At 66.7% G+C, this 57,671-nt stretch carries 50 protein-coding genes (2 of these 50 only partly in view); 27 read left to right on the top strand and 23 right to left on the bottom strand.

Annotation, left to right across the window (positions count from 1 at the left end; genetic code table 11):
• Positions 1–51: the 5' end (the start) of an NADP-dependent oxidoreductase gene (locus DTA22_RS15755; RefSeq protein WP_112300034.1), read on the bottom strand. It extends 954 nt beyond the left edge of the window; the window shows 51 of its 1,005 coding nt (coding positions 1–51); it begins with the start codon at positions 49–51; its stop codon lies off the left edge, out of view.
• 1 nt (position 52) lies between these two features.
• The gene (locus tag DTA22_RS15750; protein ID WP_245973417.1) at positions 53–982 is read right to left on the bottom strand and encodes an amidohydrolase family protein; all 930 of its coding nucleotides are present in this window, start codon (positions 980–982) and stop codon (positions 53–55) included.
• Positions 983–1,104: 122 nt separating this feature from the next.
• On the opposite strand from DTA22_RS15750, the gene DTA22_RS15745 reads away from it, so the two are divergent.
• From DTA22_RS15745 to DTA22_RS15725, 5 genes are all read left to right on the top strand, one after another.
• A complete protein-coding gene (locus DTA22_RS15745; protein ID WP_112300033.1) occupies positions 1,105–2,097 on the top strand; it encodes an NAD(P)H-quinone oxidoreductase in 993 nt (330 codons plus the stop codon).
• Positions 2,094–2,555: a hypothetical protein gene (locus DTA22_RS15740; protein WP_112300032.1), complete on the top strand. Its 462-nt coding sequence runs from the start codon at positions 2,094–2,096 to the stop codon at positions 2,553–2,555. The genes DTA22_RS15745 and DTA22_RS15740 overlap by 4 nt, the downstream gene beginning before the upstream one ends.
• A complete protein-coding gene (locus DTA22_RS15735) occupies positions 2,552–2,941 on the top strand; it encodes a hypothetical protein (RefSeq protein WP_037241124.1) in 390 nt (129 codons plus the stop codon). Before DTA22_RS15740 ends, DTA22_RS15735 begins: the two co-directional genes overlap by 4 nt.
• Positions 2,938–4,590, top strand: coding sequence for a 3-(methylthio)propionyl-CoA ligase (locus DTA22_RS15730; protein WP_112300031.1), 1,653 nt, complete (start codon positions 2,938–2,940; stop codon positions 4,588–4,590). The genes DTA22_RS15735 and DTA22_RS15730 overlap by 4 nt, the downstream gene beginning before the upstream one ends.
• A gap of 103 nt (positions 4,591–4,693) precedes the next feature.
• A complete protein-coding gene (locus DTA22_RS15725; RefSeq protein WP_112300030.1) occupies positions 4,694–7,984 on the top strand; it encodes a protein kinase domain-containing protein in 3,291 nt (1,096 codons plus the stop codon).
• Positions 7,985–8,159: 175 nt separating this feature from the next.
• Here DTA22_RS15725 and DTA22_RS15720 read toward each other — a convergent pair whose 3' ends face one another.
• Positions 8,160–9,563, bottom strand: coding sequence for an amino acid permease (locus DTA22_RS15720; RefSeq protein WP_245973524.1), 1,404 nt, complete (start codon positions 9,561–9,563; stop codon positions 8,160–8,162).
• Positions 9,564–10,209: 646 nt separating this feature from the next.
• Here DTA22_RS15720 and DTA22_RS15715 point away from each other — a divergent pair.
• Together DTA22_RS15715 and pdxS are read left to right on the top strand one after the other, a co-directional pair.
• Positions 10,210–11,757, top strand: a complete 1,548-nt coding sequence (locus DTA22_RS15715) for an amino acid permease (RefSeq protein ID WP_112300029.1) — start codon at positions 10,210–10,212, stop codon at positions 11,755–11,757.
• On the top strand, positions 11,754–12,644 hold the full coding sequence (gene pdxS / locus DTA22_RS15710) for a pyridoxal 5'-phosphate synthase lyase subunit PdxS (RefSeq protein WP_112300028.1): 891 nt from the start codon (positions 11,754–11,756) through the stop codon (positions 12,642–12,644). Before DTA22_RS15715 ends, pdxS begins: the two co-directional genes overlap by 4 nt.
• A 93-nt stretch (positions 12,645–12,737) precedes the next feature.
• Here pdxS and DTA22_RS15705 read toward each other — a convergent pair whose 3' ends face one another.
• The 4 genes from DTA22_RS15705 to DTA22_RS15690 are packed head-to-tail and all read right to left on the bottom strand — an operon-like array spanning position 12,738 to position 16,992.
• Entirely contained in the window at positions 12,738–13,421 is a 684-nt protein-coding gene (locus DTA22_RS15705) for a phosphonatase-like hydrolase (RefSeq protein ID WP_112300027.1), read from the bottom strand.
• A gap of 44 nt (positions 13,422–13,465) precedes the next feature.
• Entirely contained in the window at positions 13,466–15,169 is a 1,704-nt protein-coding gene (locus DTA22_RS15700) for a cobaltochelatase CobT-related protein (protein ID WP_112300026.1), read from the bottom strand.
• Positions 15,170–15,179: 10 nt separating this feature from the next.
• The gene (locus DTA22_RS15695; RefSeq protein WP_112300025.1) at positions 15,180–16,148 is read right to left on the bottom strand and encodes an AAA family ATPase; all 969 of its coding nucleotides are present in this window, start codon (positions 16,146–16,148) and stop codon (positions 15,180–15,182) included.
• A 10-nt stretch (positions 16,149–16,158) separates the two neighbouring features.
• Entirely contained in the window at positions 16,159–16,992 is an 834-nt protein-coding gene (locus DTA22_RS15690) for an IclR family transcriptional regulator (RefSeq protein WP_052033030.1), read from the bottom strand.
• A 199-nt stretch (positions 16,993–17,191) separates the two neighbouring features.
• Between DTA22_RS15690 and xsc the strand changes: the two genes are divergently transcribed.
• Complete coding sequence (xsc, locus tag DTA22_RS15685) at positions 17,192–19,000, top strand: sulfoacetaldehyde acetyltransferase (RefSeq protein ID WP_037230350.1); 1,809 nt, start codon at positions 17,192–17,194, stop codon at positions 18,998–19,000.
• Positions 19,001–19,165: 165 nt separating this feature from the next.
• Entirely contained in the window at positions 19,166–19,921 is a 756-nt protein-coding gene (locus DTA22_RS15680; RefSeq protein WP_037230348.1) for a sulfite exporter TauE/SafE family protein, read from the top strand.
• A 167-nt stretch (positions 19,922–20,088) separates the two neighbouring features.
• On the opposite strand, the gene DTA22_RS15675 is transcribed toward DTA22_RS15680, so the two are convergent.
• From DTA22_RS15675 to DTA22_RS15655, 5 genes are all read right to left on the bottom strand, one after another.
• Complete coding sequence (locus DTA22_RS15675) at positions 20,089–21,456, bottom strand: MFS transporter (protein ID WP_112300024.1); 1,368 nt, start codon at positions 21,454–21,456, stop codon at positions 20,089–20,091.
• Positions 21,453–22,724, bottom strand: coding sequence for a hydroxyacid-oxoacid transhydrogenase (locus DTA22_RS15670; protein ID WP_112300023.1), 1,272 nt, complete (start codon positions 22,722–22,724; stop codon positions 21,453–21,455). The genes DTA22_RS15675 and DTA22_RS15670 overlap by 4 nt, the downstream gene beginning before the upstream one ends.
• A 192-nt stretch (positions 22,725–22,916) precedes the next feature.
• Positions 22,917–23,699 (bottom strand): IclR family transcriptional regulator, encoded by a 783-nt coding sequence (locus tag DTA22_RS15665; protein WP_112300022.1) that lies wholly within the window; start codon positions 23,697–23,699, stop codon positions 22,917–22,919.
• 49 nt (positions 23,700–23,748) lie between these two features.
• Positions 23,749–24,477 (bottom strand): GntR family transcriptional regulator, encoded by a 729-nt coding sequence (locus tag DTA22_RS15660; protein WP_112300021.1) that lies wholly within the window; start codon positions 24,475–24,477, stop codon positions 23,749–23,751.
• A gap of 99 nt (positions 24,478–24,576) precedes the next feature.
• Positions 24,577–25,851 (bottom strand): PucR family transcriptional regulator, encoded by a 1,275-nt coding sequence (locus tag DTA22_RS15655; protein ID WP_245973418.1) that lies wholly within the window; start codon positions 25,849–25,851, stop codon positions 24,577–24,579.
• Between the two features lie 178 nt (positions 25,852–26,029).
• Between DTA22_RS15655 and DTA22_RS15650 the strand changes: the two genes are divergently transcribed.
• Genes DTA22_RS15650 through DTA22_RS15640 form a run of 3 tightly spaced genes read left to right on the top strand, consistent with a single transcriptional unit; the run spans position 26,030 to position 29,384 of the window.
• Positions 26,030–26,287, top strand: coding sequence for a DUF3311 domain-containing protein (locus DTA22_RS15650; RefSeq protein ID WP_037230343.1), 258 nt, complete (start codon positions 26,030–26,032; stop codon positions 26,285–26,287).
• Complete coding sequence (locus tag DTA22_RS15645) at positions 26,284–27,780, top strand: sodium:solute symporter family protein (RefSeq protein WP_037230342.1); 1,497 nt, start codon at positions 26,284–26,286, stop codon at positions 27,778–27,780. Before DTA22_RS15650 ends, DTA22_RS15645 begins: the two co-directional genes overlap by 4 nt.
• On the top strand, positions 27,780–29,384 hold the full coding sequence (locus DTA22_RS15640; RefSeq protein ID WP_112300020.1) for an amidohydrolase: 1,605 nt from the start codon (positions 27,780–27,782) through the stop codon (positions 29,382–29,384). The genes DTA22_RS15645 and DTA22_RS15640 overlap by 1 nt, the downstream gene beginning before the upstream one ends.
• A gap of 72 nt (positions 29,385–29,456) precedes the next feature.
• Here DTA22_RS15640 and pdxR read toward each other — a convergent pair whose 3' ends face one another.
• Positions 29,457–30,920 (bottom strand): MocR-like pyridoxine biosynthesis transcription factor PdxR, encoded by a 1,464-nt coding sequence (gene pdxR, locus DTA22_RS15635; protein ID WP_112300019.1) that lies wholly within the window; start codon positions 30,918–30,920, stop codon positions 29,457–29,459.
• Between the two features lie 103 nt (positions 30,921–31,023).
• Positions 31,024–32,145, bottom strand: coding sequence for an alanine dehydrogenase (ald, locus tag DTA22_RS15630; RefSeq protein ID WP_112300018.1), 1,122 nt, complete (start codon positions 32,143–32,145; stop codon positions 31,024–31,026).
• A gap of 220 nt (positions 32,146–32,365) precedes the next feature.
• Here ald and DTA22_RS15620 point away from each other — a divergent pair, with 220 nt between their 5' ends.
• The 3 genes from DTA22_RS15620 (at position 32,366) to DTA22_RS15610 (ending at position 35,635) form a co-directional block, all read left to right on the top strand.
• Positions 32,366–33,736, top strand: coding sequence for an aspartate aminotransferase family protein (locus DTA22_RS15620; protein WP_174233809.1), 1,371 nt, complete (start codon positions 32,366–32,368; stop codon positions 33,734–33,736).
• A gap of 89 nt (positions 33,737–33,825) precedes the next feature.
• Positions 33,826–34,854 carry a phosphotransacetylase gene (locus DTA22_RS15615; protein ID WP_112300016.1) on the top strand — a complete coding sequence of 343 codons (1,029 nt, stop codon included), beginning with the start codon at positions 33,826–33,828 and terminating at the stop codon, positions 34,852–34,854.
• A 49-nt stretch (positions 34,855–34,903) separates the two neighbouring features.
• Positions 34,904–35,635 carry a sulfite exporter TauE/SafE family protein gene (locus tag DTA22_RS15610; protein WP_037230332.1) on the top strand — a complete coding sequence of 244 codons (732 nt, stop codon included), beginning with the start codon at positions 34,904–34,906 and terminating at the stop codon, positions 35,633–35,635.
• Between the two features lie 7 nt (positions 35,636–35,642).
• On the opposite strand, the gene DTA22_RS15605 is transcribed toward DTA22_RS15610, so the two are convergent.
• Positions 35,643–36,548, bottom strand: a complete 906-nt coding sequence (locus DTA22_RS15605; RefSeq protein ID WP_037230330.1) for a LysR family transcriptional regulator — start codon at positions 36,546–36,548, stop codon at positions 35,643–35,645.
• A 101-nt stretch (positions 36,549–36,649) separates the two neighbouring features.
• Here DTA22_RS15605 and DTA22_RS15600 point away from each other — a divergent pair, with 101 nt between their 5' ends.
• The gene (locus DTA22_RS15600; RefSeq protein ID WP_112300369.1) at positions 36,650–37,705 is read left to right on the top strand and encodes a YeiH family protein; all 1,056 of its coding nucleotides are present in this window, start codon (positions 36,650–36,652) and stop codon (positions 37,703–37,705) included.
• A gap of 135 nt (positions 37,706–37,840) precedes the next feature.
• Here DTA22_RS15600 and map read toward each other — a convergent pair whose 3' ends face one another.
• Positions 37,841–38,629 carry a type I methionyl aminopeptidase gene (gene map, locus DTA22_RS15595; protein ID WP_037230328.1) on the bottom strand — a complete coding sequence of 263 codons (789 nt, stop codon included), beginning with the start codon at positions 38,627–38,629 and terminating at the stop codon, positions 37,841–37,843.
• A 96-nt stretch (positions 38,630–38,725) separates the two neighbouring features.
• Between map and DTA22_RS15590 the strand changes: the two genes are divergently transcribed.
• From DTA22_RS15590 to DTA22_RS15565, 6 genes are all read left to right on the top strand, one after another.
• Positions 38,726–38,992: a helix-turn-helix domain-containing protein gene (locus DTA22_RS15590; RefSeq protein WP_005254325.1), complete on the top strand. Its 267-nt coding sequence runs from the start codon at positions 38,726–38,728 to the stop codon at positions 38,990–38,992.
• A 59-nt stretch (positions 38,993–39,051) separates the two neighbouring features.
• Entirely contained in the window at positions 39,052–39,432 is a 381-nt protein-coding gene (locus DTA22_RS36755; RefSeq protein ID WP_112300015.1) for a putative immunity protein, read from the top strand.
• 49 nt (positions 39,433–39,481) lie between these two features.
• Positions 39,482–39,823, top strand: coding sequence for an ArsR/SmtB family transcription factor (locus DTA22_RS15580; RefSeq protein ID WP_112300014.1), 342 nt, complete (start codon positions 39,482–39,484; stop codon positions 39,821–39,823).
• Positions 39,824–39,826: 3 nt separating this feature from the next.
• On the top strand, positions 39,827–40,312 hold the full coding sequence (locus tag DTA22_RS15575; RefSeq protein ID WP_037230323.1) for an SRPBCC family protein: 486 nt from the start codon (positions 39,827–39,829) through the stop codon (positions 40,310–40,312).
• A gap of 210 nt (positions 40,313–40,522) precedes the next feature.
• Positions 40,523–41,485, top strand: a complete 963-nt coding sequence (locus tag DTA22_RS15570; protein ID WP_112300013.1) for an MBL fold metallo-hydrolase — start codon at positions 40,523–40,525, stop codon at positions 41,483–41,485.
• Positions 41,486–41,521: 36 nt separating this feature from the next.
• Positions 41,522–43,117 (top strand): FAD-dependent monooxygenase, encoded by a 1,596-nt coding sequence (locus DTA22_RS15565; RefSeq protein WP_112300012.1) that lies wholly within the window; start codon positions 41,522–41,524, stop codon positions 43,115–43,117.
• Here the strand turns inward: DTA22_RS15565 and DTA22_RS15560 are convergent.
• Positions 43,111–43,692, bottom strand: coding sequence for a helix-turn-helix domain-containing protein (locus DTA22_RS15560; protein ID WP_009476612.1), 582 nt, complete (start codon positions 43,690–43,692; stop codon positions 43,111–43,113). The genes DTA22_RS15565 and DTA22_RS15560 overlap by 7 nt on opposite strands.
• 109 nt (positions 43,693–43,801) lie before the next feature.
• On the opposite strand from DTA22_RS15560, the gene DTA22_RS15555 reads away from it, so the two are divergent.
• Positions 43,802–45,151 (top strand): NAD(P)/FAD-dependent oxidoreductase, encoded by a 1,350-nt coding sequence (locus DTA22_RS15555; RefSeq protein ID WP_245973419.1) that lies wholly within the window; start codon positions 43,802–43,804, stop codon positions 45,149–45,151.
• Between the two features lie 77 nt (positions 45,152–45,228).
• Entirely contained in the window at positions 45,229–46,713 is a 1,485-nt protein-coding gene (locus DTA22_RS15550) for a peptide MFS transporter (RefSeq protein ID WP_112300010.1), read from the top strand.
• A gap of 32 nt (positions 46,714–46,745) precedes the next feature.
• Here DTA22_RS15550 and DTA22_RS15545 read toward each other — a convergent pair whose 3' ends face one another.
• From DTA22_RS15545 to DTA22_RS15525, 5 genes are read right to left on the bottom strand one after another with little or no spacing between them, the layout of a single operon-like run.
• On the bottom strand, positions 46,746–48,806 hold the full coding sequence (locus DTA22_RS15545) for a copper-translocating P-type ATPase (RefSeq protein ID WP_112300009.1): 2,061 nt from the start codon (positions 48,804–48,806) through the stop codon (positions 46,746–46,748).
• Positions 48,807–48,842: 36 nt separating this feature from the next.
• On the bottom strand, positions 48,843–49,163 hold the full coding sequence (locus DTA22_RS15540; RefSeq protein WP_009476541.1) for a metal-sensitive transcriptional regulator: 321 nt from the start codon (positions 49,161–49,163) through the stop codon (positions 48,843–48,845).
• On the bottom strand, positions 49,160–51,430 hold the full coding sequence (locus DTA22_RS15535; RefSeq protein ID WP_112300008.1) for a heavy metal translocating P-type ATPase: 2,271 nt from the start codon (positions 51,428–51,430) through the stop codon (positions 49,160–49,162). Before DTA22_RS15535 ends, DTA22_RS15540 begins: the two co-directional genes overlap by 4 nt.
• Positions 51,430–52,320: a hypothetical protein gene (locus DTA22_RS15530; RefSeq protein WP_112300007.1), complete on the bottom strand. Its 891-nt coding sequence runs from the start codon at positions 52,318–52,320 to the stop codon at positions 51,430–51,432. The genes DTA22_RS15535 and DTA22_RS15530 overlap by 1 nt, the downstream gene beginning before the upstream one ends.
• A 56-nt stretch (positions 52,321–52,376) precedes the next feature.
• Positions 52,377–52,583: a heavy-metal-associated domain-containing protein gene (locus DTA22_RS15525; protein ID WP_005254342.1), complete on the bottom strand. Its 207-nt coding sequence runs from the start codon at positions 52,581–52,583 to the stop codon at positions 52,377–52,379.
• A 175-nt stretch (positions 52,584–52,758) separates the two neighbouring features.
• Here DTA22_RS15525 and DTA22_RS15520 point away from each other — a divergent pair, with 175 nt between their 5' ends.
• Genes DTA22_RS15520 through ggh form a run of 3 tightly spaced genes read left to right on the top strand, consistent with a single transcriptional unit; the run spans position 52,759 to position 56,391 of the window.
• Positions 52,759–54,186, top strand: a complete 1,428-nt coding sequence (locus DTA22_RS15520; RefSeq protein WP_037230307.1) for an amino acid permease — start codon at positions 52,759–52,761, stop codon at positions 54,184–54,186.
• Positions 54,187–54,238: 52 nt separating this feature from the next.
• Entirely contained in the window at positions 54,239–55,006 is a 768-nt protein-coding gene (locus tag DTA22_RS15515; RefSeq protein WP_409372712.1) for a class I SAM-dependent methyltransferase, read from the top strand.
• A gap of 47 nt (positions 55,007–55,053) precedes the next feature.
• Complete coding sequence (gene ggh, locus DTA22_RS15510) at positions 55,054–56,391, top strand: glucosylglycerate hydrolase (RefSeq protein WP_037230412.1); 1,338 nt, start codon at positions 55,054–55,056, stop codon at positions 56,389–56,391.
• A gap of 59 nt (positions 56,392–56,450) precedes the next feature.
• Here ggh and DTA22_RS15505 read toward each other — a convergent pair whose 3' ends face one another.
• Positions 56,451–57,671, bottom strand: partial view of a flavin monoamine oxidase family protein gene (locus tag DTA22_RS15505; protein WP_112300005.1) — the 3' portion only. The gene runs 468 nt beyond the window's last position; the window shows 1,221 of its 1,689 coding nt (coding positions 469–1,689); the start codon falls outside the window, past its right edge; its stop codon occupies positions 56,451–56,453.

The following is a 57,671-nucleotide window of genomic DNA, read 5'->3' as shown; positions in this document are numbered from 1 at the left end:
CATGGCGGCGGGGTGCCGCCGCATCGTGACCTTCGTGTTACGCCCGGTCATCTCACGCCCCCATCCCACGCAGCAGCGCCTCGGCGTTGCGGTACATGTAGGCGTCGAGCGCCTCGTCGTCGATGTCGAGTTTGAGGGTCTCGTGCACCGATTCCTCGACACCGCAGAACGAGTAGGCCGAGGCGTAGACGAACCGGTTCGGCAGCCAGTTGATGCCCTGGGTGTAGCCCTGGCCGCCCGGGGCGAACGCGTACACGTCCGGGGACACGAACACGTTGTGAATGCCCGTCGCCTCGCTCTTGAACGCCAGTGCGATCGCCTCGTTGACGTAGGGGAAGCAGCCGTGGCCCAGGATGACCGGCATGCTGGGGTGGCGCTTGGCCACCCGGTCGAAACGAACCGGATCGGTGTGGCTGATGTCGGGTCCCGCCAGCGGCCCGGTCATGAACAGCAGCGGCACACCGAGTTCGGCGATCTTCTCGTAGATCGGGAAGATCCGCTCGTCGTCGGCGTACATGGGCTCGCGTGCCAGGCCGGGCTCCATGCAGACACCGACGAGGCCGTATTCCTTCATCGCGGTGTCGAGCCCGGCGATGATCTCCTCGGTGGGCTTGTCGAAGTCGATGCCGGCGATTCCCAGGACCCGGTTGTCGGTGCGCTGCGTCAGTTCGGCCAGGTCGGCGTCCTCGATGTGCACCGGCACAGGGCGATTCACCGAATGGCGACCGTTCATCACGCCGAGTCGGACGCCGACGGCGTCCATCTCGTCGATCAGCGCCCGCAGCGCGCGTTCCTCGGCCTGGGGGAAGGGGTCGGTGCTGATCGTGTAGGAGCGGGGCACGCTGTGGCCGAGAATGCGGTTGACCGAGCCCACCACGGTGGGGGTGAAGAAGTTGCGGTAGGGGCCGGTGGGGGGCCGCAGACGGAAGTCGATGATCTTGCCCTGGAGTCGGGCGAGACGTTCTGCAGACGAAGCACTCATGACTGTCTCCTGAAGTCGGATTCATGAACGGGGCCGGAAAAAGTGGCCCGCTGGCTAGCAGAATACCCAAATTTTGATTAATGTCGACATCAATTCCTCAATCGAGTCGAAGGAGCAGCCCCATGCGAGCAGCGCGTGCAGTCCCCCATCCCGACGGCGGCAAGGTCGCCGTCCTCGACGTCCCCACGCCCACCCCCGGCCCCGACCAGGTGCTGGTGAAGGTGAAAGCCGCCGGGCTCAACCGCGGGGAGATCTTGCAGGCCGGCCGGGTGCGCACCGGCGAGCCGCAACCGATCGGGGTCGAGTTCGCGGGCGAGGTCGCCGCGGTCGGCGCCGGGGTGACCCAGTGGCGCGAAGGGGATCGGGTGATGGGCCACGGCAGCGGCGGGCAGGCGGAGTACGCGTCGGCCGCGTCGCGCGCCCTCATTCCCGTTCCGGACACCGTCTCCTGGGCCGATGCCGCTGCCTTCCCGAACGTGTTCATCACCGCGCATGACGCGCTGATCACCAACGGGCAGTTGCACACTGGCGAAACGGTGCTGGTCAACGCAGCATCGAGCGGAATAGGGCTGGCCTCGATCCAGATCGCCCGGGCGATGGGCGCGTCCCGCATCATCGCCACGTCCCGTTCGGCAGGCAAGGTGGAGCGGCTGAAGTCGATGGGCGTCGACTGCGCTATCGACGTCTCCGTCACCGGCCAGGTCGACGCCGTCACCGATTTCACCGGGGGCCGCGGCGTCGACGTCATCGTCGACTCGGTCGGCGGGACCGCGTTCGAAGCCAATCTCGAGTCCCTCGCCGTTCAGGGACGACTGGTCAACATCGGCCGGTTGGGGTCGAGCACCGCCACCATCGATCTCAACGCGCTGTGGCTGAAACGGTTGAAGCTCATCGGGGTAACGTTTCGCACCCGCACCGAGGAGGAGCGGCTGGCGTGTGTGCAGGCCTGTGCCCGGGACCTGCTCGCGCCGCTCGAAGCCGGCACGATCAGTCCGATCATCGACCGGACGTACCGGCTCGACGAGATCGCGGCGGCCCATGCCTACATGCAGACCGACCAGCATTTCGGCAAGATCGTCCTGCTGGTCGACGACGCACTCGCGGACGCATCGTGAGGACCGCATCCCATGTGGAGAAGTTCCAGCGGCTCACCGACCTGCGCACTCGGTTGGACCCGCTCGAACACTTCGAGCTGTGGTACTGGACCACCCTCACCGCCGGCACCAACGCCTACAACGCCTGCCTGCACCTCGCCGGCCTGACCAGCGACGACCCGGTCTTCTCCACCATTCCCGGCGTTCACCTGGCGCCGCAGCCCGACGGTGGTTACGCGCGCGTTCTGCGAGGCCCGGGCGACGTCAGCCACGTCGGGTGGCCCCCGATCGAGGGTGAGATTCCCGAGGACATCCAGTGCCTGGAAATCGCGCTCGAGGCGCTCGAGGAACACCGGGACCCGTGCCTGCGCGGTGAGCGCCGCCCCACCCGGTACATCGTCGGCGAATGCGAGCGCGAATTCGAACGCGTGCAGGCGATCCTGTTCGCGAGGGCCGGAGTGAAGGAGACGGTGTCGTGAGGGCAGAACGCCACCGCTTCCTCGCGGAGCGCATCGAGCGGGCGGTAGTGCACTGCGGCGACCGCGACTGGGAGATGAAGATCGAGGCCGCAATGCTCGCCGGCACCCACTGGGCGAACTATGCCCTGCACAACCACGGCGTCTCCCCCGAGGACGAGGACATCGTGCACACGTCCATGCTGGTCGTGAACACACTCCGCAAATACTCCATCGTCGAGCCCGACCTGCTCCGCGCCCTCGGTGACATCGAAGAACTCCGCCCCCTCTTCGTCCGGGGCGACGTGGACGGAGGCACCGACGCCGCACAGCGGGCACTCGCCCTACTCTCCGAAATCTCCGCGCGCGCCCTCGAATCCGAACTTCCGACAACCAGGAGGCTCCCGTGAACGGTCTGATGATGCACCAGCCCCTGTTGGTCTCCTCTCTCCTGACCCACGCCGAACGCCACCACGGCCGGCAGGAAATCGTCTCTCGGCGGGTCGAAGGCGACCTCCACCGCTACACCTTCAGGGACCTCGCCGCCCGCTCACGGCAGCTGGCCCAGGCGCTCGAGGCGTTCGGTGTCCAACCGGGAACCCGGATCGCCACCCTGGCCTGGAACGGATATCGGCACCTCGAGCTCTACTACGGGGTCTCCGGGTCCGGTGCCGTCCTCCACACCCTCAACCCCCGCCTGCACCCCGACCAGCTCGAGTGGATCGTCTCCGACGCCGAGGACACGGTGCTCTTCTTCGACCTCACATTCCTGCCCGTCATCGAGGAACTCGCGCCACGTCTGACCAGTGTGCGGCACTTCGTGCTGATGTCGGACCGCGATCACCTGCCCGATCCGGCCGGCCCGATCCTGGCCTACGAGGACCTCCTGGAGGCACAGGACGGAATGTACGACTGGCCCGAGTTCGACGAGGCCGCCGCATCCTCGCTGTGTTACACGAGCGGAACCACCGGAAACCCCAAGGGTGTGCTGTACAGCCACCGATCCACGGTCCTGCACTCCTTCGCGGTCGCCCTGCCCGATTCGGTCGGCCTGTCCGCACGCGACACTGTGTTGCCGATCGTGCCGATGTTTCACGTCAACGCCTGGGGCCTCCCCTACGCCGCGTGCATGGTCGGCGCGAAGGTGGTCTTTCCGGGGCCCGACCTCGACGGCGGGGCGCTGTACGACTTGCAGGAAACCGAGCAGGTCACTGTGTCGGCAAGCGTGCCCACCGTCTGGCAGGGACAACTCCAGTTCGTGAAACGACGGCACCTGCGGTTCACCACGCTGCGACGCGCCGTCATCGGCGGTGCAGCGTGTCCCCCCGCGATGCTCCGCGAACTCGAGGAGACCCATGGCGTCACGGTCGTCCACGGATGGGGCATGACCGAGACCAGCCCGTTCGGTACCGCCTCGGTCCTGAAGAACACGCACCTTCAGGCGAAGCCCGAGGAACGGTACGCCGTGCAGGGCAAGCAGGGACGATGCGTCTTCGGGATGGATCTGAAAATCGTCGACGACACCGGCCGTGAACTCGCATGGGACGGGGTGTCCGCGGGTCACCTGATGGCCCGCGGTCTCTGGGTCATGTCGCACTATTTCGGACAGGCCGAGAACGACCCGCTCGTCGACGGCTGGTTCCCCACCGGTGACATCGCAACCATCGACCCGGATGGATTCATGCAGATCACCGACCGCAGCAAGGACGTCATCAAGTCGGGCGGCGAATGGATCAGTTCCATCGAGATCGAGAACATCGCGATGGGCCACCCGGATATCACTACCGCGGCCTGCATCGGCGTACGGCATCCCAAGTGGGACGAGCGTCCCCTACTGGTCGCAGTACGGAAACGCGGCTCCGACGTCTCCGCCGAGGAACTGCGCGCCCACTTCGAAGGCAAGATGGCCAAATGGTGGATCCCCGACGGCGTCGTCTTCACCGATTCGATTCCCATGGGTGCTACCGGCAAGATGCTCAAGGCGCCACTGCGGGAACGTTTCCAGGACTACCTGATCGACGTGGGCCCGGATGCGGCACAACTCCCCAGCTCCCCGTGACGACACTGCTCGAGACGGGTGCGGCGATATGGCGATAGTCTGAGGGGACGTCGTCGAGAGGCTGATCAGATGCTCCCAGGGGTTCACAGGGACGGATAGCACGGTGACGGCCGACGATCCCCTCCGAACTCAGCGCGCCACAGACTCCGCGATCACGGACGAACTGCGCGCGGCTGGGTTCGATGACGCCCGGGAGATCGGGCGCGGAGGCTTCGGGGTGGTGTACCGCTGCACCCAGTCCGCACTGGACCGTGCGGTGGCGGTGAAGGTTCTCACCGGCGATCTCGACGACGAGGACCGGGCCCGATTCCTCCGGGAGCAGCGAGCGATGGGCCGGCTGACCGGGCATCCGAATGTCGTGAGTGTGCTCGAAGTCGGCGTCACGGAGAGCGGTCTCCCCTTCCTGGTGATGCCGTACCACCCGCAGGATTCCATCGATGTGCGGATTCGCCGGCACGGCCCGCTCACGATGGCGGAGACGCTGCGGCTGGGGGTGAAGATGGCCGGCGCCCTCGAGACGGCGCACCGGTTCGGCATCGTTCACCGCGACGTCAAACCCGGCAACATCCTGCTCACCGACTACGGCGAACCGGCGCTGACCGACTTCGGAATAGCGCACATCACCGGCGGTTTCCAGACCGCCACCGGCACCATCACCGGATCACCGGCCTTCACCGCCCCGGAGGTCCTCGGTGGCGACCCGCCGAGTCCGTCGTCGGACGTATACGGGCTGGGGGCGACGCTGTTTTCGGCGCTGACCGGGCACGCGGCGTTCGAGCGCCGGAGCGGTGAGCAGGTGGTCGCACAGTTCCTGCGGATCACCACGCAACCGACGCCGGACCTGAGTGAAGCCGGTATCGATGCCGACGTGGCCGCCGTGGTGGAACGCGCGATGTCCCGGGATCCGCGGGAGCGTCCCTCCGCGGCGACGCTGGGCGAAGTCCTACAGGAAATCCAGTTCAATCGCGGTATCCCGATCGACGAGATGTCTCTCCGGTCCGAACCCGACGCCGAGCGAGACAGGAGGCGCCCGACACGACCGTCGACAGGGCGATCACCCACCGATCAGCCTCCGCCCCCTTCAACCTCGGGTACCGACGGGGATCTCCCGCTGGATTTGACGAGTTTCGTCGGCCGGCGAAAGGAACTCAGCGAGGCGAAGCGACTGCTCTCGGCGTCACGGCTGGTCACCTTGACCGGGATCGGTGGGGTCGGCAAAACCCGGCTGGCGCTACGGGTCGCGGCCAACACGCAGCGGGCATTCGCCGATGGAGTTCGGCTGGTCGAATTGGGTGACCTGCACGACGGATCGTTGTTGGGAGAAGTCGTTGCGACCGAGTTGGGATTACGCCACCGCTCACCGAAACCTTTGCACACCCTCGTGGAATTCCTGCGTACACGGGAAATGCTGCTGGTGCTCGACAACTGCGAGCAGGTGGTGGACGCTGCGGCGGACCTGACGCAGACGCTACTGCGGACCTGCCCCGGTCTGCGGGTTCTCGCAACAAGTCGCGAAACCCTGGACGTCGCCGGAGAATCCGCACTCCGAGTGCGCCCACTGACAGTTCCGGATTCGGACAAGGAACCCTCACTGAAGGGCCTGCCCAGCTACGACGCGGTGACGTTGTTCGCCGAACGCGCCGCCACCACGGTGCCCGGCTTCGAGGTCACCGAGGACAACGCCGACGCCGTCGCCCGAATCTGCATCCGGCTGGACGGTCTGCCCCTGGCCATCGAATTGGCGGCGGCCCGACTGCGCACCATGTCGCCGGAACAGATCCTGCAACGGTTGACCAACCGGTACGAGCTGCTGACCCGCGGGAGTCGGAGTGCGCCAACCCGTCAGCAGACCTTGCGTTGGAGCATCGACTGGAGCTACGACCTGTGCCTCCCGGCAGAACAGCAGCTCTGGGCCCAGCTGTCGGTCTTCGCCGGCAGCTTCGAACTCGAAGCCGCCGAATGGGTGTACGCGGACGACGCGGAACCAGGCGGTCTGCTCGATCTCCTTGCGTCGCTGGTGGACAAGTCGATCCTCATCCGCGAGGAGGCGAGGGCTGTTGTGCGTTTTCGGATGCTCGAAACGCTGCGTGACTACGGCCGGGACAAGCTCGAGCAGGCCGGCACCTTGTCGGAGATCCGACGACGGCACCGTAGCTGGTATCGGCAGCTTGCCCTCGACGCTGAGTCCGGGTGGATCAGCCACCGACAGGTCGGCTGGCTCGCTCGCCTCGACCGAGAACAACCCAACCTGCGCGAAGCGATGGAGTTCAGCCTGTCCCAGGCCGATGAGTCCTCGGCCGACGCGGGGCTGGAGATCGCCACTGCTCTGTTTCCGTTCTGGCTCTCCCGTGGACGGCTCCGCGAAGGCCGCCGCTGGCTCGACCGCGCGCTGGCGTTCCAGGATGAACACGACACCGCGCTCCGAGTGAAGGCACTGTATTCGGCCGGTGTTCTCGCCACCCGACACGAAGATCTGGAGCGGGCAGCTGCGCTGATAGATCGAGGGCGTGCGCTGGCCGAGAGCCGGGGAAGTGCCCTCGATCGCGCACTCATGCATCACGCCACCGCAGCTCACGCGCTGCACAGCGGCAATCCGGATCGCGCCGTGCGCTCGTACACCGAGGCCCTGACAGTCCTGCGCGGCGGGAACAACCTCCTTGCGCACATCACGGCCTTGCACGGGATCGGGTTGGCCCACGAGGTACTCGGGCACACCGAGGACGCCACCGCGTGCCTCGAAGAGGCGATCCGGATTGCCGAATCCCATGGCGAATCGGTGACCTGCGGACGCTCGTCCCTGACCCTGGGCCTGGTGATGTGGAGAAAGGGTGACCGCGATCGCGCCGTGATGCTGCGGAAGGGACTCGAGCTGGCCCGCCTGGTCGACGATCCGTTGGGGGCCACCTGGTGCATCGAGATTCTTGCCTGGATCTCGTCCTCCGAGAAGGATTTCCACCGTGCCGCAGTCCTGATGGCCGCCGCTGAGGTACTACGACGGCGCGTGGGCACCTCCACTCTTCAGATCCCGAACTTGACCGGATCTCATGAGGAATGCGAGCTCATCACGCGCCGCGCACTGGGTCAACGGCCCTTCACGGCTGCCTCTCACGAGGGCGAGGCGCTGAGTTTCGACGCCGCCGTGTCCTACGCCCTGGGCGAACCTGCACCGGTCGCACCGCCGCGCGTCGATCCCGCTACGGCTCTGACCACACGTGAACGCCAGGTCGCAGACCTGGTCGCCCGGGGCCTGACCAACAAGGCGATCGCCGCCCGCCTCGTGATCTCCCAACGCACTGCGCAGGGCCACGTCGAACACATTCTCGCGAAACTCGGATTCTCCTCCCGAACGCAGATCGCGGCCTGGGTCACGGAACAGGCCGGTGCCCGGGGCTAGCCGCGGTCGGTTGTCCGCTGAGCCCGCCAACAGCTGGGGCTGACCCCGAAGTGCCCGCGGACCATCGTGAGAAGTTGCTCAGCGCCGAGAACGCCGAGAACGCCGCGGATCCGGCGTATGAGCACCGTGGGGTTCGGGCTCGCCGTCGCGGCGTATCTCGTGCTGCGGTTCGAGATCAGTGCTGCTCGGGGGTGACGACCCCGACGAGTTGTTCCGCGTCGGAACCGTCGGCGGGTGATTCCGCGGGCGCCGTGACGGTGTCGAGGCGTTCGGCGTTGGTCCGGCTGCGTCGGCGGAACTCGTACCCGATCAGGATGAAGGCCAGAGTCACCACACTCAGCCAGAACTGCGAACGGGTGGTGGGCAGAACGGCCATCGCGGCGATCACGGCTCCCATCAGGGCGATGGTCGCGTAGCTGAGCCAGGGGAACAGCCACATCTTCAGGCTGAGGGCCTCGGGATCTCGAGCCTCCAGTTTCCTGCGGAGCGCGACCTGGGAGATCGCGATCATGAGGTAGACGAAGAGCGCCACGGCGCCGTACGAGTTGACCAGGAACGAGAACACGAGATCCGGGGAGACGAACGCCGCGATCACCGACGCGTAGCCGATCACCGTTCCGGCGAGGATCGCGCGCCGGGGCACACCACCGCCGGACAGGCGGGTGAACATGTGCGGGGCGTCGCCGTTGCGGGTGAGGGCGAACAGCATCCGCGAGGAGGTGTACAGCGCCGAGTTCAGGCAGGACAGGACCGCGGTGAGGATCACGACGTTCATGATCGTGGCGACCCCGGGAATGTGCAGGGCGGAGAGCGCTGCGGCGTAGGGGCTGACTCCGACGGCCTCCGTGCTCCACGGCACCACCGCGACGACCACGAAGATGGAACCGACGTAGAAGGTGATGATCCGGACCACGATGGAGCGCATCGCCCGGGCGACCGCCTTCTTGGGTTCCGCGGATTCGGCCGCTGCGATGGTCACGATCTCGGCACCGGTGAAGAAGGCCACGCAGGGGACGACCGCGGCGAGCACTGCGCCCCAGCCGAGCGGAGCGAATCCGCCGTGGCTGACGAGGTTCGCCACTCCGGGGGTCGAGTCCGGCCACAGACCGGTGATCCACAGTGCGCCCAACCCGAGGAAGAGGACGATCGCGATCACCTTGATCGACGAGAACCAGTACTCGAATTCGCCGAACGAACGCGCTGACACGAGATTGGTGCAGGTCAGGATCACGAGAAGGCCGAGGCTGAGGATCCACAGCGGCGCGGACGGGAGGTAGAGTTGGAGTATTCGGCCGCCGGCGATGGCTTCGACCGCGACGACGATGACGAAGAAATACCAGTACATCCAGCCGACCGAGAAGCCGGCGCGATTGCCGAGCGCTTCCCTGGCGTACACGTAGAACGAGCCGACCACCGGCCGCGCCACCGCCATCTCCGCCAGCATCCGCATGATCAGGAGTGTGATGACCCCCGCGATGAGAAACGACACGATCGCCGCCGGGCCTGCGCTCTCGATGACGACGCCGCTGCCGACGAACAATCCGGCACCGATCACGCCGCCCAGGGCGATGAGGTTCATGTGCCGTTTCTTCAGGCCCTTTCCGAGGCCGGAGTCCTGGGATTGGACCGGGGGTGGTGTTGAAGTCACGTTTTCCTCCACTGTGCGCTGACCGGAATCGTCAGGTCGCCATCGCGATCCGGGGTCGGATCGTCGGCGGTTGGAACGGAGAACAGTGCCGGCGGAGATACGGGAGACGATCCACCGCGAACTGAACTGTTGATGTGATGCACAACACTGTATGGAGGGTCTGGTGGGCAGCACAGTGCCAGTTCGACGGCACGTCTGAGGACCAGTTCGTTACCACTGGTCACAGGGTATGGGTGTTCTCGGGGTCTCCCGGGTGCACACCGCAGTCGGGGGATCCAGATGCGCCGTGAAACCGCGCCGCCGGGCCACGCGCACTCCGCCCTCTTCGTGAAGATCGCTGTCATACCAGGTCAGAACGCATTCCCCGGCGGCGATTCCGCTGTCGAACTGGCCCCTACGCTTGCGAGGCAACTGGCTCTGGGCGAGCTCCGGCACCAGTCGTAGTGTGAGGTGAACACTCGAATAAGTGATGTGGATCACACATAAATTAGTCGCTGAACCGGTGGGTGCCCGCATCGACGTACGACCGACGAGGTCTGTCAGGCGAGGGCCCCTCGCAGCGCCTTCTGGAGGAAATGTGGACAGTACTGCTCCCGGACACACCGACAGTTCAGGTCTCGGCAAGGGCCTGAAACGCAGGCACATGAATCTCATCGCCCTGGGCGGGGTGATCGGCGCCGGTCTCTTCGTGGGCAGCGGTGTCGTCATCGGCGGCGCCGGTCCCGGCGCCATCATCTCCTTCCTCATCGCAGGCATCATCACGTTGCTGATCATGCGGATGCTGGCGGAGATGGCGGTGGCCCGGCCGGTGGTCGGATCGTTCTACGTCTACGCTCGCCAGGCCCTGGGGCGTCGCGCCGGGTTCGCGACGGGGTGGATGTACTGGTACTTCTTCGTCATCGTCGTCGCGGTCGAAGCCATCGCCGGCGGCCGGATCCTGCAACTCTGGCTGCCGATGATCCCGCTGTGGCTCCTGAGCCTGGGGCTGATGCTCCTGCTGACCGCCACCAACATGGTGTCCGCCCGCTCCTACGGCGAGTTCGAATACTGGTTCTCGTCGATCAAGGTCGTGGCGATCGTTCTGTTTCTCGGGATGGGCGCCCTCTGGATCACCGGGCTGTGGCCCGACTCGACGCCCGGACTCGGCAACCTCGTGAACCACGGCGGCTTCACCCCGCTCGGCTGGGGTGCGGTGCTCGCCGCGGTCGTCCCCTGCGTGGCCTTCTACACGGGAGCCGAGATCGTGACGATCGCGGCGGCCGAGTCGGAGGAGCCGAAGCGTGCTGTCGCCCACGCCATGCGGTCGATCGTGGTCCGGATCGTGACGTTCTACGTCGGTTCGATTCTCGTGGTCGTCACGATCCAACCGTGGAACACCGAGAGCGTGGGGGTGAGCCCGTACGCCGCGGTGCTCGAGGTCCTCGGAATTCCCGGTGTCGCGACGATCATGAACTTCATCGTCCTCACCGCGGTGCTGTCCTGCCTGAACTCGGCGCTGTACACCACGTCCCGAATGTTGTTCGCGCTCACCCGCAACGGTGACGCCCCGAAGTTCTTCACGACGCTGTCCCGGAACGGCGTGCCCCGACGTGCGATCCTGCTCGGCACCACCGTCGGATACGTGTCCGTCGCCTGCACGTACGTGTGGGGCGACGTCGTCTTCGGCTTCCTCGTCAACTCGTACGGCGCCGTCGCGCTCTTCGTCTACCTCCTGATCGCCATCTCCCAGGTGGTCCTCCGCCGGAGACTCGAGCGTGAAGACCCTGCCGCACTGCAACTCCGGATGTGGTTGTTCCCGTGGCTCAGCTACGCCACCATCGCCCTGATGGCCACCGTCATCCTCGCGATGGCGTTCCTGCCGACCACCCGCTCCCAGTTCCTCATGAGCGGTCTGACGTTGATCGTCATCCTGATCAGCTACGAGGTGCGGAAGTTGCTCGGCAAGGGCGGTCGCGACGACGAATCACTGTCCGGTGCTCCACCGATCGGTTCCGCGGACGAGTCGGTCGCGGAGGCCGAGAAGCGCATCGAGTCCGTGGAGACGCTCGGCGGCTCGGACATCGAACTGCTGGCCGCGGCACAACAGAAGCCGAACCCCCATCGTCACCAGAGGAGACACTCGTGAACACTTCCGCCGTCGGTACGGCACGCGTCAAGCGTGGCATGGCCGAGATGTTGAAGGGCGGGGTCATCATGGACGTAGTCACACCCGATCAGGCGAAGATCGCCGAGGATGCCGGTGCGGTCGCGGTGATGGCGCTCGAGCGGGTGCCCGCGGACATCCGCGCGCAGGGCGGGGTGTCCCGGATGAGCGATCCGGACATGATCGACGGCATCATCTCCGCGGTGTCGATCCCGGTGATGGCCAAGGCCCGGATCGGGCACTTCGTGGAGGCGCAGATCCTGCAGTCCCTCGGGGTCGACTACGTCGACGAGTCCGAGGTGCTGACCCCGGCCGATTACGCGAACCACATCGACAAGTGGCAGTTCACGGTTCCGTTCGTCTGTGGTGCCACCAATCTCGGTGAGGCGCTGCGCCGGATCACCGAGGGTGCGGCGATGATCCGGTCCAAGGGTGAGGCCGGTACCGGTGACGTGTCGAACGCGACCACGCACATGCGGACGATCGGTGGGGAGATCCGCCGGTTGACCTCGCTGAGCGAGGACGAGCTGTATGTGGCGGCGAAGGAGCTGCAGGCGCCGTACGACCTGGTCGTCGAGGTCGCGAAGGCCGGGAAGTTGCCGGTCACGATGTTCACCGCCGGTGGTATCGCGACCCCGGCGGATGCGGCGATGATGATGCAGCTCGGTGCGGAGGGTGTGTTCGTCGGGTCGGGCATCTTCAAGTCCGGGAACCCGGCCGAGCGGGCCGCGGCGATCGTGAAGGCGACCACGTTCTTCGACGACCCGGACGTGCTGGCGAAGGTGTCCCGGGGGCTGGGTGAGGCGATGGTCGGGATCAACGTCGACGACATCCCCGTCCCGCACCGGCTCGCCGAACGCGGCTGGTGACGTACTGAACTCTGCTCGTCCGAAACACTGCTCGTCCGAAACACTGTGGGCTGGTTCTGCTGTCGTGCGGCAGAACCGGCCCACAGCTTTCGTTCAGCCCAGTAGTTCGGGGAGCTTCGCTGCGCTCTCCAGGATGTGCGTGTGGGGCTCCGGACGCAGCGTCGCCGCGTCGTGGGCGCCGGTCAGGACACCGACCACGTACCGCGCCCCGGCGTTCGTCCCGGCCCGGAGATCGTTCGGGGTGTCCCCGCCGACGAGCACCTCGTCGACGCTCTGCACTCCGGCGAGTTCCATGGCGCGGAAGATGAGATAGGGCGACGGCCTGCTCATCCGCACCTGATCGCTCGTGATCACACCGTCGATGTCCCGCCCGATCTCCCACCCGACCTGCTCGAGCAGCGGTTCCGCGATCTCACGTGAATAGCCGGTCTGGAGAACGATCTTGATGCCGCGCTGGCGCAACGTACCGAATGCGTCGTGAACCCCGGGCAGTGCGGTGGGCGGCGTCGCCCGGTACGCAGCCAGAAGCATTGCGGTGAAATCCGATTCGACGGCGTCGAGAACATTCTTCTCGGCCGGCACCCCGCTCTCCCGCAGTAGCCCCTCGATGGCCTGCCGCTTGCCCGTGCCCTTCCATCGATCGAACCGATCGTCCGGAATCGGCTCGCCGAGATGCGTCTCGACGGTGTCGCGCAACGCGACGTACACGGCGCCGCCCTCGTCGACGCTCGTTCCGGCAATGTCCAAGGTAACCAGGGAAACCCCGTGTTCGGTCATGGGTGTGACTCCTTCACTGTTGAGCCACTGACAGGTGATGGCTGTCAGTGGGCGATCATCGACAGCACGTCGGCAATGACGTCGCTGTTGGTACCGCGCGACAGATCGAGCGTCCGGCAGCGGTCGTAGTACGGGCTCAGGTCCAGCCCGACCCCCAGTCCGTACACCTCGACGGCCCGCTCGTCCTCGTGTCGCTCGACCACGACCTGCAGGTGGTGGTCCAGGTAGAACTCGTCGTTGGCCAGCGCGGTGGCGCCGTCCAGTGGGCTTCCGTCCGAGATCACGAACAGGAGCCGCCTGCCCTGGGTGCCCCGCATCCGGGAGCATGCCCAGTCGACGGCCTCACCGTCGACGCCCTCTTTGAACAGGTCGTTCTTCAGCAGCCCCGCGATCGCGGGACGGGCTCGGCGCCACGAAGTCTCGGCGTCCTTGAACACCAGCTGCCGGACTTCGTTCAGGCGTCCCGGGTTGCGCGGACGGCCGGACCGGAGCCAGTCCCGGCGGGCTCGTCCCCCGTTCCATGCGGCGGTCGTGAAACCCAGGATCTCGCACCGGGCATCGGCCAGTTCGAGTGCCCGGGCGAACACGTCGACCAGGACCGCAACCGGTTCGCCGAACTCCTTCATCGAACCCGAGCAGTCGATGAGAAAGGTGACCGTCGTGTCGGTCTGCGGCTCGGTGCGTTCGGCCCGGAAGAGTCTGCGCTCGGTGGGCGAGGTGACCAACTGGGCGAGCCGGCGACCGTCGATGTATCCCTCCTCCCGGCCGCCGTCCCACCCGTCGGGGACCGGTTTCGAGAGCAGGGCCTTCAGCTGCCGTCCGAGTTTGCGGACGTCGAGGCGCTGCGTGTCGATGGTGAGGTCCAGCCGTCGTCGGTAGTCCTGGAGCAGTTCGGGCCGGACGAGAGACGCGATCTGTCGGGTCTCGTCGTACGCGCGGGTGAACACGCGGTACCCGTCTCCGCACTCCCCCAGCGCGCGACTGCGTCCCGACACCGCGGTCGTGAAGGTCTCGTCGTCGGGGTCGAAGTCGAACAGGAGGGAGAACGCCGCCCGGCCGTCGCGCCGGTCGTCGGCCGACCCGTCCGTGTCGGTGGGTGGCTCCAGGTGACGGCCGATCAGCTCGGCGACTGCCTGGGCGTGACCCCCGAAGTCGTTTTGCGAGAATCGGGTTCGGCGCAGCAACGGCAGGTGGCCGCCGAGAACGGAGGCGAGCGCGAACCGGGTCGATTCGATGAGGTCCTCGGTGGCCTCGGGTATGGGCTCGGCGGTGATCCGGGCCCGGCACATCTGTGTCACCGTGAACAGCAGCATCCCGTGCACGGTCTCGGTCAGCCCGGACGCCACGTAATCCTGCGACCACTGCGCGAAGCGGTGGGCGAGGTTGGCGCGCACGCCGCTCCACGCGTCGGCGGCCAGCGACTCGACGCGGAACTGTTCCAGGATCTCGAAGATCAGCCGACCCGCCGTGTAGTCCGGGCACAGGCTGCGATGCAGGGCGGGGTCGGTGTGGAGGAGGCGCGATGCCATGCCGTCCGCAGCACCGCGGAAGGACGCGAAGTCGGCGCCGTCGAAGGACGGGTGCAGGTGTGGGGCGGGCATTGGTACGCGCCGATGTCCGCGATGGAGTTCCGGTCCGCGAAAGTGCAACTCGGCCTGCCCCGCGAGGGCGCGGATCGTGCCGGCACAGAGTTCGTGAACCTCCTGTTGACGCCGAACCGACGCGGGGCGCACGGGCAGTTCTGTCATGACTGCCCGCTCACGCCGTGCTCGTCGCGAGCATCGCCGACCGCTCCAGTTCCGAGTCGAAGCATCGCTGGAAGTACTCGGCGACCACGGGTCGCTCGGCCTCGTCGCATTTGTTGACGAACGACAACCGGAATGCCAGCGCGGGGTCGTGGAAGATCTCGATGTTCTCGGCCCAGGTGATCACCGTGCGCGGCGACATCAACGTCGACAGGTCACCGACCCGAAACCCGCTGCGCGTCAGGTTGGCCACGGCCACCATCGACCCGATGAGCTCCCGGCTCAGCGACGGCACCCGCGCGGACACGATCTCGATCTCCTGTTCCGCGGGGAGGTGATCGAGCGTCGCGACGATGTTCCAGCGATCGATCTGCGCGTGATTGAGCCGCTGCACGCCGTGATACAAGCCGTTGAGATTGCCCAGACCGACGGTGTTGGCCGTGGCGAACAACCGGAAGGCCGGATGGGGAGTCAGAACCCTGTTCTGGTCGAGCAGGGTGAGTTTCCCGTCGCGCTCGAGGAGACGCTGGATGACGAACATGACATCGGGCCGGCCGGCGTCGTACTCGTCGAGGATGAGGGCGACCGGTCGCTGCAGCGCCCAGGGGAGGATCCCTTCCTGGAATTCGGTGACCTGCTTGCCGTCTCGCAGGACCACCGCGTCCCGACCGATCAGGTCCAGTCGGCTGAGATGTCCGTCGAGGTTGACCCGCACACACGGCCAGTTGAGCCGCGCCGCGACCTGCTCGATGTGCGTGGACTTTCCGGTGCCGTGCAGACCCTGCACCATCACCCGGCGGTTACGGCCGAACCCGGCGAGCAGGGCCGTCGTCACCGCGTGATCGAACCGGTACGCGGGGTCGATGTCGGGGACGTGGTCGACCGGTTCGCGGAAGGCGCGCACCGTCAGGTCGGTGTCGAGTCCGAACAGCTCGCGTGCGGACAGCACGTGGCTGGGTGCCGTAGTGGTCATTTCGGGCATGCGCCCTCCTTCAGTTCAGGTCTGGCGATCCGTCGTCCGTGACCTCGTTCTCGATCTCACCGATGGCGTCGGCTGCCCGCCGCAACGCGGGCAGAAGCTTGAGCGCCTTGTCGGGGGTGAGTCGCATGACCGGGGCCTGGACTGCGATGCAGAGATTGGAATTGCCTGTGGCACAGGGGACGAGCACCGCGGCGCACACGAGGCCGGGAAGGAACTCTTCGTCGTCGATGGCGTAACCGTCGCGGCGGACCTGCTTGAGTTCGGTCTCGATCAGCTCGACGTCGGTGACCGTCTTGTTGGTGTACCTCTCGAGCGGCATCCGCCCGAGAAGTCGCCGGCGCTGGGCGGGGCTGAGCTGCGACAGGATCATCTTGCCGCTGGCCGAGCAGTGCGCAGGCACCCGCGATCCCGCATGGAGGGTGAACCGAAGGGGCTCTGAGGTTTCCACGCGGTCGAGATACACCACTTCGCTACCCGACAGGGTGGTCACGTTGCAGCTCTCGCCGAGTTCCGCGACGAGGTTTCGGAGGATGGCGTGTCGGGCGCCGTGGTGGGTGTCGTTGAGCAGCAGATTCTCGGCGAAGCGTCGCAGGCGCACACCGGTGCCGTAATGCCTGCCGTTGTTCTGCCGGGTGAGGAGGCCGGCTCCCTCGAGCTGCTGGAGCATGCGGTGCAGGGTCGGCTTGGCCATGCCCGTCTCTTCGACGAGCCCCTGCAACGTGAACAGCTGGTCCTTGGACGCGATCATCTCGAGCAGTGCGAACAGGCGGAGCGTCGGTGTGTCCCCGGGTAGCTCCGTAGTCGGGTGTCCGTTCGACTCGTCGATCCGGTGAATCTCACCCACGGTTCCTCCTTGGCCGAAACGGCGACGCATTCGCATCGTGTATCGAAAAATCATACATCCCGTTCCAGTTTTAGGAACATTCATTGACGAAGTGTGTGACGTGGCCTACTGTCACTGCAGATCACAAAATCACGAACGAAACGTTCCGATTTTTGACATTCTCTGCCGGTTCCGGCGCGCCCTTGAAGGAGGATCACACATGAGCAAGAAGAAGAACGGTGCCGATCGCACCGCTGTCTCCGGTGTACAGAAGATGACACCGTCGGAGGCGTTCGTCGAGACGATGGTCGCCAACGGCGTCACCGACATGTTCGGCATCATGGGATCTGCCTTCATGGATGCGATGGACATCTTCGCTCCCGCCGGGATTCGACTGGTCCCCGTCGTGCACGAGCAGGGCGCGGGACACATGGCCGACGGATATGCGCGGGTCAGCGGGCGCCACGGCATGGTGATCGGCCAGAACGGTCCTGGTATCAGCAACTGCGTCACCGCGATCGCTGCCGCGTTCTGGGCGCACAGCCCCGTCGTCATCGTCACCCCCGAGGCCGGCACCATGGGAACGGGCCTGGGCGGCTTCCAGGAAGCCAACCAGCTGCCGATGTTCCAGGAATTCACGAAGTACCAGGGGCACGTCAACAACCCGAAGCGCATGGCCGAGTTCACGGGCCGCTGTTTCGACCGCGCGATGTCCGAGATGGGCCCGACGCAGCTCAACATTCCGCGCGACTACTTCTACGGTGAGATCGAGACGGAGATCCCGCAGCCCACCCGCCTCGACCGCGGTCCCGGCGGCGAGAAGAGCCTGAACGAGGCGGCAGAACTGCTGGCACAGGCCGAGTTCCCGGTCATCGTGTCCGGTGGCGGCGTGGTGATGGCCGACGGTGTCGACGAGTGCAAGGCACTCGCCGAGCGTCTCGGCGCCCCCGTCGTCAACAGCTACCTGCACAACGACTCGTTCCCCGCCAGCCACCCGCTGTGGACCGGACCGCTCGGCTACCAGGGTTCCAAGGCCGCGATGAAGCTGATCAGCCAGGCGGACGTGGTGCTCGCCCTCGGCACCCGCCTCGGCCCCTTCGGGACTCTGCCGCAGCACGGCATGGACTACTGGCCGAAGAATGCCAAGATCATCCAGATCGACGCGGACCACAAGATGCTCGGCCTGGTCAAGAAGATCTCCGTCGGGATCTGCGGCGACGCGAAGGCCGCCGCCGTCGCGCTCACCGAGCGGCTCGAGGGCAAGGCCCTCGTCTGCGACGCCAACCGTGCGGCACGGAGCGAGAAGATCGACGCCGAGAAGGCCGCGTGGGAGAAGGAACTCGACGAATGGACGCACGAGCGCGATGCGTTCAGCCTCGACATGATCGCCGAACAGGAAGGCGAGGACGGCAACTGGCTGCACCCGCGCCAGGTGCTGCGTGAGCTGGAGAAGGCGATGCCGGAAGACGTGATGGTCTCCACCGACATCGGCAACATCAACTCCGTCGCCAACAGCTACCTCCGGTTCGAGAAGCCGCGCAGCTTCCTCGCCCCGATGAGCTTCGGCAACTGCGGTTACGCGCTGCCGACCATCATCGGCGCGAAGGCCGCGGCACCCGAACGGCCCGCCATCGCATACGCAGGCGACGGCGCCTGGGGCATGAGCCTGGGCGAGATCATGACGGCTGTCCGGCACGACATCCCGGTCACCGCCGTCGTCTTCCACAACCGGCAGTGGGGTGCGGAGAAGAAGAACCAGGTCGACTTCTACAACCGCCGCTTCGTCGCCGGTGAGCTCGAAAGCGAGTCCTTCGCCGGGATCGCACAGGCGATGGGTGCCGAGGGCATCGTCGTGGACAAGCTCGAAGAGGTCGGTCCCGCACTGCAGCGCGCGGTCGCCGCACAGATGAACGAGGGCAAGACGACGGTCATCGAGATCATGTGCACCCGCGAACTCGGCGACCCCTTCCGCCGCGACGCGCTGTCGAAGCCGGTTCGCCTGCTCGACAAGTACAAGGACTACGTGTAGTCCGCTCCCCGCGAGCACGTGGCCCCCGGCGCAGCAGACGCCGGGGGCCACGTCCCGTGCGTTCCTGGTACCGACGATTCGACGTCGTCTGGACCTGTCGCTTCGCCGCCGCGACCCCCACACTTCTGACGGAGACAACGGCGAACGAAAGCGGTGCAACAGGGTATGGCGGCAACGGTGTGGGATCTGTCGTTGCCTGCCCTCCTCTTCGCGCTCGGCGTCGTGGTGGCCGGCGGTGTCGTCCGCGGTTTCGGGGGGTTCGGTGGCGCGATGGTGTGGGTCGCGGGACTCGTCGTGCTGCTCCCGCCGACGTCGGTGATCCCCACCGTGTTCGTCCTCGAGGTCGTCGCGAGCGCCGCGATGCTGCCCCAGGTGTGGCGGCAGGTGCACTGGAAGTCGTTGCGCTGGTTGTTCGCCGGCACCCTGATCGGTATGCCGCTGGGGATGTGGGCGCTCACGCAGCTGTCCGGTGACCTGGTGCGCGTGCTGCTGGGTGTCGCGATCATCGGCTCCGCCGTCGCCATGGCCGCCGTCCCCGACCGGCAGTCGCTCCCCGGCCCCGGGGTGACCACCGTGACGGGAGTGGCGTCCGGTCTCCTCAACGGCGGCTTCGCCCTCGGTGGCCCGCCCGCCGTCCTGATGTACTTCTCCGCGTCCTCCCACGTCGCGGCCGGCCGCGCGTCGCTCGTCGTGTTCTTCCTCGTCATCGACGCGTTCGGCGCCGCGGGGTCGGCCGCCGGTGGTCTGCTCACCGTGCCCGTCCTCGCGCAGATCGCCCTGTTCGTGCCGCTCTGCATGTTCGGCGCCGCCGCGGGGAAATGGCTGTTCGACCGCACCACCGCCCAGCAGGTCCGGCAACGGGTGCTGTGGCTACTCGGCTTCCTCGGCGCCGCCGTCCTCGTGCAGGTGGCGTTGCGCTGACTGACGGCGAAACCTTTTGCGCAGGACTCCAATCACGGGGCAAGTTGGTCGTGTACAGAACGTGACGGAGCGCGCGAGGTTGAGCACAAGCAACGGGTGTGCAGTTGGTCGCAGCGCTGTGGCCCCGCTCTCGGTCAAACCCGAGCCGGGGCCACGGCAGCTGATCGTCAGGTCGAGGCTATCCGTGACATTGGGGCATCGTCAGGGTGTGACTGCTCGTCCCTGCTCTCTGTGTAAATGTCCCGACGGCGGATTGCGAGCGTACATACGGCGCTGACAGCCCCCACTGCCACGGTGTATCCCATTATCAGCGAAAGTCCACCGGTTGCCGAACTGAGGAGGGACGCGAGAACGAGCGGTGTCAGCCCGGATGCCACGATTCCCGAAAGCTGGTAGACGACGGAGATACCGCTGTAGCGGACTCGGGTGGGAAACAGTTCCGCGAATAACGACGACTCGGGAGCGTAGACGATCGGATAAAGGACGCCGAGGACCAACACGATCGTGACGACGATGACCGCTGTATTTCCGGTACCGATTAGCACGAAGGCGGGATAAGCCGCAGCCGTGAGAATCGCGATTCCCGCAGCAAACACCTGTCTGCGGTCGAAACGGTCTGCAACTCTTCCGAAGATCGGGATGAAGACGACCATGGTCGCCGCCGCGGCCATGACCGCCAGCAGTAGGGTTTGACGGCTGAGGTGCAGCGTGCCGGTGCCATACGCAATGACAAATACCGCCCACGTATTGAATGCCACGCCCTCGGCCCATCGACTGCCCATTCCAAGCAACATGTTTCGTCGTGACTGTGCGCTCTTGATCAGTTCCAGAGCAGGCACAGTAGCCTTCTCCTCTACCGTCTCTAGCTTGCGGAAGGCAGGTGTCTCCATGACTTTGAGGCGGATGAAGAGGCCCACCGCCACCAGGATCGCGCTCAGCATGAAGGCAATTCGCCAACCCCAGGCGAGGAATGCTGCCTCGGACAATGTTGAGTTGAGCGCTGCGAATACGCCCGTACCCAGCATCAGGCCGATCGCGAGGCCGATTTGCGGCAAGCTTCCGTAGAAGCCGCGCTTGCCGCGGGGGGCGTACTCGACTGCCATCAAGACCGCCCCGCCCCATTCACCGCCGATTGCGATACCTTGCGCGAGCCGAAGTACCACCAGCAGAATCGGTGCTGCGATACCGATCGTGGCGTAACTGGGAACCAGCCCGATCAGACAGGTCGCTACACCCATGATCATCATGGTGGCTACCAGGGTCTTCTTCCGGCCAACACGGTCGCCGATGTGCCCGAAGACAAGACCGCCGAACGGCCGGGCCATGAATCCGATCGCAAACGTGGCAAACGCGAGCAGCGTGCCGACGATCGGATCCGAGCCCGGGAAGAAGAGCTTGTCGAATACCAGCCCGGCGGCGATGCCATAAAGGAAGAAGTCGTACCACTCGACTGTTGTTCCGACGATACTCGAGGCCACGACGGTTCGTATCTCGGATTTCGAGGGTTCCTGCTCGGTGTCTCGGGAAGTGCTCACAACGACTCCCGGAATATGTTTGTAAGGGCATCCCTGGTTACCGGACGGGGCACCACAGCCAGTTGACGTGTTTGCTTCATCGTTCCATCGACCAGTGTGTCAAGGTGCTCTTCGCAGTAGCCGAAACTCCGCAACCCGGAGGGCATTTCGATGTCCGACATCAACTCGCTCAGTACATGCGCGAGCGCGTCGGCTCCGTCGGTCGGAGTGAAGGTCTGGCCGGAGAGAAGTTCGGCTGCGCGCAGGTGTCGACTGGGATCGCTCGGGTAGGTCCATCGGAAAACCGCAGCGGCAGTCGCGGATACGGCCTGACCGTGCGGCACCATGGGCATTGAAGGGTAGCCCTCGGCCTGATAGTTTTCGACCGCTCCGGCGACCGGGTATGCATTGGCATGCGGTAGATGGGTGCCCGCGTTCCCGAACCCTGTTCCGGCGGAGGTAGACGCAAGCGCCATCTGGTACCTGGCTTCGAGGTCTCGTCCATTCATGACGGCGCGCCGCAGGTACTTCCCTACCAAGGAGAGGGCCTGCTCGCACCAGACGTCACTGATCGGGTTGGAACCACAGAAGGCCGGGCGCTTCATCGGGTCTTCCGGTGCGGGCTTGGCATCGAACCGGACGCTGGTGTAGCTCTCGAGTGCGTGAGACAGCACGTCCATCCCGCTCGCCGCCGTGACCTGCGAGGGGAGAGAGACAGTGGTCAGGGGATCTACAACGGCGAGCGTCGGTCGCAACTTGGCATGACTGACTCCGGCTTTCAAGTGCAGGCCGAGGAAATCGATAACGCAGATCGTCGTCGATTCCGATCCGGTGCCGGCGGTGGTCGGCACGGCGATCAGGGGCTTCAGCGGGAGCCACGGCGCCTTGCCTCCGCCGATCGGTGGGGTCACGAAGTCGAGTAATTCTCCCGGGTGTGTGGTGAGGAGGTTTACTGCCTTGGCCGTGTCGATGGCGGAACCCCCTCCGACTGCGACGAAGCAGTCCCACCCACGTTCCGAGGCGTAAGAGACGGCTTCGTCGATGCTCTGATCCGTCGGCTCGACAGCGACGCCATCGAATACGTCCGACTTGATGCCCACCGCGACCAACTGTTCACGGATCCGGTCGGGTATCCCGGTGTTTCGAACACCCGGATCGGTGATTACCAAGCACGATTCCAAGGCCTGAGCCGATAGCTCCGCACCGAGCTCGTCCAATGCTCCGATGCCGAACTTCAGTGGCGGTGCTGCCCAGGTGAAGACGCTCTCATTCTCGCTCGATCGATACATCGTTGAGACTCCTTCGCTGTCACCATGTAGGGACAATCCCCACAATATGAAGCGACGATAGGCCAGGATTGCCAATATGTGAAGCGCCTCACACGAACAAATTGACGGATCCAGAGCCGGACGGACTGGGACGTCACTGAACTGCGGCGAGTAAAAGCCCTATGCGAGACCTGTCCGCGGAACGGCGTCGGATCAGTGAGACATCGCCCGGTTGACCGGGATGAACTGTGACACTTCCTTCGCTGCCTGAAGAATGCGTTCCCCGAGCGTACGGACCCTGGACTTCGGCATACGAACAGTGGGTACCTGGATCACAAGTGCAGCGTGCGCGGTTCCGTTTGCGTCCAGGATCGGCGCGCCCACGCATCGCACACCCTCTACGTTCTCCTGCTCGTCGACGCTGTACCCCCGTGCCCGGATCTCTCTCAGTTGCTCGGAGAGCTCGCGGGGTGTGCTCAGGGTGTACGGCGTGACCTTGGCGAGCTTGACCGGAAGCGTCTTGACGTACGTCTCGGCACTCGGAGAGAACGCGAGGATGGCCTTGCCCGAAGCGGTCGTGTACAGGGGGAACCGGGCGCCTGTGTGCTGTTCGAATCGCAACGGAAGCGTCGACTGCACCCGCATCATCACAACCGACTCCGACCCCTCACGGATGGAGAGGTTCACCGATTCCTGGGTCTCGGAATGAAGCTGCTCCAGGATGGGCAGGGCCTTGTCCATGCCGAATCCGCGCTGCGCGGCCTGCCCAAGAAGCACCATTCCGCTTCCGAGATAGTAGCTGTCGGATATCGGGTTCCGCGCTACAAGGCCCTCTGCGATCAGCGCTCGGATCAGCCTGTTAGCCGTGCCGGACGACAATTGGAGTTCTGTGGCGATTGCGCTGCCGTTCAGCTCGTCAGGTGAAGCTGCGAGCAATTTGAGCACGGCCAGCGCCCGGCCGACAGACTGTGTGCCCGCAGGCAGCTCTTCGCTCACCGCGCGCCCCCTTCTCGCCTTGCCTGTCGGTGAGCCGATGTTACCGGGCTCAGTCGATAACGGAGGCCCAGATCTCGTTGCAGTCCTGGTTGGAGCCCTGGTCGGCAGCTGCCTGCTCCACCAGGAGCCTTCCCGTATGAAGGATGTGCTGCCGCATTGCCCTCTCGGCCGTCGACGAATCCGCCTCCATGATCGCATCGACAATCGGGCGGTGCTCGGAACTGATGTCCGCAAGAGTTCGCGAGCGGTCGGCCGTCGCTGCCCCCAGCAACCTCGTTGTTTCCCGCAGGGTGCTGATGATGGTTCGCGCGCGCGAGTTGCCGGCGGCCGCGAGGATCAGATCGTGGAGTCGCTCGTCCTGTTTCGAGAACGATTCCTCGTTTCCGGCCGCCGCACTGCGATCCATATCGTCCAGCTGTCGCTGGAGTTGCTCGATCAGGGCAGGAGAAGACTCCCGCGCGACTCGGCGCACAGCAGGTAGTTCCAGTGCGAGCCGGACCGCGAAGATTTCTGCGATCTCATGAGGCTGGGGAAGGATTATCCGGAATCCGCGGTTGCGTTCGAATCGCAGCAATCCGGAATCAGCGAGGCGAAGCAAGCCCTCGCGGACCGGACTCCGGGACACGCCGAACTCCTCGGCGACCTGATACACCGAGTACAGAACGCCTGGAACCATCTGTCCGCTATGCACGGCGTCGAGCACCCCGGTGATCACTTTCTCGGTGAGTGATTCGGCCGTTCGAGGTAGCGGCTGGAGTGTGAGTGGAGAGTCGGCCACTTCGTCACTCTAGTCGGTCGTGGTTGAGTAACGTGTAGCATGTTACCTGAGTAACATGCTACACGCCTCCAGGTTCGCCTCGTCGATCCAAAGACGTAGTCAGCTATCCGACAGCCGGCGCGGCTCACTCCTCGGGTGCGACGCACCTGTCGGCGAAACAGATGGAGTTGACGTGTCGAGCTGGGAAGGCTGCTGCTCATCTTCCTGCCGGAAGGCTGCGCCGCCCGAATCCCGCTGGAACAGATTCAGACTCGACACCGACCGCTGCAGGCCGTCGAGAGTCCGGGGATCCCAGCCGGTCAGCTGCTGCCAGCGGTCGAGCCGGTAGGTGATCGAGTTCGCATGCAGGTGGATGTCCCGCCCGGCCGCGCTGATGGAGAACCCGTTGCGGGCGAACGCCAATACCGCCTCGACGAGGTGCGGATGGTCCGCGGCGACGGCGACACCCGGCTCCAGCAGCGTGGCGAGCTCGTCGCGATGGTCTGCCAGGGTGGCGGCAACCCATTTGTCGGCGAAACGGACCACCTCACCGGTAGGCGAGGCCAGCTGCAGGACCCGTCGCGCGTCCGTGATGCTCATCGCCGCGCCGGCCAGGCCGGGGCGGCCCAATCCGACTCCGACCGTGGTCCCCGGGTGGCCGAGCCGTACCTCGCGGATGATGTCGTCGACCGGTGCGCGCTGGCTCAGGGCGATGATGACGGTGCCGTGCCCGCTGCATTGAGTGGTGCCCGGGATCGTGTCCAGGGTGCGTTGCAGGCGTTCGAGCTGCGCTTCCGACCACTCCTCCGCGGCGACGCACACCGCTTGGAACTCGTGCTGCGCGGTGAAACCCAGTGCCTCTGCCAGCTCGCGCACATCACGGTGGTCGCCGTCGACCGACCTCGCGAGGGACTCGAAGAACCGGTAACGCACCCCCGCGCGGATGGCCTGTTCGCTTCGGGTCGCGTCGGTGTGTCCGACAGCGACCGCGCTGGTCGCGGTGTGGACGAGGTCCCACATCATGCCGCCTGCGCGCAGCAGGTCGGTCGTCGGCTCGGCGGCTGTGGCCACCATCGTGTTCCACAATTCGCGGGACGCGATGTGGTACGTCTCGATGACGTCGGACAGCGGCAACCCCTGCATGGCCCGGCGCCTGCCGAGCTGACGCGAACGCTCGAGGACGTCGTCGGCGAGAGGTTCGCTCTCCGCGAGGGCGCGCAACGTCGCCGCGAGCTGGCGACTGATGTATCCGCGCTGCTCGTCGATCGGAACGGCGGCGTACGACTGCAGCTCGGCGCGGATCTGACCCACCGCCCGGTCGGTTACCGACTCGATCTCCTCCGAGACCTGCCGGCACAACCGCTGGATCGTGTCTTCACCCACGGCCTCGGGCACCCTCTCCCTCGCATTCCACACTCCCGTGAAATTCACGAACCGCCTCGGCGTTTTCCGGGATTCGCCCATGGCCCGAGGGGAGTGATTCAGACCACACTAGTGCCAGAGTGCACGTCGACCGGCACCGGACCAACCCGCGACGCCGGTGGACGCAGTCGGAATAGGAGACAAAACAATCATGTCCAACGAGGCAAAAAGCGCCTTACTCGCGATAGGTGTCCCGTTCGCCGGCGTTCTGGGCGGCATCGTCGCGCTGTCCGGATCCACGGCCACGGTCTTCGGAGTCCCCATCCTGTTCGCGTGGTTGTTCCTGTGGATGCCGCTCACCTCGCTGTGCCTCCATCTTGCCTGGAAGCTATTCGACCGTAAGGACTTCGAAGCTGCCGAGCGCGCCGAGTCGGCCGCTGCGAGCGCTCGGATCGGAGAACAGTCATGACCGCGGCCTTCTTCACCCTGGTGCTCGTCCTCGCCCTCGGGGCAGGCGTGCTGTCGCGGCGCGGCAGCAAGAAGGAGATCTCCGATTACCTCGTGGGTGGCCGGTCGTTCGGTCCGCTGCTGGTGTTCATCCTGGGAGCGGGCGAGGCGTACAGCATCGGCACCCTGATCGGATTCCCCGGCGGCGTGTACGCGCACGGGGCGAGCTACGGCGTCTGGTTCATCGGGTACATCCTGCTGGCCTACCCGATCGGATACTTCTTCGCGCCCTACCTCTGGCGCGCGGGCAAGAGATACGGCGCCATGACGTTGCCCGATGTGGCCGGGCGCCACTTCCGGTCGCGTGGGCTGGAACTGACGATCGCCATCGCTTCGGTCGTATTCCTCATCCCGTGGGGCCAGCTTCAGCTCGCCGGACTGCAGATCGCGCTGACCGGTCTGGGCATCTCCATCGACCCCACCGTCGCGGTATTCGCAGGCGCAGCCCTCGCGCTGCTGTTCCTCATGTTGTCCGGGGTGCGCGCCCCCGCATTCGTGTCGTACGTCAAGGACACCGCCCTGTTGCTCGGCGCCGTCCTGATCGGACTGGCGGCAGTGATCGAGACCGGTGGTACCGAGAAGCTGTTCGCCGCGGCGGCGGCCAGTGGTGGCGGCGCGGCCTCACACTCCACGGTCACCGGCTCGTCACTGACGTTCGTCCTGACGACGATCGTGTTCCAATCGGTCGGATTCTTCATCTTCCCGATCATCGTGCAGGCCGTGCTCGCGGCGAAGTCCGAGGCGACGATCAAGCGGGTCGCCAAGTTCAATCCCCTGTACATGCTCATGTACCCGTTCCTCGTCGCCGCCGCCTTCGGGGCGATCACGCTGCTGCCCACCAAGCTCGAGGGCACGGAATCCGACCAGGTGCTCCTGCAGTTGTCGCGGCAACTGTTGCCCGACTGGCTGACCGGCGTCGTCGCAGGCGGCGCGGCCCTCTGCGCGATCGTGGTGCTGTGCGGCGCGGCCCTCGGAATCGGCGCGATCGTGTCGCGCAACATCATTCCCGGGATCCCGGAATCCCGCCAACGGGTCTGGGTGCGCGGAGTCGTCGTGGCGTACCTCGGGATCTCGCTCCTACTCACCCTCGCGACACCTCAGCTCCTGCTCACCCTGGTCAACACGGCGTACTACGGCGTCACCCAGGCCGCGGTGGTCTTCGCGACGATGGTCTTCGGATGGAAACTGCGTCCCGCTGCCCTCGCCATGGGTGTGGTGCTCGGCGACGTCGTGGTGCTGTGGCTGTATCTCGACAAGCACGGCCCCGTGTCCGTGTGGCTCGCCGAGCACGGTGTCAACCTCGGCGCGGCCGCCCTCGTCCTCAACATCCTGTTCGTGGTGTCGACGCGGGTGTTCTGGCCACCCACCGATCCCGTCCGTGGCCTTCGCTCCGACGGCCGAACGTCCGGCACCGCCGCGGGATCCGTGGCCGCACGCAGCGAAGTGGGTGCCTGATGTCCAGGACACTGCTCACCGCCGATTCGATCCACACCCAGGACCCGTCGTCGCCGACCGTCGAAGCGCTGGTCATCGACGGAGCCGACGTGGTCGCCACCGGCACCAGGAAGGACATGGCCGACTATGTCGGCATCGGGGCCCGCCGCCTCGACCTGCCCGGTGCCACGGTTATCCCGGGACTGATCGAATCGCACATCCACCCCACCTATGCCGGCCTCACCGACGGCTGGGCGGACTGCCGGACACCACCGTGCCGGTCGATCGCCGACATCCAGCGGGCGTTGCGTGCCGCGGCCACCGGCAGCGGATGGATCAGGGGGTGGGGTTACGACGACACCCAGATCGCCGAGGGACGGCATCCGACCCGGACGGATCTCGACGCCGTCAGCACCGAGCGGCCGGTCATCGTGCTGCACATCTGCGGGCACTTCGCCGTCGCCAACACCGCCGCACTCGCGGCGGCAGGCATCGACGAATCCACGGTGCCGGTGGACGACCCGCTGTTCCCTCGCGGCGCCGACGGTCGTCTGACCGGGATGGCGTGGGAAATCGATGCGGTGGCCAGGCTCACCGCGGCGGTTCCCGCGCTGACCGAGCAGGAGGTGAACGGCGCCCTGCTTCGCAGCCTGCTGTCGGCGCGGTCGCGGGGCATCACCACCATCCACGATCTCGGGGTGGGTCTCTCGGCGGGCGAGCAGGAGCTGACCGCCTACCGCTCGCTGGACGCCTCGGGTGAGCTACCGGTGCACGTCGTCGGGTTCCTGCGCGGTGACATGGCGCTCGAGGCCCTCGACGACCGGGGAGTCACGTTCGAGCACGCACCCGCGGCCGGCGCACGCTTCCGGCTGGCCGGCGCGAAGTTCTGGGCCGACGGGTCGATCCAGGGGCTGTCCGCCGCACTCCGCACGCCGTACGCGTGCGACCCCAGTCATCACGGCGACCTGCTCTACCCGCAGGCGCAGCTCGACGAGATGATCCTGCGGGTGCATCGTGCGGGCGGCCAGGTCGCCGTGCACGCCAACGGCGACGCGGCGGTCGGCGCCGCGATCACCTCGCTGAGGAGGGCGCAAGCCACCGACGGCCGGGTGGGACGGCACCGGATCGAACACTGCCAGGTGAGCGCACCGAGCGACCTCGCCGCCATCCGGGAAGCCGAACTCGGGGTGAGTTTCTTCGTCAACCACATCTTCTACTGGGGCGACCGCCACCGCGACCGGTTCCTCGGTGCCGAGCGCGCCGCCGAGATGGATCCCCTCGCCTGCGCCGACGAGCTGGGGCTGCGATTCGGACTGCATTCGGACTGCCCGATCACCCCGATGGATCCGCTCGCGACCATCAGAACCGCGGTCACCAGGATGACGAGGGGCGGCACCGTGCTCGGCGGGAACCAGCGGATCGGAGTGGATCGCGCGATCCGTGCCATGACCGTCGACAGCGCGTACCTGGTGCACGACGAGACCCGTGTCGGCACCTTGACGGCGGGCCGTCGTGCGGACCTGGTGGCGCTCGACGGCAGCCTCGGAGATCTCGCCGACGGCACCACCGAAATCCCCCGTCCCACCATGGTCATGATCGACGGAGAAGCGGCGAACATGCGGTAGCCCGAACGTAAGTGCTTCAGCTGAAACGGAACTGGAACCCGTCCCCGCCGATCAGGCGAGGGCGGGTTCCCGCTACCGGCGGAAACTCGCCTGGCACGCCTGGCCGAGGAGCGCGATGCCTTCTTCGATGGAACGCAGCGGGATCGCCCCGTAGCCGATGCGGAAGTGGTTGCGGGGCGGGACCGGCTGCGTGAAGAAGATGTCGCCCCGCTCGATGAGCACACCGCGGGCCTCCGCCTCGCGCACGAGCACTCGGCAGTCGAGGTTCTCCGGACCGGTCATCCACAAGCTGACGCCACCGGGCGGATACGGCTCCTGCGGCCACGGGAGGTACTTGTCGACGGCCGCACACAGCCGTTCCCATTTGTGTTTCATCTGGGTGCGGTGATGGCGCAGTGCGCGGTGATACTCCCCGCTGTCGATGAGCATGGCCAGGGCCCGTTGCTGGTGGCCCGGTGGATGACGGAGCACGTACCGCCGGGCCTTCCGCAGTTCGCGCACCAGGTCCGCAGGTCCGACTAGGTAGCCCAGACGCAGACCCGGGGCCAGGAACTTCGAGAACGTGCCGAGGTACACGGCGTCGCCGCTGGAATCGAGCGCCTTCAGCGCCGGGCTGGGGCTGCCGTGATAGCGGAACTCGCTGTCGTAGTCGTCCTCCACGATCACGGTGCCGGACTCCGCGGCCAGCTGCAGCAGACGCTGACGACGGTCGATGCCGAGCGTCGCGTTGGTCGGATGGTGATGGCTCGGTGTCAGATACATCAGGTCCGTGCCGCGCAGAGTCTCCGGCGGGCGCAGGCCGCGGTCGTCGACGTCGATGCCGTACACCTGGGCGCCGGTGCGCAGGAAGATGTGTCGCGCATCGAGATAGCCGGGGTTTTCGATGGCAACCCGATCTTCGGGTCCGAGCAGCACCCGGCCGACGAGGTCCAGCCCCTGCTGGGAACCGACCGTCACCAGAACCTCGTCCGCGCTCGCCTCGATGCCGCGCGAGGGCAGCAGATGCTGGCGGATCATGTCGATCAGCATCGGATCGTCCGCACCGACGCTGTCCTGGAGACTCGCGTAGGCGTGGGGTTGATACAGTGCGTCGCGGAGACAGCGCACCCACGCGCGGGCGGGGAAGCTGCGGATGTCGATCTGCCCGGCCAGGAACGGGTACGGATAGCAGTGCCAGTCGACGTTCTTCTCGATGTGCGGGACGTCGGCATCGGGGTAACGCCGGATGCGGGACGACCAGTCGATGCGCGGAATGGTCGCGCGGGCGTCCGATGCAAGCGTCTCGATCATGTCGGGATTCACGAACATGCCCGAGCGCTGGTGGCTTTGAACGAGTCCCTCGGCGATCAGTTCCTGATACGCCAGGTTGATCGTGTTCCGTGAGATCGCGAGATCGACCGCGAGTTCACGCGAACTCGGAAGGCGGTGGCGCGGATCGAACAGTCCGTTGGCGATGCCGTGTTCGATCGCCCGTCGAACCTGGCGGTAGAGCGGTTCGGCGGAGTTGCGGTCGACCTCGATCAGTGTTCTCGGCACGCATCGCCTCCTGTGGATCCAAGAGTGGCCAGATGTAGGCCGACCCGGCACGCCGAGAAGTTCTCGAACGAGCACTTCTCAGTATGCCGGGCCGGCGGCGAAATCAAACCAGGTTGAGCGCGTCGTCGACGCTGACCGACTCGATCCCGAGTGCGGCACCGACGGCATCGTTCGTCAGGCGCCCGGCGACGGTGCTGACTCCGGCGCGGAGTGCGGCATTGTCCCTGGCCGCGCGGGCGAGGCCCTTCTCGGCGATCTGCAGGGTGTACGGCAAGGTCACGTTGGTGAGTGCGTACGTCGATGTGTGGGGCACCGCTCCCGGCATGTTCGCCACGCAGTAGAACACCGAGTCGTGAACCTTGAACGTGGGCTCCGCGTGGGTGGTGGGACGCGAATCCTCGAAGCAACCACCCTGGTCGATCGCGATGTCGACGAGGACGCTGCCCGGCTTCATCCGCGAGACCAGCGAGTTCGAGATGATCTTCGGTGCCTTGGCGCCCGGGACGAGCACGGCACCGATCACGAGATCGGCCTGCATGACTTCCTGCTCGATCGAGTAGGCGTTCGCGGCGAGGGTGCGGATCCGGCCCTGGTACATCCGGTCGGCGGCGCGCAGCTTGTCGACGTTCTTGTCGAACAGGACGACGTCGGCCCAGGTGCCTGCGGCGACGGCGACGGCATTCATGCCCGATACGCCGGCACCGATCACGACGACGCGAGCCGGGGACACACCGGACACGCCGCCGATCAGTACGCCTCGGCCACCCTCCGGTCGCATGAGTGCCTGCGCACCGACGAGCGGTGCGAGCCGGCCGGCGACCTCACTCATCGGGAACAGCAGCGGCAGCGAACCGTCGGGAAGCTGAACGGTCTCGTACGCAACGGAATTGGTTCCGGCGGCGAGCAGTGCCCGGGTGCACTCTTCACCCGCAGCGAGGTGCAGGTAGGTGAACAACGTGAGGTCCGAACGCATCCGGTGGTATTCCTCGGCGATGGGCTCCTTGACCTTGAGCAGCAGTTCCGCGCTCTGCCACACCGCATCGGCGGAGTCGAGGATCTTCGCGCCGGCGGCACCGTAGGCGTCGTCGCCGATCGACGAGCCTTCCCCCGCACCGCGTTCCACGAACACGTCGTGCCCGTGGGCGACCATTTCGTGGACGCCGGCGGGAGTGGCCGCCACCCGGTACTCGTGGTTCTTGACTTCCTTGGGGATACCGATCCTCATGTGAGACCTCCGTTAGCTGGGGCTGTTCGCCGCTCCGACCACACGCCGTGGTGCCCGAGCGATACCGAAGTCTGGATCACTCTGGCATGGGACCAGAAGGACCAGTTGAGCGCCGTCTGCGGGGACCAGACTGGACCCATCGAATACCGCTCTTCTGGCCCTGACCTGCGGTCTGCCCCGTCGGTATGTTGTGCATCACAGCCATTCGACAACGAAGGAGATGGTCGTGGACGTCACCGAATTGCGAGCACGGGCCCGCCGGCACCTCGGACCTCATTTCACCCGTAAGGACACCTGGGAAAGCGACTTCCCGGTGTTCGTTCGTGGCGAGGGAAGCTATCTGATCGACACCGAGGGGGACCGTTTCCTCGACGGTCTGGCAGGCCTGTTCTGCGTGAACATCGGTCACGGCCGCGACGACATCGCCAAGGCGGCGAGCGAGCAGATCGGAACGCTGGCGTACGCGTCCAACTGGGGCAGCGCCCACATTCCCGCGATCGAGGCGTCCGCGCTCATCGCCGACCTGGCTCCCGGCGATCTCGGGACGACCTTCTTCGTCAACTCGGGATCCGAGGCCGTGGAGACGGCCGTCAAGTTCGCCCGGCAGTACCACCGCAGCCAGGGCAACCCGCAGCGCACCAAGATCATCAGCCGCGAGATGGCCTACCACGGAACCACTCTCGGTGCGCTCTCGGTAACGCAGCTGCCCAAGATCAAAGACCCGTTCGGTCCGCTGCTGCCCGGGGTCCGCTCCGTACCCAACACCCTCGGTTACCTCGGCGACTGCGGCCCGGCGAACGAGCTCGACTGCATCGCCGCGATCGAAGCCGTCATCGAGGAAGAGGGCGCCGAGACCATCGCCGCCGTGTTCGCCGAGCCGGTTCAGAACGGGCGCGGCGCCCTGGTCCCGCCGGACGGATACTGGCCCGCGCTGCGCGCGCTGTGCGACAAGCACGGGATCCTGCTGGTCTCCGACGAGGTGATCTGCTCGTTCGGCCGCCTCGGACACTGGTTCGGGCACGGGCTGACCGGTGTGGTTCCCGACATGATCACGTTCGCGAAGGGTTCCACCTCCGGATACGCCCCGCTCGGCGGCCTGATCGTGCGTGAGCAGCTGGTTCGCGAGCTCTACGACTCGCCCAAGGGCGGCGTGTTCACACACGGCGCGACGTGGGGCGGACACCCGGTGTCGACAGCGGTGGCGGTCGCGAACATCACCGCGATGCGCGACGAGAACGTGCTGGGCAACGTCACCGCGCGCGGCCCGAAGTTGAAGTCGGCACTCGACTCGCTGATGAGCGCGCACCGCTGCGTCAAGGACGTGCGCGGCACCGGATTCTTCTACGCGATCGAATTGATGGCCGACAGCGACAGCGGCCGCGAGTTCACCGAGCAGGAATCGCTGACGGTGTTGCGCAAGGTACTGCCGGAGGCGTTCGCCCGCACCAAGGTGATTCTCCGTGGCGACGACCGTGGTGCCACGATGCTGATGATCTCGCCGCCCCTCGTCGCCGACGACGAGGTGCTCTCGGAACTGCTCCACGGCATCGACAGCATGCTCACCGACATCGAAAAGGCAATCCAGCCGTAGGGAACGACACGTTCCCCGATTTCCAGCGGGTGGCGGTCGTCGAGATCGACGACCGCCACCCTTCTTCGTAGTGATGGGAGTGCGAGGCCATGGCCCCGGGCGTCACCGCTGTACCACCCACCGACGCTGCACGACTGAATGATTCGTCGCTGATCGAGCACTGGATCGCCACCCTGCGTGGGGAGAACCGCGTCGTCGGTCTCGCGGACGGAGAAGACGAACGCGCGATCCGTGCGGCCCACCATCTGCACCACAAATGTGTCGTGTCCCCGCGGCTGTTCGGGCGGCGGGACGTCATCAGGCGCATCGCCGCGGCCGCGGGTATCCCGCTGGCCGAGGAACTCGTCGTCGACGTCGCCGAGGCGGCTGCCGACCCCGCGATCCGTGACGCCGTCGAATCGGGATTCGCCAGGTACCCCGACCGGATCGAGTCGGCGCTGTCCGACCCGGTGTGCCTCGCCGCAGCGGCACTGCGCGCCGGAGTGGTCGACGCCTGCGTCGCGGGTGCGAGCAGGCCGACGTCCGACGTGCTGCGGGCCGGACTGCGCATCGTAGGTCTCGCGCCGGGTTCGAGCATCCTGTCGAGCTCGTTCCTGATGTTGCTGTCGGACGGCAGGCAGTTGACGTTCTCCGATTGCGCCGTCGTACCCGACCCCACGGTCGAGGAACTGGTCGACATCGCGCTGGCCGCCAGCGCCACCCACTTCCAGCTCACCGAGCAGACCCCGATCGCGGCGATGCTGTCGTTCAGCACCCAGGGCAGCGCCAGCCACCCCCGCGTGGAGAAGGTCCGCGAGGCCGCGGAACTGGTGCGCGTCCGGGACCCGCAATTGCACGTGGACGGTGACCTGCAATTCGATGCCGCGCTGGTCGCCGAGATCGGCGCGTCCAAGGCGCCCGGTTCGCGGGTCGCCGGCCGGGCCAACGTGTTGGTCTTTCCCAATCTCGATGCCGGCAACATCGGGTACAAAATTGCTCAGCGGCTCGGGGGTGCAATAGCCTTGGGTCCCATCCTGCAAGGCCTGGCCGCACCGTGGAACGACCTGTCCCGAGGGTGCACCGCCAGCGACATCGAACTGATGGCTCTAGTGAGCGCAGTCCAATCTTTGGCCACCTGAACATCAGACCTGCACGGGAACGTACCACCGGATCGGGAAGGGAGTCGCGATGACGATGCTCCTCATCGGTGCCCTGTGCATCGGCATCGCGTCCGTCATCGGCGGCGCCACCGGGTTCGGGACGGCATTGATCGCGACGCCGGTGATGCTGATGGTCGGCTTCGCCGTTCCCGAAGTGGTGTTCGTCAATCTGGTGGCGGGCCTGATCACGCGAATCGGCGCCGCGTATCAGTTGCGAGAACACATCACTTGGGGACGGGTGGCGCTGCTCGGCGGTGGCAGTCTGCCCGGCGCCTGGCTGGGCGCGGTCACCCTCGGTCTGCTGCCGGAGCAGTATCTGAAGCCGGCAGCGGGAGTTGTGGTGATGCTGTGCGGGCTTGCGATGGCGCTCCCCAACCGGGCGGAGGCCACGCGTGTGCCCTCCACGACCGCGCACGTCCTCACCGGTTCCGTGGGTGGCTACCTCGGAACGACGACGTCGCTCAACGGACCGCCACCGGTCCTGTTGCTGATGCGAGCGCGGTTGCCACCGATGGCTTTCATCGCCGATCTCGCAGGCTATTTCATCGTCGCGAATGTGATGGCGCTCGGTGTCCTGTGGTTCCACGACGAGATCACGGAATCGATGTTCTGGCCGCGCCTCCCGGTCTTCGTCGCCGCCGCGCTGATCGGCAACGTCACCGGGCTGGCGATCGCCCGCCGACTTCCGCCGGGGGTGTTTCGTTCCGCGGTCATCGTCCTGGTGATCGCCGCCGGTGCGGCGACCTGCATTCTCGGGTGACAGCCGCTCACGGCTCGGCACCGACCCGGCGGACCAGACGCACCAGTTCGCCTGCGGGACCGTCGAGCTGACGCGCGCCCCGCCACACGGCCCGCAGCACCCTGTCGAGCTCGAGACCGTCGACGTCGATCACCTTCAGCTCGCCGGCACCGACCTGCTCCGCCACCGCGAGGGTACTCATCACCGCGGGACCGACCCCGGCCAGCACGCTGGTGCGAATCGCGGCGGCGCTCCCGAGTTCGAGAAGCGGTGCCGCCCGGTCGTATTCCTGCAATGCCACGTCGAGCGTGGTCCGCGTGCCGGATCCCGGCTCGCGGACCAGGAGCGGTGTCAGCGCCAACTCGGCGACGGACAGCGCCTTCCGTCGCCGTGCCCACGGATGGGTGGGGTGAACGACGACGACCAACCGGTCATGCGCGACCGTGAGACTCTTCAACGGTCGCGGCACCGTCGGCGATTCGACGAACCCGACGTCGCAGATCCTGCTGTTGATCCGCTCGAACACCTGAGTCGAGTTGTGCACCTGCAGGTGAATGGTCACGTCGGAGTGCAAACGGCGAAACTGCCCCAGCCACCCCGGCATCAGGTGTTCCGCGACCGTCATGCTGGCACCCACCGTCAACTCGGCGGCGCGTTCCGCGCGCAGCCCCTCGGCCACGTCGAGAAGCCGGCGCGTATCGGAGAGCACCCGGCGCGCCCAGTGCGCGATCACGGTTCCCTGCGGTGTCAGTATCGAGCCCGTGGGGCTGCGCTGCAGCAGCGTCATGCCGAACTGGCGCTCGAGTTGCTTGATGGCGCGACTCGCGTTCGGCTGCGCCATTCCGGCGAGTCTGGCGGCAGCGCTGAGGCTTCCGTGGTCGTCGACGCCCACGAGCAACTCGAGAACGGGGAACTCGGGCCATCTGCGGGACATGCACTGAGTATATGACCCTGGCGCAAGACATATCACGATGATATATGTACATGCCGAGATGACGGCTACCGGAGACAGCCGCCGTGACGGACCGTGGATTCATGAGTAGTCAACTGAGCGAATCGAAGTCCGAGGAACAGCGCGTCGAGAGCACGGGAACGCTGCCGCGACTCCAGACCGCCACGGCCACTCTCCTGCCGGGTCTGGCGCTGTGCGCCGTCGCCACCGCCGTCGCCATGGGTGTCGGCCGGTTCCTGCCGACGGTGAGCCCGCTACTCATCGCCATCGTGCTGGGCGCCGTTCTGTCGAACGCCGTGCATCTGCCCGAACGCCTGCGCCCGGGACTGCAGTTCTCCGCCAAGAAGCTGTTGCGGGTGGGCATCGCCCTCCTCGGGCTCCAGTTGATGCTGAGTGACATCCTCGGACTGGGCTGGGGCGTCATCGTCGTGGTCGTCGCGATCGTGTGTCTCGGCATCGTGGGAACGATGTTCGCGGGCAAGCTGCTCGGCCTGAGCTGGACGCAGCGCCTGCTCATCGCCTGTGGATTCTCGATCTGCGGTGCGGCCGCCGTGGCGGCGGTGGACGGTGTCGTGGACGCCGACGAGGAAGAGGTGATCACCGCGGTCGCGCTCGTCGTCATCTTCGGCACGCTCATGATTCCCGCGATCCCGCTGCTGTCGCGGGCGCTGGGACTCTCCGACACCGACGCCGGCCTGTGGGCGGGCGGCTCCATCCACGAGGTTGCACAGGTGGTCGCCGCGGGCGGCGCGATCGGCGGTGCCGCCCTCGGCGTGGCCGCGGTGGTCAAACTCGCCCGCGTCCTCATGCTCGCCCCGGTCATGGCCGTCCTCAGCGTGCGCCAGCGCAGGCTCGCCGGCACCGACGCCGACGTGAAGCGGCCGCCGCTCGTCCCGCTCTTCGTCCTCGCGTTCCTCGCCTGTGTCGGCCTGCGGTCGTCCGGCCTGCTGCCGACGGGCCTGCTCGCCGAGGCCAAGATCGTGCAGACCGCCCTCCTCACCGCCGCGATGTTCGCCCTCGGCGCCGGCGTCCAGATCGCCACGATCAAGAAGGTCGGCGCACGACCCTTCGTCCTCGCAGGCATCTCCACCGTCTGGGTGGCATCGATCGCACTGGTCGGGGTCCTGCTCGCGGGGTGACACCGCTACCCACCCTCACCCCCTCACCTCCCCTCGCCCCCGTCGCCCCCGTCGCGACGAACGGGACGCTCGTTGCGTCAGATCGCACGAGCGTCCCGTTCGTTCGGCGGGGACCGTCGTCCGGGGGCCTGGCAATCACGGTGCAGATGCAGCGACCTGTTCCCGGCGCGTCAGCACGAGCGGCGCGCCGTCGGTGATCGCGATGGTGTGCTCGCTGTGCGAGGTGCGCGATCCATCGGCCGAGCGGATGGTCCACCCGTCGGGGTCGTAGACGATCTCGTCCGTGCCGGCGGCGAACCACGGTTCGAGGGCGAGGGTCAGCCCCGGGCGCAGTGTGAGTCCTCGGCCCGCACGTCCGGTGTTCGATACGTGCGGATCTTCGTGCATGGTCCGCCCGAGCCCGTGACCACCGAACTCGGTGTTGACCGGGTACCCGTACTCGGCGGCGACCGCGCCGATCGCCGCAGACACATCGCCCAGCCGGTTGCCGGGTAACGCGGCGGCGATTCCGGCTGTCAGGGCCTTTTCGGTGGCTGCGATGAGGCGCGCGTCCTCGGGTCGTGGATCGCCGACGATGATGCTGCGGGCACAATCGGCGACCCACCCGTCGATGGAGACTGCGATGTCCATGCTCAGCAGGTCCCCGTCCTGCAGCACGTAGTCGTGCGGCAGGCCGTGTAGTACCGCGTCGTTGACCGACAGGCAGATGACGTTGCGGAACGGTCCGCGCCCGAATGACGGCGCATAGTCCCAGTAGCACGACGTGGCGCCGCGCTGGGCGATCAACTGGCGGGCTCGGTCTTCGAGCTCGAGCAGATTCACGCCCGGTTCGGCGCGGTGTTCGAGATCGTCGAGCAACTCGGCGATGAATGTGCCGGTGACGTCCATCGCAGCGACCTCGCGGGGTGTTTTCAGTTCCAGCACCAACTACTCCTCTTCGTACGCACAAATTCGGTATTAAAATACCACTCTAGACCGCGGGCTGGGATTTTCATACCGCTCCAGGGTTAGACTGCTCGGATGGTGCGTCTCCCTCTGACCCCGGAACAGCTGGCCGCAGGCAAGCGCCTCGGTCATCAGCTGCGGCAGGCACGGGGTGATCGCACCCTCGCCGAGGTCGCGCAGGAGGCCGGGATCTCACCGGAGACTCTTCGAAAGATCGAGACCGGGCGGATGGCGACACCCGCGTTCACCACTGTCGCGGCCCTCGCCCGGGTGCTTCCCCTGTCGCTCGACGAGCTTGCCGACATCTGCCTTGCCCACACCGGTCTCCGGCAAACCGGGTAACAACTCTCAACCTCGACCAGCGCTGCCCGCAAAAAGTATTCAGATCCGAGGCGGGTGGTATGCGCGGCCCTCGGGTGCTGTGGCCGGATGCAAGTGAGAGAAGTTCCAGCCAGATCCTCCCGAAGGTCCGAGACCCTCGCTTCGTCACGATCCGCCGCGGTGGGACGCTCACAGACTCGGATCATCAGCTTCTGGCCCTGTGGGCGGCATCGTGCGCGGCCAGGGACCTGCGTGGTGCAGCACGGCACGCCGCATACGCTGCGGGGCAGGCCGGAGCCGTCGCGCACGTTGCAGTGCATGAACTCGGTGCTGCCGCCTATGCGATCAAAGCCGCGCGTGCAGCAGGACGACGTGAATGCCGGTGGCAGCGTGACCAGCTCCCTGAGGCCATTCGCGAGCTCGTACGTCGAAGGTGCCATCCGCGCCCACTCGCATCCTGAAAGTCGAAGCAGCCTTGCACATACAACCAATCGGTTGTATGTTCTGAGGGTGTCAGAAACAGATGAGGACCGGGCCGATGCCCTGTTCCACGCGCTGTCCGACCGAACGAGGCGCGACATCATGCGTCGCGTGCTGGCCGGCGAGCATTCCGTCTCGGCACTGGCCGCGAAATACGACATGAGTTTCGCTGCCGTGCAGAAGCACGTCGCCGTCCTCCAGAAGTCCGGCCTACTCGTCAAACGACGCAGCGGCCGTGAACAACTCGCCACGGGCGATGTGGACGCAGTTCGCGCAGTGTCGTCCATGCTCGCCGAGCTGGAACAGGTCTGGCGTGGACGTATCGCACGCATTGACGAACTGATCGCAACACAACCCCAACGGAAGGAATGAACGATGCCTGTCACCAATGTCAGCCACGACATCGATGCACTGACCCTGACCATCACCGCCGAGTTCGCCGCGCCCCGAGCACGGATCTGGCAGATCTATGCCGATCCGCGCCAGCTCGAAAAGATCTGGGGTCCACCGACATACCCGGCGACGGTGGTCGACCATGAGTTCGCCCCCGGCGGGCGGGTCACCTACTACATGACCGGGCCCGAGGGTGACAAGCATGCCGGTTACTGGAACATCATCTCCGTCGACGAGCCGACCGGATTCACCTTCACCGACGGATTCGCCGATGCGGATTTCACCCCGATCGAATCGATGCCAGTGTCCACCAACGAGTTCTCCTTCCAGGACAAGGACGGCAGCACCATCGCCACCTACGTCAGCACCTACGCAACCGCCGAAGGTCTCCAGCAGGTGCTCGACATGGGCGTGGTCGAGGGCGCCTCGCAGGCGATCGGCCAGATCGACGACCTCATCAAGGGTTGAGCCTGCCGGATACCCACCCCCGTCTACCCACCCCCGTCGCGACGAACGGGACGCTCGTTGCGTCAGATCGAACGAGCGTCCCGTTCGTCCGGTCGGTCGGCCGCGGGCGCAGGGATCCCAGGCCGATTTTTGATCAAGGCTTTCATTATTTTGTGATCCGGGTTACTGTGGCCACCATCAATCAAACCTTTGATTAGTTAGGTGGATCGCATGAGCCCCACAAGCTTCGCTTCGTCGGCCGACCTCGGTGAGAAGGAGCAGACGCTCGAGGTCCTGGCCGACGGCGTGTACGCCCTCACCGCCGAGGGGGATCCCAACATCGGCGCCATCGAGGGCGAGGACTTCGTCGTCTGCTTCGAGGCACTCGCCACCCCGGTGGCCGCGCAGGACTGGTTGCGCAAGCTGCGCGAGCACACCGACAAACCGGTCCGGTACCTGGTGCTCTCGCACTACCACGCCGTCCGCGTGCTCGGTGCGTCCGCGTTCGACGCCGAGACCATCGTGGCGCACGAGACCACCCGCGCCCTCATCGAGGAGCGTGGAAAGGAAGACTGGGCTAGCGAATTCGGACGCATGCCCCGCCTCGCCAAGGCTGCCGACTCGGTGCCCGGACTGACGTGGCCCACCCTGACGTTCGCCGACAAGCTCACCATCGACCTCGGCGGCGGACGCGGCGACCTGGTGCTCCAGCACTTCGGCCGCGGCCACACCGAAGGCGACATCACCGCGTGGCTGCCGAAGCAGAAGATCCTTTTTGCCGGCGACCTCGTCGAGGCGCAGGCCGCGCTCTACACCGGCGACGCGTTCCACCGCGACTGGTCCACCGGCACCCTCGACCGGATCAAGGCGCTCGGCGCGGAGGTCCTGATCGGCGGACGCGGCGCCGTCTCCCACGGTCGGGAGGCCGTCGACGCCGCCATCGAGCAGACCCGCCATTTCATCGTGGTCATGTTGGCCGAGGTCGGGGCGGTGCAGCAGCGCGGCGGCACCCTGAAGGAGGCGTTCGAGGCCACCCATGCCGCACTGAACGAGCAGTACGGGCACTGGCCGATCTTCGAACACTGCCTCCCGTTCGACGTCTCCCGCGTGTGGGACGAGCTGTCGGGCATCGAACGGCCCGTCATCTGGACCGCGGAGCGTGACCGCGAGGTCTGGGACCAGTTGCAGGGCTGACGTCCGTCACCGTTTCACACTGACAAGGCGAGGATCATGGGAAGACGACACACCCGCGGCGGCACGGTCACCGTCGTGGGCAACGGCCCGGTGGGGCAGACGACGGCGTTGCTGCTGGCACGCTGGGGCATTCCGGTCACGTTGCTCGACGCCCGGGCCGAACGGGACCCGATCGGATCGAAAGCCATCTGCCAGCAGCGGGACGTCCTCGAGGTGTGGGACGCGATCGGCGTCGGCAGGCAACTGGCCGACGAGGGCGTGACGTGGGGGTGCGCCCGCACCTTCCACCGCGACCACGAACTGTTCGCGCATACCTTCGTCGACCGCGGCATCTCGTCGTTCCCGCCGTTCGTCAACATCTCCCAGGCACGGACCGAGGAACTGCTCGACGAGCGGATCGCGGCGACGCCGTCGATCGACGTCCGGTGGGGATACGAGGCCACGTCGGTGGATCAGGACGAGACCGGCGTGACCATCACCTGCCGCACCGGCTCCGGGGAGGAGACCGTCACGTCGGACTACGCGGTGGTGGCCGTGGGGTCGCGGGGCAGCGCGATCCGGCGGCAGCTGGGTGTCACGTTCGACGGTCGTTCGTTCGACGACAAGTTCCTGATCTGCGACATCGCCGCCGACATCCCGGGCTGGGCCGACGAACGCCGCTTCTACTTCGATCCCGAGTGGAACCCGGGCAGGCAGGTGCTCATCCACCCGTGCCCGGACTCGACGTTCCGCATCGACTGGCAGGTGCCCGGCGAGTACGACCTCGAGGCCGAGGAGAAGTCGGGCGCGTTGGACGCGCGGATCCGGAAGATCATCGGCGACACCGACTACCGGATCGTGTGGAAATCGGTGTACCGCTTCCACTCCCGGGTCGCGAACCGAATGCGCGTCGACCGGGTGCTGTTGGCCGGCGATGCCGCGCACATCGTGTCGCCATTCGGGGCGCGCGGACTGAATTCCGGTGTCGCCGACGCCGAGAACGCGGCATGGAAACTCGCGTTCGTCCTGCGGGGCTGGGCCGGCGAGTCGCTGCTCGAGACGTACCACACCGAGCGGCACGCGGCGGCCGTCGAGAACATCGCGGTCACCACGGCGACGATGGACTTCCTGGTTCCGCAGTCCGAGGATCAGCACCGGCACCGGCGCCACGTGCTCACCGCGGCGGTCACCGACCGGGAGGCGCGGGCCCAGGTCGACAGCGGACGCCTCGCCGAGCCGTTCTGGTACGTCGAATCACCCGTGACCACAATCGATCCGCAGCGACCCTTCGCCGGGCGCCCCGAGCGTGGCTGCACCCCGGCCGCGGCGCCGGGAATCCTCGTGCCCGACACCCCGGTGACGTTGCAGGGCGGTTCCGGCAGCCGGCTCCGCGCCATCGCCCGGCACGGAATCCTGCTTCTCGCGGGTGACGGTGTGGATGTCGACGAGATCCGCAGCGCGGCACTCGACACGGTGCACACGCCGATCCGCCTCGTCCGGCTGTCGGAGATCGACAGCGCAGGCGTCCTCACCGCCGCGTTGGACGCGAAGCCAGGTGAGGTGTGGGTCATCCGCCCCGACGCGTACGTCGCGGCGGTCACCGACACGGTCGACGGGCTGGTGTCCGCATTGCGACGGGTGACGCTTCAGTAGCTCGGTGGCGACATCATCCAGAGCGCCACAGCGGGCTTGCCGTCGATCTCCCGGGCGCGGTGCGGGCTGGCGCTCGAGTACGCGACGCTGTCGAGTGCGTTGAGCACGTCGGTGTGCTCACCGACGGTGACCTCGATGCGGCCGGAGATGACGAGCAGCACTTCTTCGGAGTCGCCGTGTGCGTACAGCTCGTCACCGGTGGTCCCGTACGGGTCGAACTCCCCGATGAACGATTCGAGCTGGCGATGGGTGGTCGGCGTGATGCGGACCTTCCGCGCGTTGGTGCCGAAGGCATTGAAATGCGCGGTGCGGTACCGGTGCACAGCGGTCGTCGATGCCTCGGTGAACAACTCGCCGACGTTCATCTCCAGGCACGCGCAGATCCTCTGCAGGGTCGCGATGCTGGCAGTGTTGCGGTCCCGTTCGAGCTGGCTGAGAAACCCCTCACTGACCTCGGCTTTTGCGGCGACCTCAGCCAGCGTCAACCGCAGCGCGCGCCGTCGTGAGCGCAGTCGCGCACCCAGTGAATGGGGATCGACCGCTGGCGAACCGTCGTCCGTCGATGCACTTGACATACCTCAGAAAGTACATCAGCCTTTGGTTGTGATCAAGATAACTTGATCTTAGGTAAAGAAATATTGACCGGGGAGTCTCTCCATGCGAAACGGCCACCTTTCTCACTGGATGTCGCGAGATGATCTCGACATCCCCGCGACCGTGCCCTTGGACCGCGACGAGGAAGTCGATGTCGCGATCGTGGGCGGTGGACTCTCAGGACTGTGGACCGCGTGGGCCCTCACCCAGGCCGACCCCACACTGTCCGTCGCCGTGTTCGAAGCCGAGCGTCTCGGATTCGGAGCCTCCGGACGCAACGGCGGCTGGTTGTCCGCGAAACCCGTTGGAATCCGCGACGTTCTGGCACGTCAACACGGTGGTCGTGCCGGTGTCCTCGAGATCGAACAGCGACTGGAAGAATCCATCCACGACGTCGTCGACGTGCTCGGCGCTCAGAACATCGACGCCCGCCATGGCGGCTGGATGCAGGTGGCCCGCTCGGCCAGCGAACAGAACCGGATCGAAAACTACCTTGCCAAGAGCCGTAGCTGGGGCGTCGACGAAGGCCGCCTCCGCCTCCTCGCCGCCGCCGAGGCGAGCGAGCGGGTGAACATCGCCGGCGTGACGGGCGCCCTGCACTCACCGGACAACTACTGCGTGGATCCCGTGAAGATGCTGCTCGCCCTTGCCCGGACCGTTCAGAAGGCCGGGGTGCGCATCTACACCTCGTCGCGGGTGGACACGATCGAGCCCGGCCGACTCGCTGTCGGCGCTCACACCGTCCGGGCACGTCGGCATGTCGTGGTCGCCACCGAAGGCTATTCCTCCCGGCAGCGGGGACAGCGCCGGCGGATGCTCCCCCTCAACAGCGCGATGCTCGTGACCGATCGGCTCACCGACGATCAGTGGGAGCAGATCGGCTGGGCGCACGGCGACGGCGTGTCGGGTGCAGCCCACACGTACTTCTACGGCCAGCGAACGCCCGACGGGCGCATCGCGATCGGCGGCCGCGGTAAGCCGTACCGATTCGCCTCCGGAGTCGACAGTGACGGTGAAGTCGACCAGCACACCATTGCCGCACTGACCAACCTCCTGGCGGACTTGTTCCCGCAAGTCCCCCTCGCCGCCGCTCACGCGTGGTGCGGTGTGCTCGGGGTGACCCGCGACTGGTCACCGTTCATCGACAACGACCCGAGCAGCAAGATCCTGCGCGTGGGCGGCTACGCCGGCCAAGGGCTGACGGCCGCCCATCTCGCCGGCCGCATCGCTTCCGACCTGATCCTGCAGGGCGATACCAAGCTCTCCACGTTGCCGTGGGTTCGTCAGATGCCCCGACGCTGGGAACCCGAACCGCTCCGGTGGATCGGCGCACACGGCCTCTACCGCATCTACTCGATCGCCGACGTTCTCGAGGCTCGAGCGGCCGGCCCTCGCACCTCCCGACTCGCGCTGCTTGCCGACAAGATCGCCGGGCGCTGATCTCTCACCACCAGCACGCGCTCAGCGCCGAGGCGCCGGTACGAACCACACCCCCTTCCCCGAACACAGGGAGAGACATGACCGAGATCGACAAGAGCGTCGCAACCGAGTACCACCGCACGGTCGAACGGACGAGGTCCGACTCGCTCGGGCAACCCAAGGGTCTGTGGAACCTGGCGTTCACCGAACTCTGGGAGCGTTTCAGCTTTTACGGCTTGCAGGGAGTTCTCAGCTTCTATCTGTTGTACTCACTCAGCGACGGCGGACTCGATCTCGCGCCGGCGACCGCGGTCAGCATCGTCGGCGCCTACGGCGGATCGGTCTACCTGTCCCAGATTCTCGGGGCATGGATCGCCGATCGGCTGATCGCGCCACGCCGGATGGTCCTCTACGGCGCCGTCGTCATCACCGTCGGCCACCTTGCTCTCGCGATACTCGACGGACTCTCCGGCCTGGCCTTCGGGCTCACGCTCATCGTCCTGGGTACCGGCGCGCTCAAGACGAACATCACGTCGATAGTGGGCATGCTCTATGCCGACAATCGCCCCGCACGCGACGCCGGTTTCTCGTACTTCTACATGGCCATCAACACCGGCTCCGCGTTCGGACCGCTGCTCACCGGATTCACCCAGAGCAGATGGGGATTCCACGCGGCCTTCAGCCTCGCCGCCGTCGGAATGGTCGGGGCGCTCATCCAATACTCGTGGAAGATGCGCGACCTGCCCGCCGAGGCCGGCGTCGTCAAAAATCCCATCGCTCGCACGCACCTGCCCTACGCGTTCGCCGCCGTCGCCGCCGTGACTGCCTTCGTGGTCGCCCTCTGGCAGCTCGGGTTCGTCGACAACACCAACCTCTCGCACTTCGTCGGCGCCGTCATCCTCGTCGCCGCGATCATCTACTTCACCGTGATCCTGCGTTCGCCGAACGTGACACCGGCGGAGAAGCGTCGTATGAGGGGCTTCATCCCACTGTGGATCGCAAGCCTGCTGTACTTCGGGTTCCTGTTCCAGAAGTTCACCACCATCTCGGTGTTCATCAAGGATCGGGTCGATCTCGATGTCGGTGGCTGGCAGGTACCCGCTCCCTGGCTGACCACCATCAGCCCGGTCTCCGCGGTCCTGCTCACCCCTCTCGTCGCCATGTTGTGGACGAAACTCGGTACTCGCCAACCGACTACGTCCGCGAAGTTCGTCATCGGGCTGACCATGGTCGGCTGCGCCTACCTGCTGCTGTTGCTCTCGCAGTTCTTTCCCGACAAGACTGTGCCACCGCTCCTGGTTCTCGTCAGCATGGCCGTTGCCGGTTCATCCGAAATCTTCGTCGGACCGGTCGGACTCGCACTGGCCACGCGCATTGCACCCGAGCGATTCACGGCGCAAACCGTGGCACTGCTCTTCCTGACCCTCGCCGGTGGATCGACGCTCTCCGGCCTACTCGGCGGATTGTTCACGACAATTTCCACCGGAACCTTCTTCCTCCTCGTCGGCTCGGGAGCCGTCCTTCTGGGAGCGGTGCTGTTCGGCCTCTCCCGCAAGATCGAAGTACTGACCGACAGCAGATAGCGAGGGCGCCGGCCCGGTCGACGCAGAGCGGGTCAGTGTCGGCTCAGCCGTTCCGGATCCAGATCGAGTCGTCGCAGCAGCTGCGCGTTGAGTGCGACGACGATGGTGGACACGGACATCAGGATCGCCGCGACCGCGGGTGAAATCGCGACCCCGGCGAACGCGAGGACACCGGCGGCCAGAGGGACGGCAATGACGTTGTAGCCGGTGGCCCACACCAGGTTCTGCCACATCTTGCGGTAGCTCGCCTGGGACAGGTCGATGATCGAGAGGACGGCGCGGGGATCGTCGGCGGCGAGGACGACACCCGCCGACTCGATGGCGACGTCCGTGCCGGCGCCGATCGCGACGCCGACATCCGCGCGGGCGAGCGCAGGCGCGTCGTTGACGCCGTCGCCGACCATCGCCACCCGGTGACCGCGGGCCTGGAGGGCGGCCACCTCGGCGTCCTTGTTCTCCGGTAGCACGTCGGCGAACGCTTCGTCGATACCGAGATCGGCGGCGACGGCGTCGGCCACCTGACGGGCGTCTCCGGTGATCATCGCGACCTTCACACCGCGCTCGTGCAGGGCGTCGATCGCCTGCCGGGACTCCTCGCGGACGGCGTCCTCGAGCGCCACCGCGCCGAGCACCGCGCCGTCGCGGACGAGGTGGAGGATGGAGGCGCCGCGCTCGACCCACCGTGTCGTCTGCGCGGCAACGTCTTCGGGGACTGTCACGTTCAGCTCCGCGAGCATCGCCGGCCCGCCCACCTCTACGGGTATGCCGTCGACGTCTGCGCGCACCCCACGTCCGGGCAGCGACCGGAAGTCGGACGCGGTGCGCCGCTCGTCCCAGGGCACCGTCGCTGCCGCCTCGGCGACGATGGCCCGCGCGACCGGGTGCTCGCTGTCGGCCTCCACGGCGCCGGCGAGCGCGAGCAGTTCGGTCTCGGTGACACCCGCGGTGGTGACCACCCCGGTGACGACGTGCTTGCCCTGGGTCAGGGTGCCGGTCTTGTCGAACAGGACGACGTCGACGTTGCGCATGCGTTCGAGCGCCAGCCGGTCCTTCACCAGGACACCGGCCTTCGCGGCACGCTCGGTGGAGATGGCGATCACGAGGGGTATCGCCAGACCGAGTGCGTGCGGGCAGGCGATCACCAGAACGGTGACGGTCCGCACCACGGCCTCGTCCACGTTGCCGAGCAGCGACCACACCACGAACGTGAGAAGCCCTGCGATCGAAGCGAAGTAGAACAGGAACGCCGCGGCGCGGTCGGCGAGGGCCTGCGCCCGGGACGAGGAGGACTGCGCGTCGGCGACCAGCCGCTGGATGCCGGCGAGGGCGGTGTCCTCCCCCACCGCGCCCACCTGGATTCGCAGCGCGCTGTCGGTGGCGACGGTGCCGGCCACCACGGTGTCGCCGACCGACCGTGGGACAGGGTTGGATTCGCCGGTGATCATCGATTCGTCGACCTCCGCGCGGCCGTCCTCGACGGTGCCGTCGGCGGGGATGCGACCACCGGCCCGCACCAGCACCAGGTCGCCGGTGGCGAGTTCGGAGACGGGCACCTCGGTGACACCGTCGTCGGTGACCCTGTCGGCGGTGTCCGGCAGCAGCGCGGCGAGTGCGTCGAGGGCGCCGGACGCCGACCCCAGCGCCCGCATCTCCAGCCAGTGGCCGAGCAGCATGATGACGATGAGAAGCGCCAGCTCCCACCAGAAGTCGAGGTTGAACCCGCCGATCTGCAGGGTCGTGATCCACGACGCGACGAACGCGACCGTGATCGCCATGCCGATCAGCAGCATCATGCCGGGCCGTCGCGACTTCAGCTCACCCCACGCGCCGGTGAGGAACGGCGCGCCCCCGTAGAAGAAGATCGCGGTGCCGACCACCGGCGGAATCAACGACGCACCGGGGAAGTCGGGGACGGTGTAGCCGAGGAGGTCGGCGAACATGTGGCTGAACACCACCACCGGCACCGACAGTGCGAGGCTGATCCAGAATTTCTGCCGGAACACCTCGCCGTGCGCGCCGTGACCGGCGTGCCGATCAGCGTGGTCGGTGTGCCGGACCCGTTCCATTTCCTGCTGCTGATGATCGTGAGACATGCCTGCTCCCTCGGAAGCTGCTCTCGTGGTCTGGTTTCAGGAACGCACCAGTCGTGCGATGGCGTCGGTGGCTTCCTTGATCTTCGCGTCGGCCTCGGAGCCGCCCGCGACGGCGGCGTCGACGACGCAGTGGCTGATGTGGTCTTCGAGCAGACCCAGCGCCACGGCCTGCAGCGCCTTGGTCATCGCGGAGACCTGGGTGAGGATGTCGATGCAGTACTTCTCGTCCTCGACCATCCGCTGGAGTCCCCGCGCCTGGCCCTCGATGCGGCGCAGGCGCTTGAGGTAGTCGTCCTTGGCGCTGATGTACCCGTGGCCGGCCGTGTGGTCGTGGTCGGTGTTCGGTTGCTCGGTCATGAGTGTTCCCCTCGGGTGGGAGTGGTCAGGGGCTGGAAGCGGCGCAGTCGCAGGCTGTTGCTCACGACGAACACCGATGAGAATGCCATGGCGGCGCCGGCCAGCATGGGGTTGAGCAGGCCCGCCGCCGCCAGTGGCAACGCCGCGACGTTGTAGGCGAAGGCCCAGAACAGGTTGCCCTTGATCGTGCTCAACGTCCTGCGCGACAACCGGATCGCGTCGGCCGCGGCCCGCAGGTCGCCGCGCACCAGCGTGAGGTCGCTGGCCTCGATGGCCACGTCCGTGCCGGTTCCCATGGCGAGACCGAGGTCGGCCTGCGCGAGAGCGGCGGCGTCGTTGACCCCGTCGCCGACCATCGCGACCACCTTGCCATCGGCCTGCAGACGCTTGATCACGTCGACCTTGTCCTGGGGCAGTACCTCCGCGATCACTTCGCCGATGCCGACCTGGGCGGCGATCGCCCGGGCCGCGGAATTGTTGTCGCCGGTGAGCATGATCGGGGTGAGGCCCAGTTCGCGGAACTGCGCCACCGCCTCGCGTGACGTCGGCTTCACGGTGTCGGCGACCACGAGCACGCCGCGCGACTGGCCGTCCCAGCCGATCCCGACGGCCGTCTTGCCTTCCGACTCCGCCGCGTCGACGGCGCGCCGGAGTTCCGTGGTGAGGTGCAGCGACCAGTCGCGGAGCAGTTTCGCGCGGCCGATGACCACCGCGTGTCCGTCGATCATGCCCTGGACGCCGAGTCCCGCGATGTTGGTGAACTGTTCGACGTCGGGCAGCGTCGTGAACCGGTCCCGTGCCGCGCGGGTGATCGCCCGTGCGATGGGATGCTCGGACGCGTCCTCGAGTGCGCCGGCGAACCGCAGAACCTGCTCCCCGTCCTGGCCGTCCGCGGCGATCACGTCGTGCAGCGACATCGTGCCGGTGGTGACGGTGCCGGTCTTGTCGACCACCACCGTGTCGACTCGCCGGGTCGATTCCAGAACTTCGGGTCCCTTGATCAGGATGCCCAGCTGGGCTCCGCGTCCCGTGCCCACCATGAGGGCGGTCGGGGTGGCGAGTCCGAGCGCACACGGGCACGCGATGATCAGGACGGCGACCGCGGCGGTGAACGCGGCGGCGACCGAACCGCCGGTGCCGATCCAGAAACCGAGGGTCGCGACCGACAATGCGATCACGATCGGGACGAAGATGCCGGAGATCCGGTCGGCCAGGCGTTGCACCTCGGCCTTGCCGGTCTGCGCGTCCTCGACCATCCACGCCATCTGCGCGAGCTGGGTGTCGGCTCCGATCCGGCTGGCGCGAACCACGATTCGACCGCCGACGTTGACCGTCGCACCCGCCACCTCGGAGTCCGGCGACACCTCGACCGGCACGGATTCACCGGTCAGCATCGACGCGTCCACCGCCGACGAACCTTCGACGACGACGCCGTCGGTGGCGATCTTCTCGCCGGGACGGACCACGAAGAGGTCGCCGACCTCGAGCTGGTCGATGCCGATCAGCTGTTCGGTGCCGTCACGCAGTACCGACACTTCCTTGGCGCCCAGTTCGAGCAGCGCCCGCAGTGCCGCTCCCGCCCGGCGTTTGGCGCGGGCTTCGAAGTAGCGGCCGGCCAGGATGAACGTGGTGACGCCGGCCGCGGCCTCCAGATAGATGTTGCCGGTGCCGTCGACCCGCGCGATCGTGAGCTCGAACGGGTGCGTCATCCCCGGCATGCCTGCCGTGCCCCAGAACAGTGCGTACAGCGACCAGCCGAACGCGGCCAGCGTGCCCATCGACACCAGGGTGTCCATGGTCGCGGTGCCGTGCCGCAGGTTGGTCCAGGCGGCTTTGTGGAACGGCCACGCACCCCAGACCACGACCGGGGCCGCGAGGGTGAGCGAGAGCCACTGCCAGTTGGTGAACTGCAGCGCCGGGATCATCGCCATCGCGATGACGGGGACCGTCAGCACCGCGGACACGAGCAGCCGCTGCCGCAGTTCCGCCGCCGGGTCCTCCTCCTCCGGGGCCGGGGGCTTCACCTCGGGCAGTCGCGCCGTGTACCCGGCCTGCTCGACCGTGGCGACGAGGTCTTCGGGCGAGACGTCGGCGGCGTCGTAATGGACGCGGGCCTTCTCCGTCGCGTAGTTGACGGTCGCGGTGACGCCGTCGAGTTTGTTCAGCTTGCGCTCGATGCGGTTGGCGCACGACGCGCAGGTCATTCCGCCGATGGCCAGTTCGATCTGGGAATCGGGCGGTGCCGCGAGGTCGGTCGAGCGGGTCATCACTTCTCCTCCGGTCCGGCGGTGGCGGTGAATTCGGCGGTGTGGACGGCGCCGGCGTGCTGGAAGTCCAGGAACAGCCGGTAGTCGCCCGCGCCGGGTGCGGTGACGGCGAAGTCGATTCCGGGGCCCGCCGCGGTGACGCCGTCACCGGGATGTCCGTCCGGGTGTACGTGCAGGTATCCGAGGTCGGTGGTGCGCAGCGCCACCAGGTGACCGTATGCGCCGAGGTAGGGCTGCAGATCGGTAACGGGCTGCCCGTCGCGGCTCACCGAGAGCGTCACGTTCGACGTCTCTCCCGGTCGCAGCACGCCGTCGAGTGTGACGGTGTAGCCGTCCACGGTGGCGGTCGGTGCGGGTGCCGGCAGTTCCTGCGGGTCGTAGGTGCCCGCGACGCGCAGATCCGTGCCCAGGGTGACGCCTTCGCCGCCTGCCGGGGTGAAGTCCGCGAACACGCGGTAGTCGCCGCCGCGAGTGAGGTCGAGGGGGACGCTCCACGTTCCGGTCGCGTCGAGCGTCGGGTGCACGTGCTGGAACCCGGCGAGGTCCCGGCGGACGACGATCAGGTGCAGCAGTTTCTCGTGCTCCACGGTGTAGTCCGTCACGGGTACCCCCGAGGGGTTCGTGATCCGGAACTGCACCGGGACCGCGGCACCCGCGGTGACCTGGTCGGATGCGAGTGCGAGGGTGTAGCCGTCGGCAGTGGGCGTCAGTCCGCCCGGGGTCGGGTCGGCGGCGGCGCCGTGACCTGCCGCTCCGTGTCCGTCGTCCTCGGCCGTGTGCGCGGCGGGCTCGGCCACATCCGGGCCGGCAACCGACCCGAGTGCGAGCGCGGCGCCGAAGATCACGACGAGGCCGACGGTGAATCCGGCGAACTTGCCGGTTGCGTTCATGGTGGGTCTCCTGTGGTGGAGGTGCCGGCTCAGCCGGCCGCGTTGGAGGTGCCGGCTCAGCCGGCGACGGAATACCCGGCTTCTTCGACAGCGCCCGCGACGGCACTCGGATCGAGGTCGGTGGTGCTGTCGATGACGACCTTGCCGGTGGCCAGATCGACGTTCACGTTGGTGACGCCGGGGAGTGCGCTGATCTCCTCGGTGACCGAGGACACGCAGTGGTTGCAGGTCATGCCGGTGACGGTGACGCTCGAGGTGCTCACGGATCTGCCTCTCTCGGGGGTATCGATGTCCTATCTGAGAACTACCATACCCCCCTACCGTATTCCTGCAAGGGTGACGACGGCCACCGAGTCCCGTGTTCCTGGCCCACGCCGGCCCGAAAAGGTGATTGAGTGAGATACCGCATCTCACCCCACTGGGAAACGGAGCCCGGCAATGTCGATGGACAAGTTGCGCACCCAAATGCTGCGCCGCAAACCGCTCACCGAGGTCGACGAGGACACCCCGCCCGACGAGCGTCTGACCAAATCGCTCGGCCTGTGGCAACTCACCGCGATCGGCGTCGGCGGCATCATCGGCGCAGGCGTCTTCTCCCTCGCCGGCTCGGTCGCGCATTCCGTCACCGGCCCGGCCGTGCTGATCTCCTTCCTGATCGCCGGTGTCGCCAGTGCTGCGGCCGCACTGTGTTACGCCGAGTTCGCCGGAATGATCCCCAAGGCCGGATCGGCCTACACCTACGGTTACGTGGCGCTCGGCGAGATCGTCGGCTGGTTCATCGGCTGGGACCTGCTGCTGGAATACATCGCGGTGGCGGCCGTCGTCGCCATCGGCGTGTCCGGGTACTTCCGGTTTCTCCTCGAACAGATCGGCATCAGCCTGCCCGACTGGATGATGGGCGCGCTGGGCACCGGCGACGGGCACGTGTTCGACGTCTTCGCAGCCCTGTTCTGCCTCGGGACCGCGTGGGTGCTCTCGCGCGGAATCCGCAGTGTCGGCCGATTCGAGACGGTCGCGGTGGCGATCAAGGTCGCGTTGGTCGTCCTCATCATCGTGCTGGGCGTCTTCCACATCGACAGCGCCAACTACACCCCTTACTTCCCGTTCGGCACCGCAGCCGTGTTCACCGGCGCGGCCACCGTGTTCTTCGCCGTCTTCGGGTACGACGCGATGAGCACGGCCGCCGAGGAATCGAAGGACGCCACCAAGCACCTGCCGAAGGCGATCCTGTACTCCCTCGGCATCGCGATGACGCTGTACGTCCTGGTCACCCTGGTGCTGACCGGGATGCAGAAGTACACCGAGATCAGCCCCGAGAGCGGCTTCTCCACCGCCTTCGATTCGGTCGGCATGCCCGGGGTCGCGAACATCATCGCGGTCGGTGCCATCGTCGGCATCATCACCGTCGTGCTCACCTTCATGCTCGGTGTGACCCGCGTCTGGTACGCGATGAGCCGGGACGGCCTGCTCCCGGAATGGTTCGCGAAGACGCACCCGGTGCGCAAGGTTCCGACGCGGGTCACGTGGATCGTGGGGATCGGTTCGGCGCTGCTGGCCGGGTTCTTCCCCATCAACACGGTCGCGGAACTCACCAACATCGGGATCCTGTCGGCGTTCATCGTCGTCTGCATCGCGGTCGCGGTGCTCCGGCGCACCCGCCCCGAGGTCCCCCGCACGTTCAAGCTTCCGTTCATGCCGGTCATCCCGATCATCGGCGTCGTGTTCTCCGGCTGGCTCATCCTCTCGCTGCCGTGGGAGACCTGGCTGCGGTTCGGGATCTGGCTGATCCTCGGTCTGATCGTGTACTTCTTCTACTCGCGCAAGCACTCCAAACTCGAAGAAGCAGAGCCGGTGCCGCGTGCCTGACGACGACGGGGAACGGGTGGACGCGACCACCCTGACCGGTGTTCCCGCGACGATGATGTGGACCCTCCGCAACCGTGCCGTCGAGGCGTCGCGTCCCGACGGCACGTTGGTCGACCCGCTCGCCGTGACGCTTTACGAGACCCTCGACTATCCGTACGAGAACTTCGGGAAGCCGAGCCAATCCCACGCTCTGCGCGCTCGGGCCTTCGACGACGAGATACGGGAGTTCCTCGACGGTCACCCCGGCGGAACGGTCGTCGCGCTCGGTGAAGGATTGCAGACCAGCTACTGGCGGATCGGCGACCCGGACGTCCGGTGGGTGTCGATCGACCTGTCCGAGGTGGTCGCCCTGCGCAGGCAACTGTTGCCGGACGAGCCGAACGTCACCACACTCGCGGTGTCCGCGCTGGACCGCTCGTGGATGGACCACGTCGACACCGGCCGGGGCGTGTTCGTCTCGGCGGAGGGCCTGCTGATGTATCTGCCCGCCGACGAGTCGCTGTCCCTGATCGGCGACTGCGCCCGGCGTTTCCCCGGCGGCCGGATGATGTTCGATTCGGTGCCGAAATGGTTCAGCCGCAAGACGCAGAAGGGATTGCGGATTCACGGCGGCTACACCGTCCCGCCGATGCCGTTCCACCTCTCCGCCGGCGAGGCGGCGGAGCTGCCCGGACAGGTGCCGGACCTCGAGTTCACCCGTGAGGTGATGTTGCCCCTCGGCCGCGGTCTGTGGGGGTCGACCCTGCTCCGCAGGCTGTCGGAATCGCGGCCGCTGCGCAACTCGCGTCCGACGCTGACCCTGTGCGGATTCGCAGGCTGAACCCCGTCCGACGAGCGATGTGGGCCGACCCGCAGCAGAATGGTGCAATGGCGGACCGCGGATTCACCCCGACACAGCTCGCGGCACGTGCCGCGTACCTGCTTCGCGGCAACGACCTCGGCACCATGACGAGTGCCGCGCCGCGCCTGTACCCGCACATGTGGAGTTGGGACGCGGCGTTCGTCGCGGTCGGCCTGGCGCCCCTGAGCGTGGAGCGGGCCGTCGTCGAACTCGACACCCTGCTGTCGGCGCAGTGGAAGAACGGCATGATCCCGCACATCGTGTTCGCGAACGGCGTCGACGGATACTTCCCCGGCCCCGGGCGGTGGGAGTGCGGGACCCTCGCGGCGCACGCACCGAGCGGCACGCAGACGTCGGGGATCACCCAGCCGCCCGTGCACGCCATCGCCGTGCAGCGCATCCTCGACCACTCGCGCAGGCACGGTCGCAGCACCCGCGCCGTCGCCGAGGAGTTCCTCGACCGGCGCTGGCCCGACCTCGTGCGCTGGCACCGCTGGCTGGCCAACGCCCGCGACCTCGACGGCAACGGCCGGATCGCGCTGTACCACGGCTGGGAGTCCGGCATGGACAACTCGCCGCGCTGGGACCACTCGTACGCCAACGTCGTGGCCGGGGTGATGCCCACGTATCTGCGCGAGGACCTGTCCCACGTGGCCGACACCGGACAGCGGCCGTCCAACGGCGAATACGACCGCTACCTGTGGCTGCTCGAGGAGATGAAGACCGTCCGCTACGACGACGAGGAACTGGCCACCGCCATGAGCTTCGCGGTGGAGGACGTGTTCGTCAGCGCCGTGTTCTCGATGGCGTGCGAGGTGCTCGCGACCATCGGCGAGGAACACTCGATGCCGAACTCCGACGTCCGGGAACTGCACGGGTGGGCGGCCCGGTTCCGGCAGGGCGTCCTCACGACCACCGACGAACGGTCCGGGGCGGCACGCGATTTCGACCTGCGCAGCGGCCGGTGGATTTCCACCGAAACCCTCGCCATGTTCTCGCCCCTGCTGTGCGGCGGCCTGAGCCGGGACGCCGAACGCGCCCTGCTCCGCACGTTCGAGGGACCGAAATTCTGCGGTCACCCCGACCTCCGGTACGCCGTGCCGCCGTCGACGTCGCCGGTGTCGGGCGACTTCCGCCCGCGCGAGTACTGGCGCGGTCCGGTGTGGCCGGTGATGACGTGGCTGTTCTCCTGGGCGTTCGCCCGGCGCGGGTGGGCCGAGCGCGCCCACCTGCTGCGGTCCGAGGGGCTGCGGCAGGCGAGCGACGGCAGCTTCGCCGAATACTACGAACCGTTCACCGGTCAGCCCCTCGGGAGCATGCAGCAGTCGTGGACGGCCGCCGCGGTCCTGGACTGGTTGGGCTGACACCCCCGTGAGTACTTATTAACCGCGGGACGTTAATAAGTACTCACAGGCCGAAGGCACTAGTCGCACAAGCGGATCGGGCCGAGCTCGGCGTACCGGTCGCCCGGGCCGGGGTTGTCGGCGGGGGTGGCGCCGCCCAGGTGGTGCATCACTCCCCAGACGGCGTTGAGCGCGGTCTGCACGGCGCCCTCCGCCCAGCCCGCGGTCCATGAGATGTCGTCGCCGGCCAGGAAGATGCCGCGATGCCGTGGGTCGAGTTCGTCCTGGACGAAATGGCTGAACAGCCGTTCCTGGTACCGGTAGTGGCCGGGGAGGTTGGCCTTGAACGCACCCATGAAGTCGCGTTCGGTTTCCCACGACAGCGTGACCGGAGTCGAGATGATGTGACTGCGGAAGTCCACCCCCGGGTAGATCTCCTCGAGCGATTTGATCATGAGGTTCATCCGCTCCGTCGCGTCGAGCGGCAGAAGCTTGAGCGAATCGTCGGACCACGTGTAGGACAGGCAGATCAGGCCGGGCTTGTCGTCACCGTGGTCGAGGAGGTAGGTGCCGCGGCTCATCCGGTCCGTCAGGGTCATGCTGACGAGGTCGCGGCCGGTGACCGGATCCTTGTCCTTCCAGAACGGACGATCCACGAGGGCGAACACCTTCGTCGACCCCATGTAGTGGGTGCGTTCGATCGCGGTCCAGTGGTCGATCGGGAACAGGTCGTCGTCGCAGTGAATGTTGTTGAGCAGCATCCAGCTCTGCGCCGTGAAGACGGCGGCGGGGTAGGTGCGGATCTCACCGGACGAGTCGGTGACCGTCACCTGGTGCGGTGCGGTCCTCCGGACCTCCGTGACCCGGGGACGGGTGCTTCCGCCGTTCAGTGCGCGCACCGACGTGCCGTCCGGCCAGTGCGCCATCCCCGACGGAGTGTCGGTCCACAGGCGGAGGGGCAGCTGCTGCGACCCGCCGACGATGCCGCGGTGGTGGTCGTCGGCGGCGGTGATGACGACGCGCAGGATCTCGAGGATCGAGTTGGGGAAGTCGGTGTCCCAGCCGCCCGTGCCGAAACCGACCTGCCCGAATACTTCCCGATGCCGGAACGACGCGAAGTGCTTCGACGAGGCGAGGAAGCCGTAGAACGTCTGATCGTCCAGCCGGACCACCAGGTCGTTCCAGATGCGCTTGAGTTCGGCGGTGTCGCGGTCGCGGATCGCCTGCTGCAGCGGAATCAGCTCGGCGTGATCCTCGAGTGTGCGCTGCCACGCATCCGACACCTCCCGGAACACGGGCGG

This window comes from Rhodococcus wratislaviensis (assembly GCF_900455735.1).
GTDB classification, from domain to species: Bacteria; Actinomycetota; Actinomycetes; order Mycobacteriales; family Mycobacteriaceae; genus Rhodococcus_F; species Rhodococcus_F wratislaviensis.
Note: the sequence above shows the minus strand (reverse complement) of the source record. Positions and strands in the feature narration are given on the sequence as shown.

Coding starts and splice junctions, on each gene's coding strand:
- xsc (WP_037230350.1), top strand. CDS start 17,192: ATGAGCAAGAAGAAGAACGGTGCCGATCGCACCGCTGTCTCCGGTGTA.
- DTA22_RS15570 (WP_112300013.1), top strand. CDS start 40,523: ATGAGCCCCACAAGCTTCGCTTCGTCGGCCGACCTCGGTGAGAAGGAG.
- DTA22_RS15545 (WP_112300009.1), bottom strand. CDS start 48,806: ATGTCTCACGATCATCAGCAGCAGGAAATGGAACGGGTCCGGCACACC.
- DTA22_RS15540 (WP_009476541.1), bottom strand. CDS start 49,163: ATGACCGAGCAACCGAACACCGACCACGACCACACGGCCGGCCACGGG.
- DTA22_RS15600 (WP_112300369.1), top strand. CDS start 36,650: ATGAGTAGTCAACTGAGCGAATCGAAGTCCGAGGAACAGCGCGTCGAG.
- DTA22_RS15700 (WP_112300026.1), bottom strand. CDS start 15,169: ATGACAGAACTGCCCGTGCGCCCCGCGTCGGTTCGGCGTCAACAGGAG.
- DTA22_RS15610 (WP_037230332.1), top strand. CDS start 34,904: ATGACGATGCTCCTCATCGGTGCCCTGTGCATCGGCATCGCGTCCGTC.
- DTA22_RS15720 (WP_245973524.1), bottom strand. CDS start 9,563: ATGAACCTCATCGCCCTGGGCGGCGTGATCGGTGCCGGATTGTTCGTC.
- DTA22_RS15555 (WP_245973419.1), top strand. CDS start 43,802: ATGTCGCGAGATGATCTCGACATCCCCGCGACCGTGCCCTTGGACCGC.
- DTA22_RS15615 (WP_112300016.1), top strand. CDS start 33,826: ATGGCCCCGGGCGTCACCGCTGTACCACCCACCGACGCTGCACGACTG.
- DTA22_RS36755 (WP_112300015.1), top strand. CDS start 39,052: ATGCGCGGCCCTCGGGTGCTGTGGCCGGATGCAAGTGAGAGAAGTTCC.
- DTA22_RS15750 (WP_245973417.1), bottom strand. CDS start 982: ATGAGTGCTTCGTCTGCAGAACGTCTCGCCCGACTCCAGGGCAAGATC.
- DTA22_RS15565 (WP_112300012.1), top strand. CDS start 41,522: ATGGGAAGACGACACACCCGCGGCGGCACGGTCACCGTCGTGGGCAAC.
- DTA22_RS15590 (WP_005254325.1), top strand. CDS start 38,726: ATGGTGCGTCTCCCTCTGACCCCGGAACAGCTGGCCGCAGGCAAGCGC.
- ggh (WP_037230412.1), top strand. CDS start 55,054: ATGGCGGACCGCGGATTCACCCCGACACAGCTCGCGGCACGTGCCGCG.
- DTA22_RS15705 (WP_112300027.1), bottom strand. CDS start 13,421: ATGACCGAACACGGGGTTTCCCTGGTTACCTTGGACATTGCCGGAACG.
- DTA22_RS15535 (WP_112300008.1), bottom strand. CDS start 51,430: ATGACCCGCTCGACCGACCTCGCGGCACCGCCCGATTCCCAGATCGAA.
- DTA22_RS15560 (WP_009476612.1), bottom strand. CDS start 43,692: ATGTCAAGTGCATCGACGGACGACGGTTCGCCAGCGGTCGATCCCCAT.
- DTA22_RS15530 (WP_112300007.1), bottom strand. CDS start 52,320: ATGAACGCAACCGGCAAGTTCGCCGGATTCACCGTCGGCCTCGTCGTG.
- DTA22_RS15680 (WP_037230348.1), top strand. CDS start 19,166: ATGGCGGCAACGGTGTGGGATCTGTCGTTGCCTGCCCTCCTCTTCGCG.
- DTA22_RS15575 (WP_037230323.1), top strand. CDS start 39,827: ATGCCTGTCACCAATGTCAGCCACGACATCGATGCACTGACCCTGACC.
- DTA22_RS15550 (WP_112300010.1), top strand. CDS start 45,229: ATGACCGAGATCGACAAGAGCGTCGCAACCGAGTACCACCGCACGGTC.
- DTA22_RS15520 (WP_037230307.1), top strand. CDS start 52,759: ATGTCGATGGACAAGTTGCGCACCCAAATGCTGCGCCGCAAACCGCTC.
- DTA22_RS15650 (WP_037230343.1), top strand. CDS start 26,030: ATGTCCAACGAGGCAAAAAGCGCCTTACTCGCGATAGGTGTCCCGTTC.
- DTA22_RS15640 (WP_112300020.1), top strand. CDS start 27,780: ATGTCCAGGACACTGCTCACCGCCGATTCGATCCACACCCAGGACCCG.
- DTA22_RS15745 (WP_112300033.1), top strand. CDS start 1,105: ATGCGAGCAGCGCGTGCAGTCCCCCATCCCGACGGCGGCAAGGTCGCC.
- DTA22_RS15620 (WP_174233809.1), top strand. CDS start 32,366: ATGGTCGTGGACGTCACCGAATTGCGAGCACGGGCCCGCCGGCACCTC.
- DTA22_RS15695 (WP_112300025.1), bottom strand. CDS start 16,148: ATGCCCGAAATGACCACTACGGCACCCAGCCACGTGCTGTCCGCACGC.
- DTA22_RS15605 (WP_037230330.1), bottom strand. CDS start 36,548: ATGTCCCGCAGATGGCCCGAGTTCCCCGTTCTCGAGTTGCTCGTGGGC.
- ald (WP_112300018.1), bottom strand. CDS start 32,145: ATGAGGATCGGTATCCCCAAGGAAGTCAAGAACCACGAGTACCGGGTG.
- DTA22_RS15670 (WP_112300023.1), bottom strand. CDS start 22,724: ATGTATCGATCGAGCGAGAATGAGAGCGTCTTCACCTGGGCAGCACCG.
- DTA22_RS15515 (WP_409372712.1), top strand. CDS start 54,239: ATGATGTGGACCCTCCGCAACCGTGCCGTCGAGGCGTCGCGTCCCGAC.
- DTA22_RS15645 (WP_037230342.1), top strand. CDS start 26,284: ATGACCGCGGCCTTCTTCACCCTGGTGCTCGTCCTCGCCCTCGGGGCA.